The sequence below is a fragment of the Pseudomonas sp. Colony2 genome (assembly GCF_019382755.1).
Lineage (GTDB): Bacteria > Pseudomonadota > Gammaproteobacteria > Pseudomonadales > Pseudomonadaceae > Aquipseudomonas.
Map to the genome: position 1 here is coordinate 5599973 of NZ_CP080030.1, position 56605 is coordinate 5656577.

General features: G+C 60.9%; 55 protein-coding genes and 1 pseudogene (1 of these 56 only partly in view). 23 read left to right on the top strand and 33 right to left on the bottom strand.

Features of this window, described 5'->3' with window-relative positions; translation table 11 throughout:
• From JV201_RS29930 to JV201_RS22505, 9 genes are all read right to left on the bottom strand, one after another.
• The coding region (locus tag JV201_RS29930; RefSeq protein WP_257903254.1) for an aromatic amino acid ammonia-lyase at positions 1-770 on the bottom strand (770 nt) is incomplete at its 3' end.
• Entirely contained in the window at positions 767-1771 is a 1005-nt protein-coding gene (locus JV201_RS22470; RefSeq protein ID WP_003213072.1) for an ornithine cyclodeaminase family protein, read from the bottom strand. The genes JV201_RS29930 and JV201_RS22470, both read right to left, overlap by 4 nt.
• A 311-nt stretch (positions 1772-2082) precedes the next feature.
• Positions 2083-3009 carry an aliphatic sulfonate ABC transporter substrate-binding protein gene (locus JV201_RS22475; protein ID WP_003213070.1) on the bottom strand — a complete coding sequence of 309 codons (927 nt, stop codon included), beginning with the start codon at positions 3007-3009 and terminating at the stop codon, positions 2083-2085.
• Positions 3009-4022, bottom strand: coding sequence for an ABC transporter substrate-binding protein (locus tag JV201_RS22480; RefSeq protein WP_003213067.1), 1014 nt, complete (start codon positions 4020-4022; stop codon positions 3009-3011). Before JV201_RS22480 ends, JV201_RS22475 begins: the two co-directional genes overlap by 1 nt.
• A gap of 146 nt (positions 4023-4168) precedes the next feature.
• Complete coding sequence (locus tag JV201_RS22485; RefSeq protein ID WP_219406063.1) at positions 4169-6808, bottom strand: TonB-dependent receptor; 2640 nt, start codon at positions 6806-6808, stop codon at positions 4169-4171.
• Between the two features lie 253 nt (positions 6809-7061).
• Positions 7062-7997, bottom strand: a complete 936-nt coding sequence (locus tag JV201_RS22490; protein WP_102369757.1) for a FecR domain-containing protein — start codon at positions 7995-7997, stop codon at positions 7062-7064.
• Positions 7994-8503 (bottom strand): sigma-70 family RNA polymerase sigma factor, encoded by a 510-nt coding sequence (locus tag JV201_RS22495; RefSeq protein ID WP_003213062.1) that lies wholly within the window; start codon positions 8501-8503, stop codon positions 7994-7996. Before JV201_RS22495 ends, JV201_RS22490 begins: the two co-directional genes overlap by 4 nt.
• A 218-nt stretch (positions 8504-8721) precedes the next feature.
• Entirely contained in the window at positions 8722-9501 is a 780-nt protein-coding gene (locus tag JV201_RS22500; protein WP_008431597.1) for a phosphate/phosphite/phosphonate ABC transporter substrate-binding protein, read from the bottom strand.
• 9 nt (positions 9502-9510) lie between these two features.
• Complete coding sequence (locus tag JV201_RS22505) at positions 9511-10452, bottom strand: fatty acid desaturase (RefSeq protein WP_008431594.1); 942 nt, start codon at positions 10450-10452, stop codon at positions 9511-9513.
• A 334-nt stretch (positions 10453-10786) separates the two neighbouring features.
• Here JV201_RS22505 and JV201_RS22510 point away from each other — a divergent pair, with 334 nt between their 5' ends.
• Together JV201_RS22510 and JV201_RS22515 are read left to right on the top strand one after the other, a co-directional pair.
• The gene (locus JV201_RS22510) at positions 10787-11224 is read left to right on the top strand and encodes a GNAT family N-acetyltransferase (RefSeq protein ID WP_177067332.1); all 438 of its coding nucleotides are present in this window, start codon (positions 10787-10789) and stop codon (positions 11222-11224) included.
• 60 nt (positions 11225-11284) lie between these two features.
• Positions 11285-12103 (top strand): class I SAM-dependent methyltransferase, encoded by an 819-nt coding sequence (locus JV201_RS22515; protein ID WP_177054563.1) that lies wholly within the window; start codon positions 11285-11287, stop codon positions 12101-12103.
• A 136-nt stretch (positions 12104-12239) separates the two neighbouring features.
• On the opposite strand, the gene def is transcribed toward JV201_RS22515, so the two are convergent.
• From def to JV201_RS22530, 3 genes are all read right to left on the bottom strand, one after another.
• Positions 12240-12779 (bottom strand): peptide deformylase, encoded by a 540-nt coding sequence (gene def / locus JV201_RS22520; protein WP_003213049.1) that lies wholly within the window; start codon positions 12777-12779, stop codon positions 12240-12242.
• Between the two features lie 3 nt (positions 12780-12782).
• A complete protein-coding gene (locus JV201_RS22525) occupies positions 12783-13727 on the bottom strand; it encodes a YihY/virulence factor BrkB family protein (RefSeq protein ID WP_003213047.1) in 945 nt (314 codons plus the stop codon).
• Between the two features lie 181 nt (positions 13728-13908).
• Positions 13909-14094, bottom strand: coding sequence for a CsbD family protein (locus JV201_RS22530; protein ID WP_003213044.1), 186 nt, complete (start codon positions 14092-14094; stop codon positions 13909-13911).
• A 199-nt stretch (positions 14095-14293) separates the two neighbouring features.
• On the opposite strand from JV201_RS22530, the gene JV201_RS22535 reads away from it, so the two are divergent.
• The gene (locus JV201_RS22535) at positions 14294-14671 is read left to right on the top strand and encodes a hypothetical protein (protein ID WP_003213043.1); all 378 of its coding nucleotides are present in this window, start codon (positions 14294-14296) and stop codon (positions 14669-14671) included.
• A gap of 180 nt (positions 14672-14851) precedes the next feature.
• On the opposite strand, the gene fadD1 is transcribed toward JV201_RS22535, so the two are convergent.
• Both fadD1 and fadD2 read right to left on the bottom strand, forming a co-directional pair.
• On the bottom strand, positions 14852-16543 hold the full coding sequence (gene fadD1, locus JV201_RS22540) for a long-chain-fatty-acid--CoA ligase FadD1 (protein ID WP_003213041.1): 1692 nt from the start codon (positions 16541-16543) through the stop codon (positions 14852-14854).
• Positions 16544-16937: 394 nt separating this feature from the next.
• Positions 16938-18626, bottom strand: a complete 1689-nt coding sequence (fadD2, locus tag JV201_RS22545) for a long-chain-fatty-acid--CoA ligase FadD2 (RefSeq protein ID WP_003213039.1) — start codon at positions 18624-18626, stop codon at positions 16938-16940.
• Between the two features lie 209 nt (positions 18627-18835).
• On the opposite strand from fadD2, the gene JV201_RS22550 reads away from it, so the two are divergent.
• Both JV201_RS22550 and JV201_RS22555 read left to right on the top strand, forming a co-directional pair.
• A complete protein-coding gene (locus tag JV201_RS22550; RefSeq protein ID WP_219406064.1) occupies positions 18836-19780 on the top strand; it encodes an alpha/beta hydrolase in 945 nt (314 codons plus the stop codon).
• A 58-nt stretch (positions 19781-19838) separates the two neighbouring features.
• On the top strand, positions 19839-20309 hold the full coding sequence (locus tag JV201_RS22555) for a MaoC family dehydratase (RefSeq protein ID WP_003213034.1): 471 nt from the start codon (positions 19839-19841) through the stop codon (positions 20307-20309).
• A 55-nt stretch (positions 20310-20364) separates the two neighbouring features.
• Here JV201_RS22555 and JV201_RS22560 read toward each other — a convergent pair whose 3' ends face one another.
• Positions 20365-20832: a PA2169 family four-helix-bundle protein gene (locus JV201_RS22560; RefSeq protein WP_003213033.1), complete on the bottom strand. Its 468-nt coding sequence runs from the start codon at positions 20830-20832 to the stop codon at positions 20365-20367.
• Between the two features lie 206 nt (positions 20833-21038).
• Here JV201_RS22560 and JV201_RS22565 point away from each other — a divergent pair, with 206 nt between their 5' ends.
• From JV201_RS22565 to JV201_RS29935, 3 genes and pseudogenes are all read left to right on the top strand, one after another.
• Positions 21039-21275 carry a DUF3820 family protein gene (locus JV201_RS22565; protein ID WP_003213031.1) on the top strand — a complete coding sequence of 79 codons (237 nt, stop codon included), beginning with the start codon at positions 21039-21041 and terminating at the stop codon, positions 21273-21275.
• A gap of 12 nt (positions 21276-21287) precedes the next feature.
• Positions 21288-22469, top strand: a complete 1182-nt coding sequence (locus JV201_RS22570) for an aminotransferase class V-fold PLP-dependent enzyme (RefSeq protein ID WP_219406065.1) — start codon at positions 21288-21290, stop codon at positions 22467-22469.
• Positions 22460-22567 (top strand): annotated as a pseudogene (locus JV201_RS29935) (outer membrane lipoprotein carrier protein LolA); the annotation flags it as partial. The gene JV201_RS22570 and the pseudogene JV201_RS29935, both read left to right, overlap by 10 nt.
• 99 nt (positions 22568-22666) lie before the next feature.
• Here the strand turns inward: JV201_RS29935 and JV201_RS22575 are convergent.
• Genes JV201_RS22575 through zwf form a run of 3 tightly spaced genes read right to left on the bottom strand, consistent with a single transcriptional unit; the run spans position 22667 to position 25516 of the window.
• Complete coding sequence (locus tag JV201_RS22575; RefSeq protein ID WP_003213027.1) at positions 22667-23332, bottom strand: bifunctional 4-hydroxy-2-oxoglutarate aldolase/2-dehydro-3-deoxy-phosphogluconate aldolase; 666 nt, start codon at positions 23330-23332, stop codon at positions 22667-22669.
• 17 nt (positions 23333-23349) lie between these two features.
• Positions 23350-24063, bottom strand: a complete 714-nt coding sequence (pgl, locus tag JV201_RS22580) for a 6-phosphogluconolactonase (protein ID WP_087693179.1) — start codon at positions 24061-24063, stop codon at positions 23350-23352.
• Positions 24050-25516, bottom strand: coding sequence for a glucose-6-phosphate dehydrogenase (gene zwf / locus JV201_RS22585; protein WP_003213023.1), 1467 nt, complete (start codon positions 25514-25516; stop codon positions 24050-24052). Before zwf ends, pgl begins: the two co-directional genes overlap by 14 nt.
• Positions 25517-25734: 218 nt before the next feature.
• On the opposite strand from zwf, the gene JV201_RS22590 reads away from it, so the two are divergent.
• Positions 25735-26595: a MurR/RpiR family transcriptional regulator gene (locus JV201_RS22590; RefSeq protein ID WP_173406104.1), complete on the top strand. Its 861-nt coding sequence runs from the start codon at positions 25735-25737 to the stop codon at positions 26593-26595.
• A gap of 142 nt (positions 26596-26737) precedes the next feature.
• On the opposite strand, the gene JV201_RS22595 is transcribed toward JV201_RS22590, so the two are convergent.
• From JV201_RS22595 to JV201_RS22640, 10 genes are all read right to left on the bottom strand, one after another.
• Positions 26738-27583, bottom strand: coding sequence for a D-hexose-6-phosphate mutarotase (locus JV201_RS22595; protein ID WP_003213018.1), 846 nt, complete (start codon positions 27581-27583; stop codon positions 26738-26740).
• A gap of 178 nt (positions 27584-27761) precedes the next feature.
• The gene (locus JV201_RS22600; protein WP_134327217.1) at positions 27762-29108 is read right to left on the bottom strand and encodes a carbohydrate porin; all 1347 of its coding nucleotides are present in this window, start codon (positions 29106-29108) and stop codon (positions 27762-27764) included.
• Positions 29109-29213: 105 nt separating this feature from the next.
• Positions 29214-30374, bottom strand: coding sequence for an ABC transporter ATP-binding protein (locus tag JV201_RS22605; RefSeq protein WP_017475738.1), 1161 nt, complete (start codon positions 30372-30374; stop codon positions 29214-29216).
• 2 nt (positions 30375-30376) lie between these two features.
• Positions 30377-31222, bottom strand: a complete 846-nt coding sequence (locus tag JV201_RS22610) for a carbohydrate ABC transporter permease (protein WP_003213012.1) — start codon at positions 31220-31222, stop codon at positions 30377-30379.
• A complete protein-coding gene (locus JV201_RS22615) occupies positions 31215-32123 on the bottom strand; it encodes a carbohydrate ABC transporter permease (protein WP_003213011.1) in 909 nt (302 codons plus the stop codon). Before JV201_RS22615 ends, JV201_RS22610 begins: the two co-directional genes overlap by 8 nt.
• Positions 32124-32211: 88 nt before the next feature.
• Positions 32212-33498, bottom strand: a complete 1287-nt coding sequence (locus JV201_RS22620) for an ABC transporter substrate-binding protein (RefSeq protein ID WP_219406066.1) — start codon at positions 33496-33498, stop codon at positions 32212-32214.
• A 106-nt stretch (positions 33499-33604) separates the two neighbouring features.
• Positions 33605-34864 (bottom strand): AGE family epimerase/isomerase, encoded by a 1260-nt coding sequence (locus JV201_RS22625; protein ID WP_219406067.1) that lies wholly within the window; start codon positions 34862-34864, stop codon positions 33605-33607.
• 156 nt (positions 34865-35020) lie between these two features.
• Positions 35021-35848 (bottom strand): hypothetical protein, encoded by an 828-nt coding sequence (locus JV201_RS22630; RefSeq protein WP_003213005.1) that lies wholly within the window; start codon positions 35846-35848, stop codon positions 35021-35023.
• A 118-nt stretch (positions 35849-35966) separates the two neighbouring features.
• Complete coding sequence (locus JV201_RS22635) at positions 35967-36965, bottom strand: NAD(P)-dependent oxidoreductase (protein WP_219406068.1); 999 nt, start codon at positions 36963-36965, stop codon at positions 35967-35969.
• A gap of 52 nt (positions 36966-37017) precedes the next feature.
• Positions 37018-37911 (bottom strand): LysR family transcriptional regulator ArgP, encoded by an 894-nt coding sequence (locus JV201_RS22640; RefSeq protein ID WP_219406069.1) that lies wholly within the window; start codon positions 37909-37911, stop codon positions 37018-37020.
• Positions 37912-38009: 98 nt separating this feature from the next.
• On the opposite strand from JV201_RS22640, the gene JV201_RS22645 reads away from it, so the two are divergent.
• From JV201_RS22645 to JV201_RS22675, 7 genes are all read left to right on the top strand, one after another.
• Complete coding sequence (locus JV201_RS22645) at positions 38010-38411, top strand: ACT domain-containing protein (protein ID WP_003213000.1); 402 nt, start codon at positions 38010-38012, stop codon at positions 38409-38411.
• A gap of 5 nt (positions 38412-38416) precedes the next feature.
• The gene (locus JV201_RS22650) at positions 38417-39019 is read left to right on the top strand and encodes a LysE/ArgO family amino acid transporter (RefSeq protein ID WP_003212999.1); all 603 of its coding nucleotides are present in this window, start codon (positions 38417-38419) and stop codon (positions 39017-39019) included.
• 175 nt (positions 39020-39194) lie between these two features.
• A complete protein-coding gene (locus JV201_RS22655; RefSeq protein ID WP_003212997.1) occupies positions 39195-39791 on the top strand; it encodes a superoxide dismutase in 597 nt (198 codons plus the stop codon).
• Between the two features lie 158 nt (positions 39792-39949).
• Positions 39950-40147, top strand: a complete 198-nt coding sequence (locus JV201_RS22660; protein ID WP_003212995.1) for a hypothetical protein — start codon at positions 39950-39952, stop codon at positions 40145-40147.
• A gap of 270 nt (positions 40148-40417) precedes the next feature.
• On the top strand, positions 40418-42469 hold the full coding sequence (locus JV201_RS22665) for a bifunctional diguanylate cyclase/phosphodiesterase (RefSeq protein WP_003212994.1): 2052 nt from the start codon (positions 40418-40420) through the stop codon (positions 42467-42469).
• A gap of 162 nt (positions 42470-42631) precedes the next feature.
• A complete protein-coding gene (locus JV201_RS22670) occupies positions 42632-43969 on the top strand; it encodes an imelysin family protein (protein ID WP_003212990.1) in 1338 nt (445 codons plus the stop codon).
• Between the two features lie 264 nt (positions 43970-44233).
• Entirely contained in the window at positions 44234-45688 is a 1455-nt protein-coding gene (locus JV201_RS22675) for a TrkH family potassium uptake protein (RefSeq protein WP_219406070.1), read from the top strand.
• On the opposite strand, the gene JV201_RS22680 is transcribed toward JV201_RS22675, so the two are convergent.
• A complete protein-coding gene (locus JV201_RS22680; RefSeq protein ID WP_003212986.1) occupies positions 45645-46700 on the bottom strand; it encodes an AraC family transcriptional regulator in 1056 nt (351 codons plus the stop codon). The genes JV201_RS22675 and JV201_RS22680 overlap by 44 nt on opposite strands.
• Positions 46701-46861: 161 nt before the next feature.
• On the opposite strand from JV201_RS22680, the gene JV201_RS22685 reads away from it, so the two are divergent.
• On the top strand, positions 46862-47173 hold the full coding sequence (locus JV201_RS22685) for a DUF962 domain-containing protein (protein ID WP_003212984.1): 312 nt from the start codon (positions 46862-46864) through the stop codon (positions 47171-47173).
• 33 nt (positions 47174-47206) lie between these two features.
• The gene (locus JV201_RS22690) at positions 47207-47791 is read left to right on the top strand and encodes an HD domain-containing protein (RefSeq protein WP_003212982.1); all 585 of its coding nucleotides are present in this window, start codon (positions 47207-47209) and stop codon (positions 47789-47791) included.
• On the opposite strand, the gene JV201_RS22695 is transcribed toward JV201_RS22690, so the two are convergent.
• On the bottom strand, positions 47788-49062 hold the full coding sequence (locus tag JV201_RS22695; protein WP_052024259.1) for an MFS transporter: 1275 nt from the start codon (positions 49060-49062) through the stop codon (positions 47788-47790). The genes JV201_RS22690 and JV201_RS22695 overlap by 4 nt on opposite strands.
• Positions 49063-49424: 362 nt before the next feature.
• Here JV201_RS22695 and JV201_RS29940 point away from each other — a divergent pair, with 362 nt between their 5' ends.
• From JV201_RS29940 to JV201_RS22705, 3 genes are all read left to right on the top strand, one after another.
• The gene (locus JV201_RS29940; RefSeq protein WP_003212978.1) at positions 49425-49553 is read left to right on the top strand and encodes a hypothetical protein; all 129 of its coding nucleotides are present in this window, start codon (positions 49425-49427) and stop codon (positions 49551-49553) included.
• A gap of 74 nt (positions 49554-49627) precedes the next feature.
• Complete coding sequence (locus JV201_RS22700; protein WP_008430977.1) at positions 49628-49801, top strand: hypothetical protein; 174 nt, start codon at positions 49628-49630, stop codon at positions 49799-49801.
• 86 nt (positions 49802-49887) lie between these two features.
• Entirely contained in the window at positions 49888-51087 is a 1200-nt protein-coding gene (locus JV201_RS22705) for an MFS transporter (RefSeq protein ID WP_177008479.1), read from the top strand.
• Here JV201_RS22705 and arfB read toward each other — a convergent pair.
• Both arfB and JV201_RS22715 read right to left on the bottom strand, forming a co-directional pair.
• A complete protein-coding gene (gene arfB, locus JV201_RS22710; protein ID WP_003212972.1) occupies positions 51084-51497 on the bottom strand; it encodes an alternative ribosome rescue aminoacyl-tRNA hydrolase ArfB in 414 nt (137 codons plus the stop codon). The genes JV201_RS22705 and arfB overlap by 4 nt on opposite strands.
• Positions 51498-52380: 883 nt before the next feature.
• Positions 52381-53787: an amino acid permease gene (locus JV201_RS22715; RefSeq protein WP_219406071.1), complete on the bottom strand. Its 1407-nt coding sequence runs from the start codon at positions 53785-53787 to the stop codon at positions 52381-52383.
• A 525-nt stretch (positions 53788-54312) separates the two neighbouring features.
• Between JV201_RS22715 and JV201_RS22720 the strand changes: the two genes are divergently transcribed.
• Both JV201_RS22720 and JV201_RS22725 read left to right on the top strand, forming a co-directional pair.
• The gene (locus JV201_RS22720; protein WP_003175756.1) at positions 54313-54450 is read left to right on the top strand and encodes a hypothetical protein; all 138 of its coding nucleotides are present in this window, start codon (positions 54313-54315) and stop codon (positions 54448-54450) included.
• A 77-nt stretch (positions 54451-54527) separates the two neighbouring features.
• On the top strand, positions 54528-55487 hold the full coding sequence (locus JV201_RS22725) for a leucyl aminopeptidase (RefSeq protein ID WP_219406072.1): 960 nt from the start codon (positions 54528-54530) through the stop codon (positions 55485-55487).
• A gap of 210 nt (positions 55488-55697) precedes the next feature.
• Here the strand turns inward: JV201_RS22725 and rluB are convergent, their stop codons facing one another.
• Positions 55698-56605: the 3' portion of a 23S rRNA pseudouridine(2605) synthase RluB gene (rluB, locus tag JV201_RS22730; RefSeq protein WP_003220080.1), read on the bottom strand. It continues 340 nt past the right edge of the window; 908 of the gene's 1248 nt are visible here — the last part of the coding sequence; its start codon lies beyond the right edge, outside the window; the stop codon is at positions 55698-55700.

Here is a 56605-nt window from a genome sequence, read left to right on the forward strand (position 1 = left end):
TGTGCCGCGCCTTGAACCACCGTGGCACAGCGAAAGCTCAGCGGGTCCTGTAGCCGACGCGGGTTATCGGCCAATTCGCCGCCCGCCAGCAATTCCAGCAACGTCGCTGATTGCCCGCTTTGCCCCGGCGCCGGGCGCAACCGCGAAGCCCAAGGCTGGAACGGACTGAGGTTGGCCCGATAGCCTTCACACGACAACGCCAGCCCCGCCAACACGGCCTGCAATGCCTGTTCGGCCTCGGCCACCAGCAACGCGCCAAGGCCGATGCTCGCGGAGTTGGCCGACACCAGCGCCAGGCCATCCTTGCCCGTCAATGGCACGTTCAGCGCCAGACTCAAATGCGCCAACGGCGCCAGGTCGCTCTCACCCAGCGAGCCGAGCAACGGCACCGCGGGCTCCATGCCGCAGTTGAGTAACGCCAACAGCGCCTGCGCCGCACCCGGCGAAATACCCGAACGCCCCTGGGCCAACCCGGCCAAGCGGGCTGCGGTGATCGCGCGTAATTCCTCACGCTTGGCCAGGCGGCCAACGCCCACCGCACGCCCCAAAGGAATGTTTGCCTGCACCGGCGCAACCTGCGTATCCACCGCCGCACCGAGGCCGGTGGTCACCCCGTAAATCGGCGTGCCTTCAGCCACCAGGCGCAGCAACAGTCGATGCCCTTCGTCGATACGTTGGCGGGCCGCATCGCTGAAGTCAGCCGGTGCGTCTTGGCGGGCAATCGACAGCAAATCCTCAATCGTCAAACCGGCGGGATCGAAGTGAATCATGCCCAGCGCAACCGCTGGCCGATCCCCAGGCGTCTGGATTTTTCCAGCAGTGCGTGGCCCAGGGCGATATCGCTGAGGCTCAAGCCACGGTGCCAGAACAGGATGGTTTCCTCGGGGGTTTCCCGGCCGGTCTTCAAGCCGGCCACGATCTGCCCCAACTCGGCATGCAAGGTCTCGGCGCTGAGTTTTCCGGCGTCGACATGGGCGCGCAATGCGCCGAACATCCCGCCCTTGCACTGGCCCCAGTCGTCCACCACCAGCTTGTGCATGATGTCGGTCAACGACAGTTCCACCGCGCTCATGGTGCCGTAGGGCACGACGAAGGCACCGGGCTTGATCCACTCGGTGTGCAGCAACGGTTGCGGCTGATCCAGGCGTGAAGCTTCCACCACTATGTCGGCGCCGCGCACCGTGGACTCCCAATCGTCGGTGACAATCACCGGCTTGCCGAGGTCGCGGCGCAGGCGTTCGGCGAAGGCTTCGCGGCTTTCACTGCGGCGCGAGTGCACGCGGATTTCGTCGAAGTCGAACAGGTGGTCCAGCAGCCGCACGTTCCAATACGCCGTGCCACGGGCACCGATGTGCGCGAGGATTTTGCTGTCGGGCCGGGCCAGGTATTTGGCACCGATGGCGGTGACGGCGCCGGTGCGCATGTCGGTGATCGCCGAGGCGTCCAGGATGGCCTTGGGGATGCCGGTGGCCGGGTCCAGCAGGTTGAGAATCGCCAGTTCCGAGGGCAGGCCCTTGCGGTAGTTATCGACAAAGTCGCCCACCACCTTGACCCCGGCGTAGCCGATTGCGCCGCCCAATACACCGCGCAGCACGTTGAAGTGGCCGTTGATTTCACCGCCGGGAATCAGGTGCATGCGCGGCTCGATCACCGCCTCGCTGCGGCCCTGGATGGCCAGGCTGGATTCGATGGCGTTGAGGATTTCGTCGTTGGTCAGGGCCAGTTCGTCGATGTCCAGGCCGTTGAGGAAGTCGATGTAGATCGGTTGCATGGTCTGCTCACTGATGGGTGCGAAGGTCGATGCTGAAGATGCTTTTATGGGGTGAGGGAGCTTGCTTTGGGGAGGGAGCTTGTTGTGGTGAAGGAGCCTGTTGTGGCGAGGAGCTTGTTGTAGAGAGGGAGCTTGCTGTGGCGAGGGAGCTTGCTCCCGCTGGAGTGCGYAGCGCTCCCGCTTTTTTTGGGGCCGCTACGCAGCCCAGCRGGAGCAAGCTCCCTCGCCACAACAGCTCTTTCCCTAAAGCAAGCTCCCCTGCCACAGCAAGCTCCCTCCCCACAGCAAGCTCCCTTGCCACAGGGATCAAGTTAAGGGGCCTTGAACACAACCTGCTGCACATCGACCTTTTTCGGGATCAGGCCGTTGGCAAAAAACGCGTCGGCCGTACGTTGCTGGTTGGCGATATCCACCGCTTCCAATGGCCGGTTCGGCGTCGGCGAGCGGTGCTGGAAGTAACTCTCCACCACCGCCGGCTGCAAGCCCAATGTCTTGGCCATCAGCGCGACGCTTTCGTCATGCTGGTCCAGCGACAACCGCTGCGCCTGGGCAAACACCTTGAGAATCGCCGCAATCGCCTGCGGGTGCTGCTTGGCAAACGGCCCGCTGGCGATGAAGAAACTGCCCGCCGGGTTCAGCCCCTGGCCATCCCCCAGCACCTTCGCCGAACCGTCCACCACGGCCGCCGAGTAGTACGGGTCCCACACCACCCAGGCGTCGACCTTGCCTTGTTCAAACGCGGCACGGCCGTCGGAGGGCGACAGGTACACCACGTTCACGTCCTTCCACTGCAAGCCGGCACGCAGCAAACTTTTGAGGAACAGGTTGTGGGCGCTGGAACCCTTGAGCAACGCCACGCGCTTGCCCTTGAGTTCGGCCACGCTTTGCACGGTGCTGTCCTTGGGCAGCAGGATGGCTTCGGTGCGCCCGTCATTGGGCTCGACGCCGATGTAGCGAATGTCGATGCCGGCAGCCTGGGCGAAGATCGGCGGGATGTCGCCGATATTGCCGATGTCGATGCTGCCGCCATTCAAGGCTTCGATCAGCGGCGGGCCGCCGAGGAATTCGATCCACTCGACCTTGGTGCCCGGCAACCCTTGCTCGAACAGGTGATGCTCACGGGCGAGCACCATGCTCACCGAGCTTTTCTGGTAGCCGACGCGCAGGGTGGCCGGTTCTGCCGCCAGCAGCGGCCCGGCGCACAGTGCCAGCAGTGTGGCTGCGATGAGCTTGCGCATCAGAGACTCTCCTTGACCTTGGCCGCGACGTCCGCCGGCACCCATTGCTGCCAGACCTGCGGCTGTTCTTTCAGGAACGCTTCGGCCACCTGGCGCGGCGCGGTGCGTTTCTCGGCCATTTGCGCGAGGATGCCGTTGAGCAGGTCAATCGGCAGGTCGACTTTTTCAAAGAACGTCACCAGTTGCGGGTACTGCGCCTTGAACGGCGCCGACACGCCAATCGCCAGGTGCGCTGGCATCGAACGAGTACCGATGGGGTGCGGGTTGTTGGCGTCGGCCAGGGTCTTCCAGGCTTCGGCGTTGAACGGTGGTTCTTCCAGTTTGATCAACTTGAAGCGCCCCAGCAGTGGCGTCGGCGACCAGTAGTAGAACAGCACCGGCTTGCCGCGACGGATCGAGGATGCAACCTCGGCATCCAGCGCCGCGCCGGAGCCGGTGCGGAAGTTGACGTAGCTGTCGGTCAGGCCATAGGCCTTGAGTTTCTGGCTGTTGACGATCTCCGAGGTCCAGCCGGTGGGGCTGTTGAGGAAGCGCCCACGGGTCGGGTCTTCGGGGTCGCGGAACACATCCTTGTAGCGGGCCAGGTCGGCGACGGATTTAAGCTCCGGGGCCAGGGGTTTGATGCCCCGTTCGGCGTCGCCCTTGATCACGTACTCCGGCACCCACCAGCCTTCGGTGGCGCCTTTGACGGTGTCGCCCAGGCCGAACACCTTGCCTTCGCTTTCGGCCTTGACCCACGCCGGACTGCGCCCGGCCCACTCTTCGCCGATCACCTGGATATCGTCCTTGGCCAGGGCGGCCTCCAGGCTCACGGTGCTGCCGGGCAAGGTGTCGGTGGGCAGGCCATAGCCTTTCTCGACGATCAGGCGCAGCACTTCGGTGATCAGGCTGCCGCTTTCCCAGGTGATGTCACCGAAGTGGATCGGTTTGGCAGGTTCGGCGGCCGTGGCTGATTGTGCCAGGACGGTGAGTGCCAATAGCGAGCCACCGAGCAGGTTCTTGATTGTTTTCATGTGTTACCTCGTGGTGATTCCATGAAGAGTGCTCTTGTGGCGAGGGAGCTTGCTCCCGCTGGACTGCGCAGCAGGCCCAAAGTGCTTGGGGCCGCTACGCGCCCCAGCGGGAGCAAGCTCCCTCGCCACAGGTTTTGCATCAGGGTTTAAAAGTCATAACTGAGCCGCGTGTAGTAAAACGCCCCTTCCGGCGCCGTCGGCGACAGGTAGCTGTATTGCTGGCCCGGGGTCTGGCGCAAACGGGTGTTGTAGTCGTCAGGCTTGCTGTCGAACAGGTTGTTGACGCCCACCGACACCCGCAGTTGTTTGGTGAAGGCGTAGTTCACGTCCAGGTCGGTGGTCCATTGCGCGCCGAAGGTCTGGTCGTACTGGGCGTTGGCTTCGCTGGACGCATATTTGCGGTACTTGCCGTAACGGGTTTCGTTGAGGGCGATGGTCCATTGGTTGAGCTTGTGGACCGCGCCAAACACCAGCTTGTCTTCCGGGTAACCGTGCTCCAGGAAGCCACGGGATTCACGGGTCAGCACTTCGAAGCCGTTGGGGTTTTCGTGGACCTTCTCGATGGTGGTGCGGGCCTTGGTGTAGCCCGCCGACAGGTTCAGGTTGCCGAACTGCTCAAGGTCCAGGTTGTACTTGCCCACGATGTCGACGCCGCGGGTGCGGGTGTCGGCGGCGTTGGTCATGAACTGCGCCCAGGAGTACTGGCCGTAGCCGGCGTCCTTGAGGATCTGCTCGGCCAGCGGCCCGGAAATGCCACCGCTGAACAGCAGGCGGTCACGAATCGAGATCTGGTAGGCGTCGATGGTCAGCGAGGCCTGGTCGGTTGGGCGCAGCACCAGGCCCAGGGAGAAGTTGGTGGACTTCTCGGGCTTCAGCGGCTGCGCACCGAGGGCACGGGCGGCCGGGTTGTCGGCCGGCAGCATGCGGGTCAGCACCGGGTTGCCGTTGGCGTCGAGGTTGGTGGTGGTGGTCCAGGAGGTGCCGATCTGGCCCAGGCTGGGCGCGTGGTAGGCATTGTTGACCGTGGCCCGCAGGCCGACTTTCGGGGTGAAGTCATAGCGCGCCGAGAGTTTGCCGGTGGTGGCTGAACCGAAGTCCGAGTAGTGCTCGGTACGCCCGGCAATGCCCACCTGGAGCTTGTCGGTGACCTGGTTTTCCAGGCCGAAATACACGCCGCCCACATCACGCTTGAAGGTGCCGGCGTCATCCGGGGTCAGGCCCGAAGCCTGCACCGCGCCAACCTGCACGCCGTCGATGCCACCGTAGGAATAGGAATCGTAGTCGCCGGCCTCCAGCCGGTATTGCTCATGCCGGTAGGCGACGCCCGCTGAAACGGTGAGTGGATGGCTCGACCAGTCGACGTTCAGATCCTTGGCGTAATCCAGGGTGATGTTGGTCTGGTCGTTGACCAGGGTGGCGACGTTGAACTTGGTCGGGCTGTTGATCCCGTAGCTCGGGTTGACGGTGTTGAAAGCCAGTTCGTCGTGCTCGTCGCGGCCATAGGTGGCGCTCAAATCGAAGCGGCCGATGCTCTCGTCTTCATAGCGGGTGCCGACGGTGACGGCGCCGTCTTCATAGCGATAGCGGTATTTCGGGATGGTGCCGTTGGGGTAGATCCCGGCCACGTTGTTCGGGCTGCTGGCCAGCAGCGGCGGCGTGTTGTTTACCGAAGTGTCCTGGCCGAAGGTGGCGAAACTGTAGAGGCGCCATTGGTCGTTCAGGCCGATTTCGGCGTTGGCCGCCAGGTTGTATTTGTCGCGCCCGGCACCGCCCCAGCGCGGGTCTTGTACCTGGCCGTCGGCGACGTATTTGTCGCCGATGTCATCGGGTTTGTTGTTCAGGGTGTTGAAGCTCAGGGTCAGGAAACCATCCCCCGGCAAGCCGATGCCGTACCAGCCATCGGTGGTTTTGCTGAAGCCGTCGCCCTGGGCGTATTTGCCCAGTTGGGTGTTGATGCCGCCACCGCTGTCGCGCTCCTTGAGCACGATGTTGACCACCCCCGCCACCGCGTCCGAACCGTATTGCGCCGAGGCACCGTCGCGCAGCACTTCGACGTGGTCGATGGCGCTGATGGGGATCATGTCGAGGTCCACCGGCTGCGCGCCAATGAACGGCACGCCACCGGAAATGTTCACCACCGCCGAGGTGTGCCGGCGCTTGCCGTTGATCAGCACCAGGGTCTGGTCCGGGGACAAGCCGCGCAGGGAGGCGCCTTTCGGATCCTGGCCGCGGGTGGCGCTGTTGTTCTGTGGAAAGTTGAACGAGGGCAGCAGTTGGAACAGCGCCTGGTTAAGGCTGGTGGCGCCGGTTTGCTTGAGTTCCTCGGCGTTTATCACATCCACCGGGGCGCTGCTGGTCAGGGCCGTGGCGTCGCTGCGACGGGTACCGATGGCGACCACACGGTCGAGGGTCGGCGCCTGGGCTTCGGCGGTTTGCGCCTTGATGCTGTTGCTGGCAGGCGCGACTTTGGCGCCTTCCTTGATGATGAATGCACCGTCCGGGCTGACCTGGACTTGCAGGCCGGTGCCCTTGAGCGCGGCGTCTACCGCCTGTTGCGCCGACAGCGAACCGTCGACCCGCGCCGAGGAATAGTTGCCCAATTGTGGCGTGAAGGAAATCACCTGGCCGCTCTGGCGGCTGATGTTCAGCAGCACTTCGTCCAGCGGGCCGGGCGCGATGTGGTAGACCTGGCGCGCCTCTTCGGCGCTGGCAGCGAAAGACAGGAACAGACTGGTCAACGGCACCAGGGCAAAGGTTCGAAGCGGTGTACGGTTGAATGGGCTCACGTTGGCTCCCCCCAAGGAAACTCCTGAGCGCTGCTCCCCGCAGCGCTTACGGGAGTGATGTGGGATGGCCGGGGCAAAACTTGCAGATCGTTTGGTTATGTCGATAGAACCGACATTCGGAAACGACGCGGTCAACTGTGGGAGCTGTCGAGCTTTAGCGAGGCTGCGATGGTATCGCTGCGGTACATCTGAGAGGCCGAGGTGCTCGCATCGCAGGCAAGCCAGCTCCCACATTGACCGAGGTGAACCGTTTTCAGGCGGCACTGACGGTCACCCACAACCCGGTCCGGCGGGTGATGTGGATCGGCAGGGTGCGTGCCAGGGTGTCGAGGATCTGGTCGGGATTGTCGAGGCGGTACAGGCCGCTGACCCGCAACCCTGCCACCGCCGGATCGAGGCGCAGCACACCGTTGTGATACGGGCGCAGTGCGTCGATCACTTCCACCAGCGGGCGGTCGCGCACTTGCAGGAAACCGTCGATCCACGCCGTCGCCCCCGAGGAACTGGCCAGCACCGGGCCGAAGCCGAAGCGGTCGTAAGTCACCTCGTGCCCGGCCTCCAGTTGCAGGCGTTCGCCGTTCTGGCCGTCGATCTCCAGGGCGCCGTTGAGCGCCACCACATGGCCCTGCCCTTCGCGCTCGCGCAGCAACAAGCGATTGCCCAAGGCATGCAGTCGAGCTTGATCGGTCTGAATGAAAAACGGTCGGTTGCTGTCCCTGGCAATCTTCACCAGCAACTCGCCATCGCGCAGGCGCACCACGCGGTGTTGTGGGTCGAACTGGATGTCGGCGGCACTGCGGGCGTTGAGCAGTAACTCGCTGCCATCCGCCAGCTCTACAGTGCGCCGTTCGCCGGTGCCGGTGCGGATATCGGCGGTCAAATCCTCCACCACCGGCCGGGCCAGCCAACCGGCGCCCAGCATCAAACCAGCGCCCACCAGGGCGCCGCGCAACACCGTGCGGCGGCTGGATGGCGCGTCCAGTGCCTGCTGCAATACCTTGCCGCTGACGCCTTGGGTCTGCGGAATTTGAAACACACCGAGGCGGGTTTCCAGTTGTTGGCACAAGGCTTCGTGACGCGGGTCTGCGGCACGCCACTGATGGTAACGCTGCCAGTCGGCGGCACTCGCCTCGCCGGAGCGCAGCAACACCACCCAGCGAGTGGCGCTGTCGATCAGGTCGTCGCTCATTCCAGGCACAGCCGCAGGCAGCGGTTGACGGCACGGGTCATGTAGTCGCTGACCGAGCGTTGGGAAATGCCCAGCTCGGCCGCGATTTCCGGGTAGGTCAGGCCATTGAGTTGCGACAGCAGAAAGGTCGCCTTGACCTTGGCCGGCAAGCCGTCGAGCAACTGGTCGATGGCCTGCAGGGCTTCGAGCATCTGCGCCAAATCCTCAGGGGATGGCGCGGGAGAGGTTTCGTCCTGGTCGAGGGCGTCGAGGTAAGCGCGCTCCAAGTCACGGCGACGCCACAGCTGGTACATCAGGCGTTGGGCAATGGTGGTGAGCAAGGCGCGTGGCTGGCGGATCGGCGCCACGCCCGGGGAACTCAGGAGCTGGACGAAGGTGTCGGCGGCGATGTCTTCGGCGTGGGCACGGGAATCGAGATGGCGGTGCAAACGGCCGCACAGCCAGTCGTAATGACTGCGGAATAATCCGCCCACGTAATCGCTGTGAGAAGTGTCGGCGCCGGACATAGTGGCTCCATCTGAGTAGGTTGCGCGTTATGTCCGGTGTTCCGGTGGAGCGATCCTAGCAAGGCTGCTTATTCTTTAATAATATTTAAAAGGTATTTTTATATAACCAATCGCTCACACGCTCTGCGTGGGAATGCCGCCTTGGACGCTCTGCGTCTGCTTTGAAATCGTGACGCAGAGCGTCACAGGATGCATTCCCACGCGGAGCGTGGGAACGATCATTGGAGGCGTGGATAACCCAAGGCTTCAGCCTGCTGCCGGTAATCCAGCAGCACCTGGTAATCCGCTTCGGTGGCGGGCAGCACTTCGTGTACGCCGAGGGTTTGCACCACTTCGGGCAGATCCTGCAAGGCCAGGTTCATGACCTCCCGCAGGTGTTCACTTGAGCCCGGCGCGCTGATGTAAGGCAGCGTCGGGCTGGGCGCGCTGCGGGTGACGATCCTCAGCCCGGCCACTTCCTCTGGCGCAAAACGGGCGAGGTAGTCGTAGGTCACGCTGTCGATGGCGGCAAGGTCGGCGCGGTTTTCCCGCAGCCAGCGCAGGCTTTCGCGATGGGCGCCGCTGATGCCGACTTCGGCAAAGAACCGACCGCCCTGCTGCAGCGGCGCCAGGCGTTCGCGCAGCAGGTTCATGCCGCTGTTGGAGTCATGGCCGTTGATCACGCCGCGGCTGTCTTGGAAGTCGGCCAAGGCAACGCGGGGATTGTCGTCGCGGGTCAGCAGCAGGCTGCAATGCTGGCCGCCGCTGCTGTGGGGCAGTTCGTAGCGCGGGCGGCCAATCACCTGGACTTGCCCGCGCAGCTCGGTCATCAGCGGGTAGCCGCAGGTTTGCGTCAGCAGCAATTGCGGGGCGCGCCACAGGCTGCGCAGGTCGAGATGATCAGCCTTGCGGCGGGTCGCGCCCAGGCGCTCAAGGATGCGCGAAAGCCAGCGCTCATTGGCCTGTTGCACCTGCTGCGGCGCCACGTACATCAGCAGTTCGGCGTAGCGGTCACTCATGGTCGTCTCTCAAGCAAAGGGGTGCCGTGGGCTGTCGATGGCCTTGAGCCCGTGACGGCCGATCAACTGGCCGTAACCCTGCACCAGGAACCCGCCGCTGCGCGCCACCCATTGTTCGCGGCGCGCGCGGTACACGGTGGGCAGCAAATACCACGGCAGCTTCGGCAAGTCGTGATGCACCAGGTGCAGGTTATTGTTGAGGAACAGCCAGGTCCACGGCCAGGCGGCTTCGTTAAGCACCGTGCGCTGTTCCGGTTGTGGGTGCGGGCGATGCTCATAGTAGGAACGGATCGCCGCCACCGACAAGGCCGGCACGCTGACCAGCGCCACGTAGTGCCACACCGGCAGCACGCTGTAGTGGGCGATGAAGGTCAACATCAGCACGGTCACGGTGCCATGGCTCAGCCACATCAGCCACGCCTGGCGCTGGCCTTTGCGCAGGCGCCTGACCTCGTTGCGCGCCAGCTTCCACAGCGCCAGCGGCGAACCCAACAGGAAGCGCCCCAGGACGGTCTTGGTCAGCCAATGCAAGGTGCGCTCGAACAGCGAACTGTCGTCCCACTGCCGCTGATTCAGGTAGCGGCTTTCCGGGTCGACACCGGGCACCGTCAGGTCTTCGTCGTTGTGGTGCACCAGGTGGCAGTTGCGGTACAGGGTGTAGGGGTACCAGACGGCAAACGGTGCGTAGCCGAGGAGTTTGTTCAAAGCAGTGAAGCGGGTGGGATGGCCGTGCAGCAGTTCGTGTTGCAGGGACATCCACAGCGTCACGAGCGGGATCAACAGTGCGGTACTCAGCCACAGGCCAAGCCAGTGGCTGGCGAGGATCACCGCAAACCAGCCGGCATAGACGCCGATCAACAGCAGCCAGGTCGGCCACTCGGTGCGGGCGGTAAAGGTCTGGGCCAGGGCTTCGATTTCCCGGCGCTGGGTTTCATCAAGGTAGTTGGACATCGGCAGCTCAGGGCAGGCGTGGCCGACGAAAAAGCCGGCTTCATCCTGCTCTGTGCAATGGGGCGGGAAAATCTTGCAGATCGTTTGGTGCTTAGCTTAGAACTTAATGACCGAACAGGTTGCTGTCGGTTTTCTTGGCCTTTTTCTCGGCGCGTTTTTCATCGGCGGTCTTTGCCGGTTTCTTCTTGTCAGCTTTCTTGGAATTCAGACCTTTGGCCATGATGCGTGCTCCACTTACAGGGGATGTAACACTGGGTATAACACCGATTGCCCAACAGAAGGCGCTTTGCCCGACTTATAATCTGCACCCCCTGGATTCGCGTGTTTGAAAACCATGCCCGAGTTGCACATTGACCGACTGGCAGAGCCGTTGTGGCCGCTGCTGAACAAGTTCTATCGCAGCCATAACTCACCGATGAAGGCCCTCAAGGGTGGCCAGTTGTGGGTGGCCAGGGGCAGCGAGATTGTCGCGGGCCTGTGCCTGACGCCGGTGGTGGGTGGGCAGTGGTTGACCGGGCTGTTTGTCGACCCGGCGCTGCGTGGCCAGGGGCTGGCGGCGCAATTGATTCGCGCCTCGGTCGCAAGCGTTGAAGGCACGGTGTGGCTGCTGTGCCATCCGGACCTGGAAGGCTTTTATCAACGCCAGGGTTTTACCCAGGACACGTTGCTGCCGCAGTCCTTGTCGGAGCGCCTGGTGCGCTACAAACGCAACAAGCCGATGATCGCCATGGGCTTAGAACCGTTGGTGAGGTCGTCCTTCAATAAAGTGTGATCAGCCGTTGTGGGCCCCATGCTAGCCTCGGCGGCACCAGCGGCCCATTACAGGATGATCATGAAAGCGACCCTTGCAGCCTTATCCCTTGCAGCCCTCCTCGCCCCGGCCTTGAGCCAGGCAGCCGAAGCGCCGGTTTCCGCCGAGCAGTATGCAACCGTGCTCGCCGGCAGTTGGCGCGTGCCGGCCAACAGCGCGCGTGACGGGTATCGTCACCCGCAGCAGACCCTGGAATTCTTTGGCCTGCGGGGCGACCAGACCCTGATCGAAATCACCCCCGGTGGCGGCTGGTACAGCGAGCTGCTGGCGCCGCTGCTCAAGGATAACGGCCACTACATCGCTGCCGTGCAGGCGCCGAACAGCAGTGCCTACGCGCGTACATCAGAAGAAAACCTGAAAAAGAAATTCGCCGCAGACCCGGTGCATTATTCCAAGGCCGGCTTCGCCGAGTTCGACCCCAAGGCTCCAGTGCTGGGCAAGCCTGGCTCGGCCGACACCGTGCTGACCTTTCGCAACGTGCATAACTGGGTGATGGCGGATACGGCGCCGGCGATGTTCGAGGCGTTCTTCAAGGTGTTGAAACCGGGCGGCGTGCTGGGGGTGGTGGATCACCGGGCCAAGGACGGGGCGTCGCTGGAAGACATCAAGCACAGCGGTTACCTGACCACCGCGTATGTGGTGAAACTGGCGACGGATGCGGGGTTCAAGCTTGAGGGGCAGAGCGAGGTGAATGCCAACCCGAAAGATACCAAGGACTACCCGGATGGGGTCTGGACCTTGCCGCCGGCGTTGACGTTGGGGGAAAAGGACAAGGCCAAGTATGTGGCGATTGGTGAGTCGGACCGGATGACGTTGCGGTTTGTGAAGCCCGCAAAATAAGCTGAATGCACGCAGAACAAATGTGGGAGCGGGCTTGCTCGCGAATGCGGTGGATCAGTCTATATCTTCGGTGACTGGCACTCCGCTTTCGCGAGCAAGCCCGCTCCCACAGTTTGAGGTGTGTTTTGCCTGAGGGTTATTCGTCTGCCGTCGGATCCATATCCGGGAACATCACTTCGATAAACCCGAACTTGCTGAAATCGGTAATCCGCGATGGGTACAGCCGGCCGATCAGGTGATCGCACTCGTGCTGTACCACCCGCGCGTGAAAGCCTTCGGCAATCCGCACAATCGGCTCGCCCTTGGGGTCAAACCCTTCGTAGCGAATCTGCTGGTAACGGTCGACGGCCCCACGCAAGCCCGGCACCGACAGACACCCTTCATAGCCTTCTTCCAGCACCGGGCTGAGCGGCGTGATCAGCGGGTTGATCAGGATGGTCTGGGGCACGGCGGGCGCGTCCGGGTAGCGTTCGCTGCTCTCGAAACCGAAGATCACCAGTTGCAGGTCCACTCCAATCTGTGGCGCGGCCAGGCCGACGCCGCCGACGTGTTCCATGGTCTGGAACATGTCATCAATCAACTGCCACAGCTCGGGGCTGTCGAACATTTCCGGCGGAACCGGCGGGGCAATGCGCAGCAGGCGCTCATCGCCCATTTTCAGGATTTCACGGATCATCGATCAGACTTCATCGGTAGTGGGCTTTAGGGAAGGGTCGCGGCCAAGGCCTGAGACATGCTTTTTTTCGTCGTGCTCGCCAAAGTCCTTTTCACCAGGATCCTTGCCTTCGGCCGACATGTGTTCGATCACCGCGTTCATCTCCGCCCCCAGCAACAGCACGGCAGCCGAGATGTAGAAGTACAACAGCAGCACAATGATCGCGCCGATACTGCCATACATGGCGTTGTAGTCGGCAAAGGTTTTGACGTAGTAGCCAAACCCCAGGGAAGCGACGATCCAGACCACCACCGCCAGCACCGAACCCGGTGTGATGAAGCGAAACTTCTGCTTCACGTCAGGCATCACGTAGTACATCAACGCCACGGAGAACATCAACAGGATGACGATCAGCGGCCAACGCAGGATGGTCCACAGGGTGACCACGAATTCCTGCATGCCGATCTGCCCCGCCAGCCATTCCATTACCTGGGGCCCGAGCACCATCAAGGCGGCGGCGGCCAACAGCATGCCGGCGAAGCCTACGGTGTAGAAAATCGACAGCGGGAAGCGCTTCCAGATCGGTCGGCCTTCCACCACGTCATAGGCGGCATTCATCGCACTCATCATCAGGCGCACACCCGCCGAGGCGGTGTACAGCGCGATCACGATACCCACCGACAACAGGCCACCCTTGGATTGCTGCAACTGGTCGATCACCGGGTTGACCTGCTCCAGGGCCTGGGGCGGCAATACCAGTTCCGATTGCATGCGCAGCCAGGTGAAGAAGTCCGGCAGGTGCAGGAAACCGATCAGGGCAATCAGGAACAGCAGGAAGGGAAACAGCGAGAACAGCATCTGGTAGGCCAGCGCCGAGGCGTACGTAGGCATCTCGTCATCGAGGAACTCTGTGACAGTGCGCACCAGCACTTTGTGCAGGGGCAAGCCTTGTAATACCGGAAAAATCATAGCGTCTCCTTTCGCCGCAAAAAGTTGAGTTCGTGGGCGACTCAGGGGCCGTTTTCTACATCAAGGTAGCTTATTTGGCGACCTTGAAACAATTTCCAAACTTTAATCACTGCAGGTGACACAAAAACGGCCATCCGTGGATGGCCGTCGGGCTGCTGGAGTGCAGGCAGCCAGGTCGGGACTATTTGACCGCTTTCTTTACTGCGTCCTTGGTGTCGCCGACTGCTTTTTGCACTTCACCTTTCTTTTCCTGAACCACGCCTTCAGCCCGCAACTTGTCGTTGCCGGTGACTTTGCCAACACCTTGCTTGATGTTGCCTACGGCTTCGTTCGCCAAACCTTTTGCCTTATCCGATGTGCTACTCATGGTATTTCTCCTGGGAACAATCAAGGATTTTGGTCACTACGTAAACGTTGACCCTTGGCCTTTCCAGAGAGTTTCAATTATTTTTTCAGCGGCATTTCATCGCGCCGTACAGGTTTGGCTTTATGTTTTGCGGCCAACCCACGAGAATGCCGGGCACATCCAGGCGCAAGCGCTGGGTAACAGATCCCGTAGGAAGGTTATGAAACTCAATAAAGCACAGGCCATTGCCCGCAGAAACCAGGAACTGGGCGGTGCCGTACTCGGTGTCAACAACTGCCACTTCACCGACCTGGACCGCAAACGCAACATCTGGTGGTTCGACCTGCCGGTGGGCCGGATTGCCGTGGGCCAGTACGAGTGGATCCACTTGTTGATGCACAACGCCGAGAGCGACCAGTTGCTGCACCTGAAGGTGCCAACGGTGTTTCTGCGCGAGAAGCTGGAAGGCCTGGTGGTGCGCAATGCCGGCAAGCGCAAGCCGGAGATTACCCTGGAGCTGAGTGCCGACAAGGACTCGTTCCTCAAGGACGTACGCCCGGCCGGTGCCGGTGTGAGCTTCGCGCAGTTCGCACTGTAGGAATACGGTAAAAACTGTGGGAGCGGGCTTGCTCGCGAATGCGGTGTGTCAGTAACCGGTATATCACTGGCACACCGCTTTCGCGAGCAAGCCCGCTCCCACATTGGATTGCATTTCAAGTGGCGGAATCAGCGTTCAATAAAAAGCCCCGCATCTGCGGGGCTTTTTGTTGGGGCCGATTTACTTCTTCAAACCCAGCTTTTTCAGTTCTTCATCCCGCAGTTCGCGGCGCAGGATCTTGCCCACGTTGGTGGTCGGCAGCGCATCGCGGAATTCCACGGCCTTGGGCACCTTGTAGCCGGTGACGTTGGCGCGCATGTGCTCCATCACCTGGTCTTTGGTCAGGCTGGCACCCGGCTTGACCACAATGAAGATCTTGATGTGTTCCCCGGACTTCTCGTCCGGCACACCAATGGCCGCGCATTGCAGCACGCCCGGCAGGGTCGCCAGCACGTCTTCAAGCTCGTTGGGGTAGACGTTGAAACCGGAGACCAGAATCATGTCCTTCTTGCGGTCGACAATGCGCATGTAGCCATCCGGCTGGATGATCGCGATGTCACCGGTCTTCAGCCAGCCTTCGCTGTCGAGGATCTCGGCGGTGGCGTCTTCGCGCTGCCAGTAGCCCTTCATCACTTGCGGGCCCTTGACGCACAACTCGCCCACTTCACCCAGCGCCAGCTCGACGCCGTCATCGGTGATGACCTTGCACAGGGTCGACGGCACCGGGATGCCGATGGTGCCGATCTGGATGTTCTGGATCGGGTTCACGGTGGCCACCGGGCTGGTTTCGGTCATGCCGTAACCTTCGCAGATGGAGCAGCCGGTGACCGCTTTCCAGCGCTCGGCCGCCGCCAGTTGCAGGGCCATGCCGCCGGACAGGGTGACTTTCAGCGCCGAGAAATCCAGCTTGCGGAAGGCATCGTTGTTGCACAGCGCAACGAACAGCGTGTTCAGGCCGACAAAGCCGCTGAACTTCCACTTCGACAGTTCCTTGACCATCGCCGACAGGTCGCGCGGGTTGCTGATCAGGATGTTGTGGTTGCCGATCAGCATCATCGCCATGCAATGAAAGGTGAAGGCATAGATGTGGTACAGCGGCAGCGGGGTAATCAGGATCTCGCAACCTTCATTCAGGTTGGAGCCCATCAGCGCCTTGCACTGCAGCATGTTGGCGACGAGGTTGCGGTGGGTCAGCATCGCGCCCTTGGCCACGCCCGTGGTGCCGCCGGTGTATTGCAGCACGGCGACTTCGTCGCTGGCGGGGCTGACTTCGTTCACCGGCTGGCCGTGGCCCTTGGCCAATACGTCGTTGAACTTGATCGCCTTGGGCAAGTGATAGGCCGGGACCATCTTCTTCACGTACTTGATGACGCTGTTGATCAGCAGGCGCTTGAGCGGCGGCAACAGGTCGGCGACTTCGGTGACGATCACGTGCCGGACGGAAGTCTTGGGCACGACTTTTTCAGCCAGGTGCGCCATGTTGGCCAGGCAGACCAGGGCCTTGGCACCGGAGTCGTTGAATTGGTGTTCCATTTCCCGCGCGGTGTACAGCGGGTTGGTGTTGACCACGATCAAGCCGGCACGGATGGCACCGAATACGGCGACCGGGTATTGCAGGACGTTGGGCAGTTGCACGGCGATTCGATCACCGGGCTGCAAGTCGGTATGCTGTTGCAGGTAAGCGGCGAAGGCGCCGGACAGTTCGTACAGTTCACCGTAGGTGATTGTCTTGCCCAGGTTGCTGAAAGCCGGTTTGTTGGCGAAGCGTTGGCAGGACTGCTTCAGTACCGCCTGAATATTCGGATACTCGTCTGGATTGATTTCTGCAGCAATCCCGGCGGGGTACTTATCCTTCCAAAAGTCTTCGATCATGGAAGCCCACTCCTCAGCGACGCGAATTCATTCATCGCATTTGATGCGATTATTATTTGTTTGTTTTTGGGTGAGTCTGGCGGTTAAAAGCAGGCCAAGAGGTCACAAAGCGCGCCGAGAGTAGCAGCTTTGCCAAGGGCCGCCTAGAGCCAAAAGAGGCCCCTACGGTCATAAACATGACTCAAGAATATCTAATGGTCATTTTTAGAGCAAAGATTCTATAAGCCTGGAAAGGGCTCTGGAATGGGCTTCTACGCATTTAAACTGAATGAATAAAAACCAAATGTGGGAGCGGGCTTGCTCGCGAAAGCGCAGTGTCAGTCACAGGATATGTCGACTGGTATACCGCTTTCGCGAGCAAGCCCGCTCCCACATTTTTTGACCTTATTTCAAATCAGGCTATGTCGCGCAATTCGCGCCGCAGGATCTTGCCCACCGGCGTCATCGGCAACGACTCACGCAACACAATATGCTTGGGCACCTTGTAGCCGGTGAAGTTGGCCTTGCAGTAGGTCTTCAGCTCTTCAAGGCTCACGCCTTGGGCACGGGCCACCACAAACAGCTTCACCGCCTCGCCGGTACGCTCGTCCGGTACGCCGATCACCGCGCAGCTGGCCACCGCCGGATGCGCCATCACCACGTCTTCGATCTCGTTGGGGTACACGTTGAACCCCGAGACGATGATCAGATCCTTCTTGCGATCAACGATGCGCACAAAGCCGTCCGGGTCGATCACCGCGATATCGCCGGTCTTGAGCCAGCCTTCGGCGTCCAGGGTCTCGGCAGTGGCCACCGGTTGCTGCCAGTAGCCCTTCATCACTTGCGGGCCCTTGATGCACAGCTCGCCCCGCTCGCCCAGCGGCAGCTCCGCGCCGTTGTCGTCGATGATCTTCATCGCCGTGCCCGGCACCGGAATGCCCACGGTGCCCAGCTTCGATTTGCCGCCATAGGGGTTGGTGCTGGCCACCGGTGAGGTTTCGGTCAAGCCGTAGCCTTCACCAATCGCGCAGCCGGTCAGTTGCTGCCAGCGCTCGGCCGTGGCCTTGACCAGTGCGGTGCCGCCGGAGTTGGTGAGCTTGAGGTGGGAGAAATCCAGGCTCTTGAAGTCCGGGTGGTCCATCAAGGCCACGAACAGGGTGTTGAGCCCCAGCAGCCCGGTGAAGCGCCACTTTTTCAGCTCCTTGATAAAGCCGCCGATGTCCCGGGGATTGGTGATCAGCACGTTGTGGTTGCCCGACACCATCATGCACATGCAATTCGCGGTGAAGGCATAGATGTGGTACAGCGGCAGCGGCGCCACCATCACCTCCTGCCCCTCCTTGATAAGCGGATGGCCGTCGTCCCCCAGTTGCGACATACACGCCCGCACTTGCTGCATGTTGGCCACCAGGTTGCCGTGGGTAAGCATTGCGCCCTTGGCCAGGCCGGTGGTGCCGCCGGTGTATTGCAGCACCGCGATGTCGTCGAGGGTCACCGGATGGCGGTTGAGTGCCTGGCCGGCGCCCATGCGCAGGGCGCGCTTGAAGGAGATGGCTTGCGGCAGGTTATAGGCCGGGACCATCTTCTTCACCTTGTCGACCACGGTGTTGATCAGCCAGCCCTTGGCAGCGGGCATGAAGTCGCCCATCTTCGCTTCGATCAGGTATTCGATCTCGGTGTCCTTGCTGACTTCTTCAACACGCGAGCCAAACAGGTTCAGGTACACCAGCGCACGAATGCCGGCATCCTTGAATTGGTGACGCATTTCCCGCGGGGTGTACAACGGGTTGGTGTTGACCACGATCAGCCCGGCGCGCAGGGCGCCGAAAACGGCAATCGGATAATGCAGGACGTTGGGCATCTGCACGGCAATGCGGTCACCCGGCTTGAGGTCGGTGTGCCACTGCAGGTAACCGGCGAACGCGGCGCTGCGCCGATCCAGCTCGGCGTAGGTCAGGGTGATCCCCATGTTGCTGAACGCCGGACGATCGGCAAAGGTCTTGCAGGAACGCTCGAAGACTTCGATCACCGATTTATAGGCTGTGAGGTCGATCTCGTTGGGAACCCCGGCTGCGCGTTTGTCATTCCAGAAATCAGGTTGCATTATTCTTGTCCTCTTACCTGAGTGGTCCGGCCGCTTTTGATGTTGCGATGAAAGCGGAGCTTTGGGGACGTTAGCAGCTATGGTCAATCAGGCAAATACAACAAGATGCGTCATTGATTGTGTGAATCTCCCCGCCAAGGCCAGCGCTGATCCAGCGGCCTGCGGTGAATGAGCTATACACTGCAACGACCCTGAGCAAAGGAAGCGCCATGAACCACACCACTTTCTGGCTGACCGCGAATGACCGCAGTCGGGTGTACGTCAACCAGTGGCTGCCGGACGGGCCGCCCAAGGCGCTGATCATGCTGGCCCACGGCATGGCCGAGCACAGTGGCCGCTATGCCCGCCTGGCCCAGGCGTTGTGCGATGCCGGCTACGGCCTGTACGCCCCCGACCAGCGCGGCCACGGGCGTACCGCCGACGAGGGCACCCTGGGGCTGTTCGCCGAGAAAGACGGCTGGAACAAGGTGGTGGGCGACCTGGCGAGCCTCAACCAGCATATCGGCCAGCAAGCGCCGGGGGTGCCGATCATCCTGCTGGGCCACAGCATGGGCAGCTACATTGCCCAGGCGTACCTGCTGCACCACAGCGCGAGCCTTAACGGGGCGATTCTCAGCGGCTCGAATTTCCAGCCGGTGGCGCTGTACGGCGCGGCCAAGGTGATTGCCCATGTCGAACGCCTGCGCCAGGGGTTGCGCGGGCGCAGTGCGCTGATTGATTTCCTGTCATTTGGATCGTTCAACAAGGCGTTCAAACCCAATCGCACCGCTTTCGACTGGCTCAGCCGTGACCCGGCCGAGGTCGACAAGTACGTCAGCGACCCGCTTTGCGGCTTCCGTTGCACCAACCAGCTGTGGATCGACCTGCTGGGCGGCTTGCAGCAAATCAGCAAAGCGTCCAATCTCGCTCAGATAGACCCGGGGCTGCCGATCCTGATAATGGGCGGTGAATGTGATCCGGTCAGTGAAGGCAAGCGTCTCAAAAGTCTGGCCAATGCGTTGCGTGAAGCTGGCTGCCAGCACCTGGAGCTGAGCATTTACCCACAGGCGCGCCACGAATTATTCAACGAAACCAACCGTGATGCGGTCACAGCCGACGTGCTGATGTGGCTGGCCCAGGCAGCAGTGCTGCGCCGCCCTACTCGCTGCGAATGATTTTTCGTTTAAAATCAATATATTAAGATTTCTGATTAGCCACAGGATGCACCAACTGATGACCCAGGTTACCAACACGCCTTACGAAGCCCTCGAAGTCGGCCAGACCGCCAGCTACAGCAAGACCGTCGAAGAGCGCGATATCCAGTTGTTCGCGGCAATGTCCGGCGACCACAACCCGGTGCATCTGGACGCCGAATTCGCCAAGGCGACCATGTTCAAGGAGCGCATTGCCCACGGCATGTTCAGCGGCGCCCTGATCAGCGCGGCGGTTGCGTGCGAGTTGCCTGGGCCCGGCACGATCTATATCGGCCAGCAAATGACCTTCCAGAAACCGGTCAAAATCGGCGACACCCTGACCGTGCGTCTGGAAATCCTCGAGAAGCTGCCGAAATTCCGCGTGCGCATCGCCACCCGCGTATTCAACCAGCGCGATGAGCTGGTGGTAGACGGCGAAGCCGAGATCCTCGCGCCACGCAAGCAGCAGACCGTGACCCTGACCGAACTGCCGGCCATCAGCATCGGTTGAACGAACGCCCATGAAAAAGCCCCGCATCTGCGGGGCTTTTTTATTCAGGCGGGGCTCAAGACTGAGCGCGAGCCTGGTTACGCAGGGCTTTCACCTGGTCGTGGTTGCGTTGCGCGCCGTGGAACTGACGCTCTACCAGGTCACGAATGCCCAGCAGGTTGTGCTTGTTGATCTTCTCGATCGCTTCTTTGTAAGCCTTCAGTGCGTGGTCTTCACCGCGCTCGGCTTCGTTCAGCACGGCTTCTTCGTCTTTACCGGTCACCATCGACTTCACGTCGACCCAACCACGGTGCAAGGCACCGGCGACGCTGCCGGAATCTTCCGGATCGCCACCCAGTGCTCTTACCGCGGTCTGCAGTTCGGCAGCGGCGGTACCGCAATCAACGGAACGTTTGGCAAACAGGGCTTTGAGTTCTGGGTGCTTGATGTCTTCTGCGCAGGTCTTGAAGCCTTCCTGGCCGTCTTTGCTGGTCTCGATCAGGTCGTTGAGTACGGAGATCGATTCTTTGTTGATATCAGTCATTTTTCAATTCCTTCGCGGGTTAAGAAACGTGTATTAGTAATTGCAGCGCCCGTGCCAGCTTTTGAAAAAAAATTTATTACTTAAATTTCAATAAGTTAGCCAATACACAAAAATCTGTATCCGCTTTATTTGCATGATCTGTCATTTGGCCTCCATGCAGAATGCCTGTATTTTCCAAAGCACCGACTCAAACACCTGAAGCCGCAATGAACCCTGAAAAACTTGAACTGCTGATCACCCGCGAAATGCCCTTCGGCAAGTACAAGGGCCGGATCATTGCCGACCTGCCCGGCCCCTACCTGAACTGGTTCGCCCGTGAAGGTTTCCCCCACGGCGAACTGGGCGGGTTGCTGGCCCTGATGCAGGAAATCGACCACAACGGTTTATCCGAACTGCTGGAACCCCTGCGCGCCAAGCACGGCAAGCCCGCCCCTCGTCATTAATAGAGCACGCACATGGACAGTACCCGCGACGAACAACACTGGCACGCCATCGCCCAGCGCTACGACCTGGAGCCCGGCCCGATCAACCTCGAAAACGGTTACTTCGGGCGCATGAGCCGCGCGGTACTTGAGCAGTATCAGGACAACGTCGCCTTCATCAACCGCAGCAACTCTATCCATGTGCGCCAGCGTTTCGAGCAGGGCGAAAACGTCGAGATCCGTAACCAGTTGGCGCAGTTGATGGACGCCGATCCTGAAGCCATCGCCCTCACCCGCTGCGCCTCGGATGCGTTGCAGTCGCTGATCCGCAACTACAACCGCTTGCAGCCCGGCGACCAGGTGCTGATCAGCGACCTGGAGTACGACACCGTCAAGGGCGCCATGCGCTGGCTGGCGCAGAATCGCGGCGTAGAAGTGATCGAAATTGCCCACGAACACCCGGCCAGTTTCGACAGCCTGGTGCAGACGTATCGCGATGCGTTCCTGCGCTATCCCCGCCTGAAACTGCTGGCACTGACCTACGTGACTCACCGCACCGGGCTGGTGATGCCGGTGGAGGCGATTGCCGGCGCTGCCAGGGAACATGGAATTGATGTGATCCTCGATGGCGCCCATGCGCTGGGGCAGATCGAGTTCAACCTCGCGCAATTGGGTATCGCGTTTGCCGGTTTCAACCTGCACAAGTGGATCGGTGCGCCGTTGACCCTGGGCTTTATTTATATCGACCCGCAACGGTTGGCGGACATTGATCCGGACATGGGTGAGTTTCACTATCCGGTGACCGATGTACGTGCCCGCACGCCGTACAGCACGCCGAATTTCCCGGCGTTGATGACCTTGCCGCTGGTGTTCGAGGAGCATCGCTTGTTGGGCGGTTCGAAGGCCAAGGGTGCCCGACTCAACTACCTGCGGGATTTGTGGGTGAGTGAGGTGCGGCAGTTGCCGGGGATTGAAGTGCTGACGCCGGACGACCCACGGCTGTATTGCGCGATCACGTCGTTCAAGTTCACTGACAAGCCGGATCAGCAGGTGATGGCGGACCGACTGCTCAAGGAATACAACCTCTTCACCACAACCCGCAGCGGCGCGTCGTTCGGCAGTTGTATTCGGGTGACACCAGGCTTTTTGACGTCAGCGGCGGACATTCATGCGCTGATCAAAGCCATCACCGAACTGAGCGCGATATCACTGTAGGAGCGAGCTTGCTCGCGAAGGTCGTTAACGATGACACGGGAAACCTGACACCCAGCGGTGCTCTCGGTTTTTTCGCGAGCAAGCTCGCTCCTACAGTGGGAGTGGGCCATTTTCCGCAGGCAAAAAAAAGCGGTACACCGACCAAGTGCACCGCAAAAATGCCGTAGAACACAGCAACAACGATTCGGTAAATCCAATCAGTCCAGCAGGGCCAGCGCCTCGGCGGTGGTTTCCTGGATGCGTGCCCAGTCGCCGTTCTTGACCCATTCCGGATCAAGCATCCAGCTACCGCCCACGCACATCACATTTTTCAACGCCATGTAGCTCTTGATGTTGGCCGGGCCAACCCCGCCAGTCGGGCAGAATTTCACTTCGCCAAACGGGCCGCCCAAGGCCTTGATCGCCGCCACGCCACCGCTGACTTCAGCCGGGAACAGCTTGAAGCGGCGATAACCCAGGCCATAACCTTCCATGATCCCGGAGGCATTGCTGATGCCCGGCAACAGCGGAATCGAGCTGTGTACCGAGGCTTCCAGCAGGTCACGGGTAATCCCGGGAGTGACGATAAATTGCGAACCGGCCACTTCGGCCGCTTCCAGCATATGACGATCCAGCACGGTACCGGCACCGGTGCACAGCTCCGGACGCTGCTCACGCAGTACCTGGATGGCCTTGAGGCCGAACTGCGAACGCAGGGTCACTTCCAGTGCGGTCAAACCACCGGCTGCCAGGGCATCGGCCAGCGGCAGGATGTCCTGTTCACGGGCAATGGTGATCACCGGCAGGATCCGCGCCTTGGCGCAGAGGCTGTCGATCAAGGCAACTTTGTCCGCCATGGAAACGGTAGGTTGAGGGCTGTTCATCGCGGCTGATCCTTGGCTCATGGGCACCAGTAAATCTCTAGAGTAGGTTGCAAAAACGCGCGTATCGGCATGGCAGCAACGTCGTCACTGGCCAGCGCGGCGCTCAAGGTGGTCAATTTCGAGCTGCCGGAAATCGACAGCACGGTGTAGTGGGCGGTGGCCAGCAGCGCGCGACTCATGGTCAGGCGCTGGTGCGGCACGGTCGGCGCCAGCATCGGCCAGCAACGACGGCTGCCGTCCGGCTTCAACGCTTCAGCCAGGTTCGGGCTGTTGGGGAACAGCGACGCGGTGTGGCCGTCGTCGCCCATGCCCAGTACCAGCACATCAATCGTCGGCAACTCGGCCAGCAGGCGATCGGCCTGCTCGGCAGCGTCGTCAAGGGTGGCGGCGACGCTGTACAGGCTCAGGAACTTGGCCTTGGCCGCCGGGCCCTGCAGCAAATACTTCTTCAACAGGCCGGCATTGCTGTCGGCATGTTCCACCGGCACCCAGCGCTCGTCGGCCAGGGTGATGGTCACCTTGGACCAGTCCAGGCCTTGCTTGGCGAGGTTCTGGAAGAACGCCACCGGGCTGCGGCCGCCGGACACCACCAGGGTCGCTTCGCCACGGGCACTGATGGCCGCGCGCAGTTGTTCGGCCACGTCATTGGCCAAGCCATCCGCCAGCAGCACCGGGTTGCGGTACTCATGGGCAGTCACGCCCTGAGGCAGTTTCAAATCAGATATCGCCATACCAAGACCTCCCGTCCCGCGTGATCAGTGCAATCGAGCTCATTGGCCCCCAGGACCCCGCCGCGTACGGCTTGGGCGCATCACCGGATTTTTTCCATCCGGCGATCAACTGGTCACACCACTTCCACGCAGCTTCGATTTCATCTTTGCGCACAAACAGGTTCTGGTTGCCACGCATTACTTCCAGCAACAGCCGCTCGTAGGCATCGGGAATCCGTGCGCTGCGATAGGTGTCGGAAAAATTCAGTTGCAGCGGGCCGCTGCGCAGTTGCATGCCCTTGTCCAGGCCCTGCTCCTTGGTCATCACGCGCAAGGAAATCCCTTCGTCCGGTTGCAGGCGGATGATCAGTTTGTTGCTGATCTGCAAGCGCTGCTCGGGGGCGAAGATGTAGTGGGACGGTTCCTTGAAGTGGATGACGATCTGCGACAGTTTTTGCGGCATGCGCTTGCCGGTACGCAGGTAGAACGGCACCCCGGCCCAACGCCAGTTACGGATATCGGCACGCAGGGCGACGAAGGTCTCGGTGTCGCTCTGGGTGTTGGAGTTCTCTTCTTCCAGGTAACCCGGTACCGGCTTGCCGGCGCTGTAGCCGGCGATGTATTGGCCACGCACCACCTGGGTGGTCAGGCCGTCCGGGCTGATGGGCGCCAGGGCCTTGAGCACCTTGACCTTCTCGTCCCGAATACTGTCGGCAGACAGGTCGGCGGGCGGGTCCATGGCGATCAGGCACAGCAGCTGCAGCAAGTGATTCTGGATCATGTCCCGCAGCTGCCCGGCCTTGTCGAAATAGCCCCAGCGACCTTCGATGCCTACTTGCTCGGCCACGGTGATTTCCACGTGGGAGATGTAGTTCTGGTTCCACTGGGTTTCAAACAGGCTGTTGGCAAAACGCAGGGCGATCAGGTTCTGGACGGTCTCTTTGCCCAGGTAGTGGTCGATGCGGTAGGTGCGGTTTTCCGGGAAGAACTGCGCCACGGCGTCATTGACCTTGCGCGAGGAATCCAGGTCCGAGCCGATGGGTTTTTCCAGGACCACGCGGGTATTTTCCGCCAGGCCGACCTTGGACAGGTTCTCGCAGATCGCGCCATACACCGCCGCCGGGGTGGCGAAGTAGGCAATCAGGCGTTGTTCAGTGCCGGCGTTCTCTGCCAGGGCGACGTAGTCATCGGCCTTCAGGAAGTCGACGTGCAGGTACGTCAGGCGGGCCAGGAAACGCTGGGCGACGGTTTCGTCCAGTTCCTTGCCAACGTAACCACGCAATTCTTTTTCGATGTGGGCCAGGTGCTGTTGCTCGGAACCGGCCTCACGGGCCAGGGCCAGGATGCGCGTGTCTTCGTGCAGCAGGCCCGCACCATCGAGTTGATAGAGGGCAGGAAATAACTTGCGCAGCGCCAGATCACCCAAGGCGCCAAACAGGGCAAAGGTGCAGGGTTCTACGGTTATCGAAGGCATGATGTTTGTTCTTTTATCAAGTTAAGCTACAAATACCTTTTTTTAAGGCATCACTCAAGGAAAAATGTAGTAATAACCACAACATTTTCCCGAAAAACGTATTCCGAGTGGTGGTGTTCAACTACCCTCAGTAGGATAGGCCACCGCAAAGGGCCGCTCGTCGATTGGTTGACGACCCTTATTTGCATCGTCGCCCTAAGGAAACATGAATGGACCGCGTGCGAAATCTACTGGAACAGATCCAGAAACGCCTCGAAGAACTGAACAAGGCTGAACGTAAAGTCGCCGAGGTCATCCTGCTCAACCCGCAGCAGGCGACCCGCTTCTCTATCGCCGCCCTCGCCCAGGCCGCTTCGGTCAGCGAACCTACAGTGAACCGCTTCTGCCGCTCGTTCGGCGTGAGTGGTTACCCTGAACTTAAATTGCAGCTGGCGCAAAGCCTGGCCAGTGGCGCGGCGTATGTCAGCCGCGCGGTGGAGGCCGATGATAACCCGGAGGCCTACACCCAGAAGATCTTCGGCAGTGCCATCGCGTCCCTCGACAGCGCCTGCCAGGCCCTGGACCCGAACCTGATCAGCAAGGCCGTCGACCTGCTGATCCAGGCTCGGCAGATCCACTTCTTCGGCCTGGGTGCTTCGGCGCCGGTGGCCATGGACGCGCTGCACAAGTTTTTCCGTTTCAACCTGTCGGTCACGGCCCACGCCGATGTGCTGATGCAGCGGATGATCGCCTCGGTGGCCCACACCGGGGAGTTGTTCGTGATCATTTCCTACACCGGGCGTACCCGTGAACTGGTGGAAGTAGCACGTATTGCGCGGGAAAACGGCGCCTCGGTGCTGGGCGTGACCGCCGAAAATTCGCCGCTGGCCAAGGCCAGTACGGTGAGCCTGAACATTCCGTTGCCGGAAGACACCGACATCTACATGCCGATGACCTCGCGGATCATTCAGTTGACGGTGCTGGATGTGCTGGCGACGGGCATGACCTTGCGTCGCGGAGTGGATTTCCAGCCGCACTTGCGCAAGATCAAAGAGAGCTTGAACGACAGCCGGTATCCGGTTGGGGATGAATTCAACTAGGCCCGAATCTACTGTGAATGTGCCGGCCTCTTCGCGAGCAAGCCCGCTCCCACATTCGACTGCATTCCAAAAGTGGAACTCGGTCTAATGTGGGAGCGGGCTTGCTCGCGAAAGCGGCATCAGCAACACCGGAACATCCGGATCAAGCCCCCGCCCTCGCCTGCAAACTCAAATGCGCCCTCTCCCCCGGCGCCAGGCTCGCAGCAGCCATCGCCGACTCCACACACACAAACCCCGCAGCCTCGTTGAAGCTCACCCCCAGCAACGGTCGACTCCCCGGGTGCCACACCACCGTGTCGGCACTCTCGCCGGTGTCGATGCACAATTCGCGCTGCCAGGCATGGTCCTTGAGGTGCAGTTCACCGTCGTGCTGGAACACCCGCTGACACCCACCATCGACACGCAACTCACCTTCCTGCTGGCACGCCTGGCGATTCAGCTGGTCGTAGCCCTGCGCGCCATCGAGCCCAGACAGCGCTATCTCACCAACGTTGCCAATCCGCCAATAAGCGTGCAAAGCATGGCTCAATTGGCACGGCAGCTCGTCCTGGTGCTCGGTGGCCAGGCGCAGCTCCAGGGTTTCCCCCAGGTGTGCATGCAGGTCCACCTGCCAGTCGCATAGCTGCAATTGCCAGTGCAAACGCACGCCGTCGTCGTCGGTGCTGCTGTCCAGCAATTTCCAGTCGATCAGCCGTGCCCAACCATGGGACGGCCAGGCGTTTTCGCTGGGATGGCGGCCATACCACGGCCAACACACCGGCACGCCGCCACGGATGGCGCCGACCTGCGGCCACTTGGCCGCGCACCACAGCCAGGGCTTCTGGCCCGTGGGCTGAAAGTGCAGCAATTGCGCGCCCTGACGACTGAACACCGCCTGGCAGAGCGGGTGATCAATCACCAGCACATCGCGCATCTGGAAGCGTTCCCAGGCGAATACCGGCCGCTCGCGCAGGGATTTGAAAAAGCGTTGCAGCGGATGCTCATGCATGTGCCACGGTCCTGAATATCTTTGCAGGCGCTGGCTTGCCTGCGATGGCATCGCCTCGGTGTGGCAGATACACCGCGGGGCTCGCATCGCAGGCAAGCCAGCTCCCACACAAAAAAAAGCGGATAGCCATGGCTACCCGCAAAATGCGCACAGAGAGAAGGAGCTTATCGCAACAACGTTAGAACGTAGACTGAATTTTCAGGCCCGCTACCACCGCGTTGTCGACTTGCTTAACACCACCTGGGTTGGCGATGTATTGCAGGTTGGGACGCACGGTCAGCCAGTTGGTGACGTGGATGCCGTAGTTCAGTTCGACGTTGTATTCGGTGTTGCGCAGCGGTGCGTAACCCGCTTCGCTGTAATCGGTGAAACCGTTGGCCTCGTTATACAGCTCGGCGTTTTTCTTCACGTCGCTGTTGGCATGGATACGGGACACACCGATACCCACGTCATCCTTGGTACGGGCGTCGAATGGGCCTTTGTACACAAGCATCACCGACTGGTAGTTGTCGACCAGGTTGGTGTCTTTGTCGTGGAAGGTGGCGTTGGCCGCGATGTTCAAGCCGCGGGAAGCGTCGCCATTGTGGGTAGTGAGTTGCTGTTGCACGACGCCCCAATAGCCGGTTTTGCTGCTGCGCACACGGTAGGCTGCCCCAGTGGTGGCTGCATCGTTGCCATTGACATCTTTAAGTACGTCGTTGGCGTCCGCGGCGCTCTTGTAGTAACCCACACGGTATTCACCCGGCAGGCCATTGACCTTAGGCGACCAGACCAATTCCACCGGAATCACGGTGCCCTTGGTGCCGCTGCCGCTGAGCTTGAAGCCGTTGCCGTGCTCCAGTTGCGACGGGTTCTGGTTGTATGCACCGATTTGCGCATACAGTTCAGGCGTGATGTTGTACTTCACGCGAATAGCCGCCTGGGCGACTGGCCAGTTGTACCAGGTGTTTACATAGTTACCGACCTGGGAGCCACAGAACGACAGGTTCTGGAAGTCGCACGGGAAGGTGTTGAAGTCTTCGCCTTCACCGAAGTAACCGAGCTTCACGTCCAGCTTGTTGTCGAACATCTGGTGCTGAACCCAGAACTGGGTCAGACGCACCATGTGGCCTCGGCCGTCGACTTCTTGAGACGAACTCAAGGTGCCGGCACGCGGGTCACCGATACGGTCGTTGGAGATGTTTGCACCATTACGATTGGTCAACTGGATCTTGGCCTGGGTGTTATCCCAGCCCCACAGCTTTTGCAGGTCCAGTGCCACGCCCAGACCGAACTGGTCAGCGTAACGGGCAGTCTTGTCGTTGTTGTAGCCGCCGCCAAGGTTGCCACCGACTTCACCGACGTAATCCGCCTTGATGTCGATACCTTGCTCGATCAGTTTGGTACGTTCGCCGCCCCAATCACCGGTCATCCACTTGGAGTCGGCGCTGAACGCGTCGTCCGCCATCGCATTGGCGGACAGTACCAGGGCTGCTGCTGCTGACAGTTGGCAGAACAACCGGGTGTTGTTGTGGTGCTTTTTCATCCCTACATCCTCGTCTTTATTGTTATTAACTGTTTTTATCTAACGCGGTTTACTTCTTTGTGAGAGCAGGACTCTCACAAAAGCCCCTACACATCATTTGAAACTTCAGCGTCCCTTGAATTGAGCGACGTTGTCGGCACGGTCCTGGGCAGGCAACGAAGCGGCAGTGCCCAGGCGCTCGCCGGTCTTGGCGTCGAACAGCAACACTTTGGCCGGGTCGAACTGCAAGGTCAGGGTCTCGCCCACTTGCGGCGCCACATCGGGCGCCAGGCGGCAGCAGACCTTGGTGTCATTGATTTGCACGAACACCAGGGTGTCCGGACCGGTCGGCTCGGTGACTTGCACCTCGGCCCGAATGGTCGGCGCGCCGGTGGCTTCGGCGGCGGCCAGCACGATCTGCTCCGGGCGCAGGCCCAGGATCACTTCGCGGTCTTCAAGACCGGCATCGTTCATGTTCAACGGCAATTCACAGCGGGCCTGGCCGCTGTCCAGCAGCGCCACCAGGCGGCCGTCCTTGCGTTGCAGGCGCAGTGGAATGAAGTTCATCGGCGGCGAACCGATGAAGCTCGCCACGAACAGATTGGCCGGGTCGTTGTAGATCTCTTTCGGCGTGCCGAACTGCTGGATGATGCCGTCCTTCATGACCGCCACTTTGTCGCCCAGGGTCATCGCTTCGATCTGATCGTGGGTGACGTAGACGGTGGTGGTTTTCAGACGCTGGTGCATCAGTTTCATTTCGGTACGCATCTCGACCCGCAGCTTGGCGTCGAGGTTGGACAGCGGTTCGTCGAACAGGTAGATCTTCGGGCGACGCGCCAGTGCACGTCCCATGGCCACGCGTTGTTGCTGGCCACCGGAGAGCTGGCCCGGCTTGCGATTGAGCAGGTGCTCGATCTGCAGCAGCTTGGCCACTCGTGCCACTTCTTCATCGATCGCTGCCTGGGGCATCTTGCGAATCTTCAGGCCGAATTCGATGTTCTCGCGCACGCTCATGGTCGGGTACAGCGCGTAGGACTGGAACACCATGGCGATGTCACGATCCTTGGGGCTCATGCCGCTGACGTCCTGGTCGCCGATCATGATCGCGCCACCGGTGATGTTTTCCAGGCCGGCAATGCAATTCATCAAGGTCGATTTGCCGCAACCCGAAGGGCCGACCAGGATCAGGAACTCACCTTCCTTGATCGACAGTTCGATGTTCTTCAGGGTGTCCGGCAGACCGGTACCGTAGGTCTTGTTTACGTTACGAAGTTCGAGCGTTGCCATGATTACCCCTTGACCGCGCCGGCCGTCAGGCCGCGCACGAAATACTTGCCTGCGACCACATAGACCAGCAGGGTCGGCAGCCCGGCGATCATCGCCGCCGCCATATCAACGTTATATTCCTTGACCCCGGTACTGGTGTTGACCAGGTTGTTCAGCGCCACCGTGATGGGCTGCGAATCACCGCTGGAGAACACCACGCCGAACAGGAAGTCGTTCCAGATCTGCGTGAACTGCCAGATCAGGCACACCATGATGATGGGTGTCGACATCGGCAGGATGATCAGGCGGAAGATCGTGAAGAACCCCGCGCCATCCAGGCGAGCCGCCTTCACCAGTGCATCGGGAATGCTGACGTAGTAGTTACGGAAGAACAGTGTAGTAAACGCCAGTCCGTAGACGATGTGCACGAACACCAGGCCCGTGGTGGTACTGGCCAGGCCCATCTTGCCGAGGGTGAACGAAGCTGGCAGCAGCACGGTCTGGAACGGCAGGAAGCAGCCGAACAGCAACAGGCCGAAGAACAACTGCGAACCACGGAAGCGCCACATCGACAGCACGTAGCCGTTCAACGCACCGATGGCGGTGGAGATCAGTACCGCCGGAACGGTGATCTTGATCGAGTTCCAGAAGTAGCCGTCAACCGTGGCCCAGGCTTTCACCCAGCCGATGCCGGTGATCACGGTGGGCCAGCTCAGCAGGTTGCCGGTGCTGATGTCTTCCGGGGTCTTGAAGCTGGTGAGCAACATGACCACCAACGGCACCAGGTACAGCAGGACAGCGAGAATCAGCACCGCGTAGATCGCGACGCGGCTCAGGCTGATGGCAGGTTTGCCAGCAAGACTAGTCATTACGCTTGGTCCTTAGCTCGGAGTACAGGTAAGGCACGATGATTGCGAGAATCGCACCGAGCATCAGAATCGCACTGGCCGAACCCATGCCCATCTGGCCGCGGCTGAAGGTGAAGGAGTACATGAACATCGCCGGCAGGTCGGAGGAGTAACCCGGACCACCCGCCGTCATGGCCGCCACCAGGTCGAAGCTCTTGATCGCGATGTGCGCCAGGATCATTACCGCACTGAAGAACACCGGGCGCAGGCTTGGCAGCACCACTTTCCAGTAGATGCGCGGCATGCTCGCGCCGTCGATCTGCGCCGCACGGATGATCGATTGATCAACACCGCGCAGGCCGGCGAGGAACATCGCCATGATGAAGCCCGAGGCTTGCCACACAGCAGCGATCACCAGGCAATACACCACACGGTCCGGGTCGATCAGCCAGTCCAGGCGAAAGCCTTCCCAGCCCCAGTCACGCAGCAGTTTGTCCAGGCCCATGCCTGGGTTGAGCAGCCATTTCCAGGCGGTACCGGTGACGATCATCGAGAGCGCCATCGGGTACAGGTAAATGGTGCGGATAAAACCTTCGCGACGGATTTTCTGGTCGAGGAAAATCGCCAGGGTCACGCCGATCACCAGGGTGATGCCGATGAACATGCCACCGAATACCGCGAGGTTCTTGCTCGCGACCCACCAGCGGTCGTTGTCGAACAAGCGCACGTATTGCGCCAGGCCTACGAACTTGTAGGTCGGCAGGAAAGTCGAGTTAGTGAACGACAGCACGAACGTCCACAGGATGTAGCCATAGAAGCCCACCAGAACGATGAACATGCTCGGCGCCAGCACCAGTTTGGGTAGCCAGCGCTGCAGTGCATCGAACGGCGAGGCTTTGCTGAACACAGCAACAGAACTCATGGGAAAATCCAGTACAGGGAAAAAGGACTACAGGAACATGCCTTGTGGGGGTTAGGGGTCCCCCCACAAGGCCATTCGGTACTAACCGTTACTTGGCCGACTTGATCGCTGCCGCGAGTTTCTTCGCGGTATCGGCAGGGTCAGCTTTCGGGTCATTGATGTAGTTGGTCACGACATCAAAGAACGCGCCTTGTACCGCCAGCGTGGTTGCCATGTTGTGGGCCATGCTTGGTTGCAGGCCGCCAGTCTTGGCATCCGCCAGGAAGTCCTTGGCAGCAGTCTGGGCGCAGGAGTCGAAGCCGTATTTGCCCATGTCTTGCAACATGTCGATACGAACCGGGATCGAGCCCTTGTTGATGCTGAAGACTTTCTGAAAGTTTTCGCTCAGCACGACCTTGGCGATGTCCTGCTGACCGGCAGCAGTGCCTTTGTCTTTCTGCTTGAAGGCTGCGAGGGAGTCGATGTTGTAGGTGAAGGCCTTGTCGGTGCCCGGGAAGGCTACGCACTCGTAGTCTTTGCCGGCGACTTTCTTGGCGGCGGTCCATTCACTCTTGGCCCAGTCACCCATGATCTGCATGCCGGCCTTGCCGTTGATGACCTTGGCGGCTTCCAGGTTCCAGTCCTGGCCTTTGCCGTCGGCGTCCATGTAGGTCGCGACTTTCTTCAGCTCGGTCAGGGACTTGATCATTTCAGGGCCGGTCAGGGCTTTTTCGTCGAGGTCCACCAGGGCTTTCTTGTAACCGTCAGCCCCCATGACCGAGAGCACGACCGCTTCGAATACCGTGCTGTCCTGCCAAGGCTGGCCACCGTGGGCGAGCGGAATGAAGCCCGCGGCCTTGAGCTTGTCGCCCGCTGCGTAGAATTCTTCGAGGGTGGTAGGGGGTTTNGCGATACCGGCTTTCTTGAACACTTCCGGGTTGATCCACAGCCAGTTCACGCGGTGAATGTTCACCGGCACGGCCACGTAGTTACCTTCGTACTTCACGGTATCGGAGACTTTCTTGTCCAGCAGGCTGTCCCACTTCTCTTCTTTGGCGGGTTCCTTCAGGACGTCGGTGTCGAGCAGCCCGGTGGACGCCCATTCCTGGATGTCGGGGCCTTTGATCTGGGCCATGCCTGGCGGGTTGCCAGCAACGGCGCGGCTTTTCAGTACGGTCATGGCAGTGGAACCGCCACCGCCGGCGACGGCACCGTCTTTCCAGGTGAAACCGTCTTTTTCAACTTGGGCCTTCAGGACATCTACTGCCGCTTTCTCGCCACCCGAGGTCCACCAATGCACAACTTCAACCGTCCCTTTCGAGTCGGCGGCAAAAGCACTGAGGGGAAACAACGAGGCAACGGAAATAGCTACGGCGAGGCGACTGATCGCTTTCATCTGAGTACCTTTTTTCTTGTTGTTATGCATGCAAGTCGGTGCTTGCGCTGCAAACGAGTTTAAACAGGGATTTTTCAGGTGCAGGTAACAAAGGGACGCCAAAATGTCACCACTTGGTGACATAGCGCCCGGTGGCCACGGCACTGGCCATGCTCGGTGACAAGGGTAGACCCGGCAGCAAGACAGACTGCCAGGCGTGGTAGAGGTCCGGTTTGCCACCCCAGATTTTCGCGCTGGGCTGGTTTTTCGGGCTCAGTTCGTGGTGCCAGCTGCCGTGGGTGCGGTCAATGAAACGGGTTTCACAGAACTCCCAGAAGCGCCGGTACCAGGTTTCGTAATGCAGCTCCCCCGTGCGTTTGAGCAGCGCCTGGGCAGCGGCACTGGCTTCGCAATGGGTCCAGTGCAGGCGCTCGCGCACCACGGGGCGCTGGCTCCAGTCGAGGGTGTAGACAATGCCGGGGGCGCCGTCGACGGCCCAGGCGTATTCACAGGCGCTGGCGAACAGGCCCTTGGCGTCGGTCACTAGCCACTCAGGGGTGACGAGCCCGGCATCCAGGCGCGCAGCCTCAAGGTGCAACACCAGTCGCGCCCATTCGAAGCCGTGGCCGGGGGTGATGCCGTAGGGGCGAAAACCATCGGCCGGGTTGTCTTCGTTGTAACCACGCAGGGGTTGCCAATGGCTGTCGAAATGCTCGATCACCATGTCCCGGTTTTGCGCCGCATGGGTATGAATAATCCGCTCGACGATGCGCAGTGCCCGGTCCAGCCAGCGGGTTTCACCGGTGACATCGGCCAGGGCCAGGAAGGCTTCGGTGGCGTGCATGTTGCTGTTGGCGCCGCGATAGGCTTCTACCCCGCTCCAGTCCTGGGAAAAGGACTCGAGCATCGCGCCCTCCTCTTCGTTCCAGAAGTACTGGTCGATGATGTGGATCGCGTCGTTGAGCAAGGTTTGCGCGCCGGGAGCGCCGGCCACTACTGCGGAGCTGGCGGCCAGGGCGACAAAGGCGTGCAGGTAGGCGGCCTTGCCGGTGTTGCCGTCGCGGGCGTCGGGCGTGGCGAACCAACCGCCGTGCCGGGCATCGCGCAGCGGGCCGCTGAGGGCCATGACGCCGTGTTCCACCAGGTCGGCATAACCTGGCAGGCCCAGGCCATGGGCCATGGCAAAGCTGTGGGTCATACGGGCGGTGTTCATGGTTTCGGCGACGGCATCGGGCGGCAGGACGCCTTGATCGTCGAGGTTGCCGAAGCCGTCAGGCAGCCTGGAAGCCTTGGCGAATGACAGCAGGCGCTGGCCTTCAGTGGCAAGCCAGGCGTGATGGGCAGGTGCGTTCAGCCAACTACTGGCAGGCAGTGGTTGCGTGGTCATGATTAGCCCTTTTTATTATGTGCGGGATGACGGGAGTCTAAACAAGGGCGGCGCGAGGGCAAGTAACGAAGGGGACGGGAAATGTCACCGATTGGTGACATTGATTGTGCTATGGCCTGCAGGCGTCATGTGTAGTGACGCCTGCAGCACCTCACATCACTGCTGCCCGAGAGGGGTGATCCGGGCCGGCTGGTTGATCTGCTGCTGCAGGTTCTGCACCTGGCTTTGCAAGGCAGTGACGTTACGCGTGGTCTGGATGCGGAACACGTCGAACTCCTTGGTGGACGGACCGTCGGAAGCCGCGGCGCGGTTGTCCAGTTCGCTCTTGAGGACCACAAGGTCCTGCTCCAGGCGGGCGATGGCGGCCGTGGGGTTGCCCTGTTTTTTCAGGGCTGCGACGTCGGCGGAGAGGTCCTTGAACTCGGCGTCCCGGGACTTGAGGGTAGCCACCGCCTCCGTCAGCGCCTGGACCTGGCCCTGCAATTGCGCGTTGGCACTGGACAGTTGGGTCGTGCTGGCGGTCATCTGCTCCAGGCGCTTGTCCAGGTCCGTTGCCTGGCCGGCCACGCCCATCTGCTGCTTGCCCTGTTCCAGCAACTGGGTCTCCAGCTGCTTGATCTGCAGTTTCAGGGCCTCGCTGCCATTATTCACATTGGCTTCGCTGGCCACCACCTTGCCGGAAATATCCTGCAGGCGCCCCGCCGCTTCCTCGCTGATGCGCGCGAAGCTTTCCTGGGTCGCCACCAGTTGCTGGCCCATCAGGGAAATCTGCTGGAAGCTCCACCAGGCAAGGCCGGCGAAGGCGAACAGCAGCGCACCGACCAATGCCCACAGCGGCCCGGTACTGGCGCTCTTGACCTTGACAACCGGCGCAGGCCGGGAGCGCACGGAGGTAGCCGGCGTGGGCTCGAAATCATCGTCGTCCGAGGTGTCGGCCCGCAGGCTGGGAACGTTGTCGAAGTCGTCGTTAGCATCGTTACGCATGAATCAACCTTAAATCCTTTGAGGTGGCATATGGATAGCCAAGCGTCGGAGTATAAACCCCCGACCTGCCGCACTGATCGACCCGGGTTCGCAAATTCGGTTCCCGGTGTGTTGCCGGTTATTTAAGTCCCACGTCCTGGGCCTTCCACCAGCTACAGAACTCGTCGAGGGCCGCCCACAGGCTGACCTTGGGCTGGTAGTCGAGATAATGCCGTGCGCGGGTGATGTCGAGGGTGAAATCTTTGTTCATCACCTGCATGCCCAGCCGTGACAAAGACGGTTCCGGGCGCCCTGGCCACATGGCACAGAAGGCTTCATTGAGCGCCGCAACGCTGTAAGACAAGCCGTAGGACCGATAACGGGTGACCTGAGGCATGTCCATCTGTCGCATCACGTAGTTCACCACATCCCACACCGGCACCGGGGCACCGTTGCTGATGTTGTAGACCTTGCCCAACGCCGAGCCCGTCGCCAGCAAACTGCTGAGCAGGGCTTCATTGAGGTTGTGCACGCTGGTGAAATCGACCTTGTTCAGGCCATCGCCGACAATCGCCAGGCGGTTCTTGCGCTGCATCTTCAACAGGCGCGGGAAGATGCTCATGTCGCCGGCCCCCGTGACAAAGCGCGGGCGCAGGGCCAGCACTTCGAGGCCAAACTCCTGGGCGCCAAACACCTTTTGCTCCGCCAGGTATTTGGTGGCTGCATACGGATGCTTGAAACGCTTGGGCACTTGTTCTTCGGTCAAGCCCAGGTGGTCACGGCCGTCGAAGTAGATCGACGGCGAAGACAGGTGTACGAGGCGCCCGACCCGCTGCTTGAGGCAGGCCTCCACCACGTTTTCGGTAACCAGCACATTGCCCTGGTGGAAGTCCTGATAACGCCCCCACAGCCCAACGGCCCCGGCGCAATGCACCACGGCCTCGACGTCGCGGCACAGCTCGCGCACCAGGTCCGGATCATTCAAATCACCCTGGATAAACTCGGCGCCGCGCCGTACCACGTGCTCCACACCTTCGGCCCGCCGCCCGTTGACCCGCACGTCCAGGCCCTGCTCCAGGGCGAAACGCGCAAAGCGCCCGCCAATGAAGCCGCTTGCGCCGGTGACCAGAATTTTCATGACTTACTCCGCATTCTTTCGTTTTTCATCGCTGTTGCCTTGACGCTGGCCATCACGCCAACGGCACCAACCATTGCCCCGTTGTGTGTGCCAGATGATCCGTCAGCAGGCCCAGCAATTGTCCACCACTGCGCCAATGATGCCAGTACAGCGGCACATCGATCGGCTTATCTGGCAATAACTCCACCAACACGCCCTTTTCCAGCTGGTCGCGCACCTGCAGTTCGGGCACCAGGCCCCAGCCCAATCCGGCTTCCGTCAGGCGAATAAAACCTTCGGACGAGGGGCATAGATGGTGTTCGAAACCACCGTCGACGCCCAGGGACGCCAGGTAGCGATGCTGCAGGAAATCATCCGGGCCGAACACCAGCGCCGGCGTGCGGGCCAGTTGATCGGCCCGCACGCCCTCGGGAAAGTGCCGAGCGACAAACGCCGGGCTGGCCAGCGCCCGATACCGCATCGCGCCGAGCAACAGGCTGCGGGCGCCGGCCACCGGGCGTTCGCTGGCGCAAATACAGGCTGCCACTTCGCCGGCGCGCATGCGCTTGAGGCCGACGGTCTGGTCTTCTACCACCAGGTCCAACAGCAAATGCTGCTTGGCGCAGAAGTCGCTCACCGCCTCGGCCCACCACGTGGCCAGGCTGTCGGCATTCAAGGCGATGCGCAGGCGCTCGGGCATGCCCTCTTCATCCAGCGCGGGCACCTGGCTTTGCAGGTCGCGCTCCAGCAATCGTACCTGTTGCACGTGGTTGAGCAGGCGGCGGCCGATCTCGGTGGGCGTCGGCGGCGTGGCACGTACCAGCACCGGCTGGCCGATTCGCGCCTCCAACAGCTTGATGCGCTGGGAAATCGCCGATTGGGAAATTCCCAGTACCTGCGCGCCCCGCTCGAAGCCGGCCTGTTCCACCACCGCCGCCAGGGCGGAAAGCAATTTATAGTCGAACATCAGTTTTCCTAATGAGCGATCAGCAATATTGGTTTTTCTTATACAGCCTTGGACGGGAGAATAGCCAGCATCGCTTCTTCTTATTCAAGGACCTCCACATGGCTGGCGAAACCGCCCTGGCAACCCTGCTGCGCAGCATGAGCCCACAGCTCAATGACGGCGACTACGTGTTCTGCACCCTGGCCGACAGCCGAATCCCCGAAGGTTGCGAGGTGATCGGCAGCTTCCGCGAGCAGGAAGGCCTGACGTTGATCGTCGAGCGCCAGCAGGCCGAGCGCGCCGGACTGGCCTTCGACTATGTGGCTGCGTGGATCACCCTCAACGTGCATTCGGCCCTGGAAGCGGTCGGCCTGACCGCCGCGTTCGCCACGGCTCTGGGCCAGGCCGGGATCAGTTGCAACGTGATTGCCGGCTACTACCACGATCACCTGTTTGTCGGGCGCGCCGATGCCGAGCGCGCCATGACGGTGTTGCGGCAATTGGCGGCGGGCGCGGAGTAAATCCTATGTGGCAAAGCTATATGAACGGCCTGTTGGTGGCCTTTGGTTTGATCATGGCGATCGGCACCCAGAACGCGTTTGTGCTGGCGCAGAGCCTGCGGCGCGAACATCACCTGCCGGTGGCGGCACTGTGCGTGGTGTGCGACGCGATCCTGGTGGCCGCCGGCGTATTCGGCCTGGCCACCGTGCTGGCGCATAACCCGGTATTGCTGGCGATTGCCCGCTGGGGTGGCGCGGCGTTCCTGCTCTGGTACGGTACCCTCGCCCTGCGCCGGGCCTGCTCGAAGCAGAGCCTGGGCGAGGGCGAGAACCTCAAGGTACGCTCGTTGAAGGCGGTGATGCTCAGCGCCCTGGCAGTGACGTTGCTCAACCCCCACGTGTACCTGGACACCGTCTTGCTGATCGGCTCCCTCGGCGCCCAGCAAACCGAACCGGGCGCCTACGTGGCCGGCGCCGCCAGCGCTTCATTCCTGTGGTTCATGACCCTGGCCCTGGGCGCCGCATGGCTGGCACCGTGGCTGGCGCGCCCCGCCACCTGGCGGATTCTGGACCTGCTGGTAGCCGCCATGATGTTCAGCGTGGCCTATCAATTAATCAGCGCAGCGTAGATATTCCAAAACGCTCTGGAACCTCTATCCCACACAGTTGTTGCGTGGTTTTGCCGCACCCCCGGTGCTATGATCCAGCCCCTGCGCCGCAAAGAGTACAAACTCCCCGGCGCTTGTTTGGCCGCCCGTGATCGGCCTTGCGCTCACCGCAACTGACCTGATTAGGAGAATCATCATGGCTTTCGAATTGCCGCCGCTGCCCTACGCACACGATGCCCTGCAGCCGCACATTTCCAAGGAAACCTTGGAATACCACCACGACAAGCACCACAACACCTATGTCGTGAACCTGAACAACCTGGTGCCTGGCACCGAGTTCGAAGGCAAGACCCTGGAAGAAATCGTCAAGTCTTCTTCGGGCGGCATCTTCAACAACGCCGCTCAGGTCTGGAACCACACTTTCTACTGGAACTGCCTGGCGCCAAACGCTGGCGGCCAACCTACCGGCGCACTGGCTGAGGCGATCAACGCTGCCTTCGGTTCGTTCGACAAGTTCAAGGAAGAGTTCACCAAGACTTCCGTCGGCACCTTCGGTTCCGGTTGGGGCTGGCTGGTGAAAAAGGCTGACGGTTCCCTGGCACTGGCCAGCACCATCGGCGCCGGCAACCCGCTGACCAGCGGCGACACCCCGCTGCTGACCTGCGACGTCTGGGAACACGCTTACTACATCGACTACCGCAACGTGCGTCCAAAGTATGTGGAAGCGTTCTGGAACCTGGTCAACTGGAAGTTCGTGGCTGAGCAGTTCGAAGGCAAGACCTTCACCGCTTAAGTACCGCTTGTAGTAGAAAGAGCCCGGCGATTGCCGGGCTTTTTTGTGGGCGATTACAAATGGAAAAATGCCAGGAAAACGCTGGAACTCATCAAAAGGATTTCGCCACGCAGCATGTAAGAGGAATGTCCCTCTGATTGACTGCAGGAGAACTTGATATGGATCTAGCATCTTTGATCGGCATGGCCCCTCAAGCACTTAACGTGTTCGATAACGTGACAGATAAGGGCCTGGACGTTCTGGACAAAAGCTTGGGCATCCTTGATAAGACCGTGGACATAGCTCGACAGGCCTTGGGGCAAATCGACCCTCAGGCGCAAGACCAGCCACAACCGCCGAAAATTTCGTTTACCTGATGGGCGCTGACGCTCGACGGTTTGTTTCGCTGGCCTGAAAAACCCGCGCTCGTCCTGAAAAGACAGTACAAGAAGTCGGCACGTACGATCCGCCGACTTCACTCCATGCCAGGCCTGCCTTTCCATTCCCCCTCCCAACGTCTTACCCCCGGACGCGCTCATCTAAACTGCAAAACCTGCCCTGGCCGCAATGTCCCTTTGACTGCCCTCACGGGATTGCCAATACTCATGGCATATTGAGGCTACCCGCATGGAACAAGGAATAACCCTTTGAAGCTGGAACTCAAAAACAGCTTGTCGGTGAAGTTGCTACGGGTGGTACTGCTTTCGGCATTGGCCGTGGGCGTGGTACTGAGCGCGGCGCAGATCGTCTTTGATGCGTACAAGACGCGCCAGGCCGTGGCCGGTGATGCCCAGCGCATCCTCGACATGTTTCGCGACCCGTCCACCCAGGCCGTCTACAGCCTGGACCGGGAGATGGGCATGCAGGTCATCGAAGGCCTGTTCCAGGATGATGCCGTGCGCATGGCCTCCATCGGCCACCCCAACGAAACCATGCTCGCGGAAAAAACCCGCGACCTGCAACAATCCCCGAGCCGCTGGCTGACCGACCTGATCCTGGGCCAGGAACGCACGTTCACCACGCCGCTGGTGGGGCGCGGGCCTTACAGCGAGTACTACGGTGACCTGAGCATCACCCTCGACACCGCCACCTATGGCAAAGGGTTTCTCGTCAGTTCGGTGATCATTTTCATCTCCGGGGTGCTGCGGGCGCTGGCCATGGGGCTGGTGTTGTACCTGGTCTATCACTGGCTGCTGACCAAGCCGCTCTCGCGCATCATCGAGCACCTGAGTTCGATCAACCCCGACCGCCCCAGCGAGCACAAGATCCCGCAGCTCAAGGGCCACGAGAAAAACGAGCTGGGGCTCTGGATCAACACCGCCAACCAGTTGCTCGAATCCATCGAGCGCAATACGCACTTGCGCCATGAGGCGGAAAACAGCCTGCTGCGCATGGCCCAGTACGACTTCCTGACCGGCCTGCCGAACCGCCAGAAACTGCAGGAGCAACTGGACAAGATCCTGATCGACGCCGGCCGCCGGCAACGTCGGGTCGCGGTGTTGTGCGTGGGGCTGGATGACTTCAAAAGCGTCAACGAGCAGTTCACCTACCAGGCCGGCGACCAATTGCTGCTGGCCCTGGCCGACCGCCTGCGGGCCCACAGCGGCCGTCTCGGCGCCCTCGCCCGCCTCGGCGGCGACCAGTTCGCCCTGGTGCAGGCCGATATCGAGCAGCCCTACGAAGCCGCCGAATTGGCACAAAGCATCCTCGACGACCTGGAAGCCGAATTCGCCCTCGATCACGAACAGATCCGCCTGCGTGCCACCATCGGCATTACCCTGTTCCCGGAAGACGGCGACAGCACCGAGAAGCTGCTGCAAAAAGCCGAACAGACCATGACCCTGGCCAAGAGCCGCTCGCGCAACCGCTACCAGTTCTATATCGCCAGCGTCGACAGCGAAATGCGCCGCCGCCGCGAGCTGGAAAAGGATCTGCGCGACGCCTTGAGCCGCGAGCAGTTTCACCTGGTGTACCAGCCGCAGATCAGCTATCTCGACCACCGTGTGGTGGGTGTCGAAGCGTTGATCCGCTGGCAGCACCCGGAGCACGGCCTGGTGCCGCCCGACCTGTTTATCCCCCTGGCCGAACAGAACGGCACCATCATTGCCATCGGCGAATGGGTACTGGACCAGGCCTGCCGGCAACTGCGGGAATGGCATGACCTGGGCTTCACCGAGCTGCGGATGGCGGTCAACCTGTCGACCGTACAGTTGCACCACGCCGAGCTGCCACGGGTGGTCAACAACCTGCTGCAAATCTACCGCTTGCCGCCGCGTAGCCTGGAGCTGGAAGTCACCGAGACCGGCCTGATGGAAGACATCAGCACCGCCGCCCAGCACCTGCTGAGCCTGCGCCGCTCCGGGGCACTGATTGCGATTGATGACTTCGGCACCGGCTATTCGTCCCTGAGCTATCTGAAAAGCCTGCCGCTGGACAAGATCAAGATCGACAAGAGCTTCGTCCAGGACCTGCTGGATGACGACGACGATGCGACCATCGTGCGGGCGATCATCCAGCTCGGCAAAAGCCTTGGCATGCAGGTGATCGCCGAGGGTGTGGAGACCGCCGAACAGGAGGCCTACATCATCTCCGAGGGTTGCCACGAGGGTCAGGGCTACCACTACAGCAAACCCTTGCCGGCACGGGAGTTGGTGGCCTACTTGAAACAGGCCCAGCGCAATAACGCCGCCATCCTCTGAAGCGATGCCGGCCATCGGGGCCACGCGCGCCGATGGCCGGCAAATCGATACTAAATATTTCCTGCTTATAACGCTTTACACAAAATGCAAATCTTTCGCATTATGTCGCAGTTTTGCGCGCCCCCCGCGTGCCCCATCAACAACCGAAGCAGGATGTTCGCCATGATTCGTATGCCCCTGGCCACCGCCAGCCTTCTCGCCATTGCCATTTCGCTCGCCGGTTGCGGTGAAGGCAAAGACAAGGCCGCCGCGCCTCAAGCCCCGGCCGCCGCCAGCACCACCGCCCCGGCGGCTGCCCCGGCAGGCCAGGTAGACGAGGCCGCCGCCAAGGCTGTGGTCGCGCATTACGCTGACATGGTGTTCGCGGTGTACAGCGATGCCGAGTCCACCGCGAAAACCCTGCAAACCGCGATCGACACTTTCCTTGCCAACCCGAACGACGACACCCTGAAAGCGGCCCGTACCGCCTGGATCGCCTCGCGCGTGCCGTACCTGCAGAGTGAAGTGTTCCGCTTCGGCAACACCATCATTGACGACTGGGAAGGCCAGGTGAACGCCTGGCCCCTGGACGAAGGCCTGATCGACTACGTCGACAAGACCTACGAACACGCCCTGGGCAACCCTGGCGCCACCGCCAACATCATCGCCAACAACGAGATCCAGGTCGGCGAAGACAAGGTCGATGTAAAAGACATCACCCCGGAAAAACTCGCCAGCCTGAATGAGCTGGGCGGTTCCGAAGCCAACGTAGCCACCGGCTACCACGCAATTGAATTCCTGCTCTGGGGCCAGGACCTGAACGGCACCGGCCCGGGCGCCGGCAACCGTCCAGCGTCGGACTACATGACCGGTGATGGCGCCACTGGCGGCCACAACGAGCGCCGCCGCACCTACCTGCGCGCCGTGACTCAACTGTTGGTCAGCGACCTGGAAGAAATGGTCGGCAACTGGAAGCCCAACGTCGAAGACAACTACCGCGCCACGCTGGAAGCAGAACCTGCGACCGATGGCCTGCGCAAGATGCTGTTCGGCATGGGTAGCCTGTCCCTGGGCGAGCTGGCCGGTGAGCGCATGAAGGTTTCCCTGGAAGCCAACTCGCCGGAAGACGAACAGGACTGCTTCAGCGACAACACCCACAACTCGCACTTCTACGACGCCAAGGGTATTCGTAACGTTTACCTGGGTGAGTACACCCGCACCGACGGTACCAAGATGACCGGCGCCAGCCTGTCCTCCCTGGTGGCCAAGGCCGACCCGGCGGCCGATGAAGCGTTGAAGGCTGACCTGGCGTCTACCGAAGCGAAGATCCAGGTGATGGTGGACCACGCCAACAACGGCGAACACTACGACCAGTTGATTGCTGCCGGTAACGACAAAGGCAACCAGATCGTACGTGACGCCATCGCCGCATTGGTGAAGCAGACCGGTTCGATCGAACAGGCTGCTGGCAAGCTGGGCATCAGTGACTTGAACCCGGATAACGCTGATCACGAGTTCTGATCAGTGCCGCGTTGAATGAGGCGACCTTCGGGTCGCCTTTTTTGTGCCTGCCCTCCAAGCTCCATCAACCAGCACAAATCTCCTGTGGGAGCGGGCTTGCTCGCGAAAGCGGTGGGTCAGCCAATGCATCCGTTGACTGATACACCGCTTTCGCGAGCAAGCCCGCTCCCACACTTGATCTGCCACGTCTCCAACGCCCCCCCGGTTTACTTGCCCTGCACCGCAGGTAGAATGGCGCCTTTCCTGTCACCCCGAGCGGACCTCATGGCGTTGCCGACCTTACGGATAATCGGTTTCATTATCGGCATCTTCCTGATCACCCTGGCGATCGCCATGGTCATCCCCATGGCGACCCTGGTGTTTTTTGAACGCACCAGCGACCTGCCGTCGTTCCTCTGGGCCAGCCTGATTACCTTTATCGCGGGCCTGGCACTGGTCATCCCCGGCCGCCCGGAACATGTGCACCTGCGCCCGCGGGACATGTACCTGCTCACCGTCTCCAGCTGGCTGGTGGTGTGCATCTTCGCCGCACTGCCGTTCCTGCTGACCCAGCACATCAGCTACACCGACTCGTTCTTCGAAAGCATGTCCGGCATCACCGCCACCGGTTCCACGGTGCTCAGCGGCCTGGACACCATGTCCCCGGGCATCCTCATCTGGCGCTCGCTGCTGCACTGGCTCGGCGGCATCGGCTTTATCGGCATGGCGGTGGCGATCCTGCCGCTGCTGCGCATCGGTGGCATGCGCCTGTTCCAGACCGAATCCTCCGACCGCTCGGAAAAGGTCATGCCCCGCTCGCACATGGTGGCGCGCCTGATCGTGGCGGCGTACGTGGGCATCACCATCCTCGGCAGCCTGGCGTTCTGGTGGGCCGGGATGGGGCTGTTCGATGCGATCAACCATGCGATGTCGGCGATTTCCACCGGCGGGTTTTCCACTTCCGACGAATCCCTGGCCCACTGGAAACAGCCGGCGGTGCACTGGGTGGCCGTGGTGGTGATGATCATGGGCAGCCTGCCGTTCACCCTGTATGTGGCCACGATGCGTGGCAACCGCCGGGCGCTGATCAAAGACCAACAGGTGCAGGGCATGCTTGGTTTGCTGGTGGTGACCTGGCTGGTGCTCGGCACCTGGTATTGGTGGACCACCGACCTGCCTTGGCTGGACGCGCTGCGCCACGTGGCGGTGAACGTCACCTCTGTGGTGACCACCACCGGTTTCGCACTCGGGGACTACAGCATCTGGGGCAATTTCTCGCTGATGCTGTTCTTCTACCTGGGCTTTGTGGGCGGTTGCTCCGGCTCCACGGCTGGCGGGATCAAGATCTTCCGTTTCCAGGTCGCCTACATCCTGCTCAAGGCCAACTTGAACCAGCTGATTCACCCGCGAGCGGTGATCAAGCAGAAGTACAACGGCCATCGCCTCGATGAAGAAATCGTGCGGTCGATCCTGACCTTCTCGTTTTTCTTCGCCATCACCATCTGCGCCATTGCCCTGGCCCTGTCGTTGCTGGGCCTGGACTGGATGACCGCGCTGACCGGCGCCGCCAGTACCGTGTCCGGCGTGGGCCCGGGCCTGGGTGAAACCATCGGCCCGGCCGGTAACTTCTCCACCCTGCCGGACGCGGCCAAGTGGATCCTGTCATTCGGCATGCTGCTGGGCCGGCTGGAGATCATTACGGTGTTTGTGCTGTGCATTCCGGCGTTTTGGCGTCACTGACAGGCAGCTCATGCAACCGCGCCCGGTACTCGCCGGGCGTGGCATCGAACCAGCGGCGGAACGCACGAAAGAAGTTGCTCGGGTCGGCAAACCCCAACAGGTAGGCAATTTCCAGCAGGGTCATGCTCGGCTGCGCCAGGTATTGCTCGGCCAGTTCGCGGCGGGTGTCGTCGAGCAAGGTCTGGAAACTCGTGCCCTCCTCCTGCAAGCGGCGCTGCAAGGTGCGCTGGGACAGGTGCAACGTCTGCGCAACCACTTCACGCTTGGGCTCGCCCTGGGGCAGCAATCGGCATAGCACCTGCCGCGCCTTGTGGGTCACCCGGCTCTCGGAAAACCGCGCCAGGTACTCCCCGGCAAAACGATCGTGCAACAACGCCATCGCCTCGTTCGCCGTGGGCAACGGCGCTTCCATATCGGCCCGTTCGAAAATCAGCGCGTCATAGGGCGCGTTGAACACCAGCGGTGCATGGAAGGCTTGTTTGTAGGGCGCCAGGTCCGCTGGCTGATCGCCCTGCACCAGCACCTTGCGCGGTTGCAACGTGCGCCCGGTCAGCCAGCCGCATAACGCCAGGGCACTGGCCAGGGACGCTTCGGCACTTTGCCGGGTAGGCGGCAGGTGGTCGCCGTGCACCGTCAGAATCAGCGCATAACCTTCGGGTAACAGGCGGAAACTCAGGTCGGCACTTTCAGCAATGATTCGCTGGTAACGCACCAGCCGCATAAAACCTTCGGCCAGGGTATTGCTGGACATCAAGGCGTAGCCGGCCACATGAAACGATGCCGGGCGCACCACCTTGCCCATGTTCAAGCCAATCGCCGGGTTGCCCGACAGCTCGACCGCGCGCTGCCAGAGCCGGGTCATGGAATCCTGGGGGAAGCGTGCATCCGGGTCATTCAGCGCGGCGTAATCCAGGCCAAGCTGCTTGAACAAGGCACGGCAATCCAGGCCGTCCATTTCCAGCGCCTTGACTATCCCCATCGCCCAGCTTGCAGAAGTCGTTCGTTCGCTCATGGCGTTTTCTTAACAAGGAAGGCTGAAACGACAGCCAGGAATCCGAAGGATACTAAAGTGGCATCTATTGTCACTGGCTGTTACCACTGATGACTCTAGACTCAAATAAGCTCCCCGCCGAACATCTGTCGGGCAGAACAATAACCAGAGGGCCGACCACTGTGGAAAATGCCAGGCAATTCAACAGCTTCGCCGATTTCTACCCGTATTACCTGAGCGAACACGGCAACAGTACGTGCCGTCGCCTGCACTTTATCGGCACCAGCCTCGTTATCTTCATACTCGCGTTGGCGATCGGCAAAGGTGCGTGGTGGCTGCTGCTGGCGCTGCCGGTAGCCGGCTACAGCTTTGCCTGGATCGGCCATTTCTTCTTTGAAAAGAATCGCCCGGCGACCTTCCAGCATCCGCTGTACAGCCTGTTGGGGGATTTCGTGATGTACCGCGACATGATTCTGGGCAAGGTGCCGTTCTAGCCCCACGCTTGAAGAACAATAAGAGAGGCTTTGATGAACCAGCAGGCCCGTTTCACCCATATGCAGGATGGTACCCAGGAAGACTGGGCGATCATCGCCAAGGATTTCAGTGCTTACGCCCGGCAATTGCCAAGCCGGATCCTGGCGCATCTACGGCTGCTGGAGGGCGACTTCGGCGGCTTCCCGGTGGACCGCCTGACCCACTCGCTGCAAACCGCCAGCCGCGCCTGGCACGATGGCCGGGATGAAGAGTACGTGGTGTGCGCCCTGCTCCACGACATCGGCGACACCCTCGGTTCCTACAACCACCCGGACATCGCCGCCGCGATTCTCAAGCCGTTCGTAAGCGCCGAGAATCTGTGGATGGTGGAGAAGCACGGGATCTTCCAGGGCTACTACTTCTTCCACCACCTGGGGATGGACCGCCACCTGCGCGAGCAATTTGGCGACCACCCGCAGTACCGGCAAACCATCGAGTTCTGCGCGCAGTACGACGCGGCGGCGTTCGACCCGGCCTACGACACCCTGCCGCTGAGCTTCTTCGAGCCGATGCTGGCGCGGGTGTTTGCCCAGCCGAAGAACTCGCTCTACAAGGCGGCGATGGAACGCCAGGGTTAAACCGGCAGCAATGTGCCGCCGTGACCGGTTTGGGTGGCTGGCTCCGGATCTTTGACGATCTCCCGGGCCACCATCAGGATCACGATGGCCGCAATGATGTCGAAAATCGCCAGCACCACAAACAGCGGGCTGTAGCCGACCTTGGTCACCAGCACGCCGAACACCGCAGTAAATGCCGCAGCCCCGATAAACCCGCACATCTGCCCGCCACCGGTGGCGGTGGCCACGTCGTTCTTGCCGAATGAGTCCGAGGCGATGGAAAACAGTGCACCCGACAAGGTCTGGTGGGCGAAACCGCCGACACACAGCAGGGCAATCGCGGTGTAGGCACTGTCCACCAGGCCGATGCACGCCGGGCCGATCATGCACAGGCAACCGAACAGCATCACCAGCTTGCGCGAGGTGAACAGCGAGACCTTGAAGTAGCGGTGGAACAACGGGCTCAGGTAGCCACCCAGCACACAGCCAATGTCGGCGGCCAGGAACGGCAGCCAGGCGAACAGCGCCATTTCCTTGATGTTCATGTGCCGCTCGGTCATCAGGTACAACGGAATCCAGGCATTGAACGTCTGCCAGGCCGGCTCCGAGAGCATCCGCGCCGAGGCGATGGCGAAAAAGTTGCGGCTCTTGAGGATGCGCTTCCAGCTGGCTTTCTTCTGCACGCCTTCCTTGAGGTGGGTTTCCTGGCCGGCCTCGATGTACTCACGCTCGGCCTGGGCCAGCAGGCGCTGGTCACGCGGGTGCTTGTACAGCAGCAGCCACAGCCCGCTCCACACCAGGCCGATGCCGCCAACGATCAGGAATGCCAACTGCCAGCCGCTGTGCAAAATCGCCCAGACCACCAGTGGCGGCGCCAGCAACGCACCAAACGACGAACCAAAGTTGAACCAGCCGATGGCGACGGAGCGCTCCTTGGCCGGGAACCACTCGGTAATCGCCTTGACGCCGCCGGGGAAGCCCGCCGACTCCGTCAGCCCCAGTGCGCCACGGGCCACTGCCAGGCTCTGCCAACCGGTGGCGAATGCCGCCAGGGCACAGACTACCGACCAGGAGATGGCGAAGATGGCAAAGCCCATCTTGGTACCGATCGCATCGATCACATAACCGGCGATCGGCTGCATCAAGGCGTAGCACACCTGCCAGGCAACAACGATGTGGGAGTACTGCTCAGTGGAGATGCTCAGGTCGGTCATCAGCGTGGGGGCTGCGACTGAGAGCGTGTTGCGGGCCAGGTAGTTAATAATCAGGCCGACCGTCATCAGCCCGACCATCCACCAACGGATGCCTTTGATTTTCATCGCTTCACCTTAATTATTTTTAGATTTGAGGCGTACGTTCTGCGACCGAGCGCATCCGTATTACGGGCGCTATAAAACTGTAACGTCATATGTCGTCATACAACTGTTAGCGTTATATTCAGTCCGCAGTACGATGTCAATCCGTGAAGGGTGATGTTGTACGATGACAATCGACACCCCTGTGGCGCCACGTCACTTGCGCGGCGGGATGAAGACGCGTTCATTTTCTGAGATAAAATCTTTCTGTCATTTACAGTGCTGTATCCTGCACAGGCTTTTTGAACGCGCGGAATCACCTGCGATTGATAAAACAGATCTTGCGAGGAGCGACGACGATGCACGAAATCCCTAATCTCCCCTTCCCAAGCCTGCACGAAACTGAGCAGCCAACCCCGCAACAGGCCGGTGCCACCAAGCCCGAGCCCAAAGAGGCAAAACCGGTCGACCGCAAGAGCGAAGACTGAGAGCCGTACCCAGACCGTGTGGAAAGCGTGACATTGCGCGCTTTCCACACCGCCTGAACACCGTGAGCCCCGCCATGACCGACACCACCCCCGATACCGCCCTGCTCGACACTGCCTTGCACATGGTCGACGTATGGAACCGCCTCACCCCGGAAAAACAGGCCCTCCTGCTCAAGCGCTTCGGCACCCAGGAAAACGCCCTCGCCGCGTTGGTAACCACGCAACTGCTCAACCCCGCCGATCGCTAAAAGTTTGCTTTGCTGCCCCCGCACGCGCCCAGCATCGGTATCATAAGCAGCCTATCTTTTCCTGCTGCGACAGTGGACCTCTCCCCATGCCAGATACCCAGCGCCCCATGGCGGTCACGCTGCAAGTCGTTTCCATCGTTTTGTTCACCTTCATCGGCTACCTGAATATCGGCATTCCCCTGGCCGTGTTGCCTGGCTATGTGCACAGCGACCTGGGCTTTGGCGCCGTGATCGCGGGCCTTGTGATCAGCGTGCAATACCTGGCCACTCTGCTGAGCCGGCCCTACGCGGGACGCATCATCGATAACCGCGGCAGCAAGCGCGCCGTCATGTACGGCCTGGCCGGTTGCGGGTTGAGCGGCGTGTTCATGTTGCTCTCGGCGTGGCTGTCACACCTGCCGGCGCTGAGCCTCACCAGCCTGCTGATTGGCCGCCTGGTGCTGGGCAGCGCTGAAAGCCTGGTGGGCTCGGGTTCCATCGGCTGGGGCATTGGCCGGGTGGGTGCGGCGAATACCGCCAAGGTCATCTCCTGGAACGGCATCGCCAGCTACGGCGCCCTGGCCATCGGCGCACCGCTGGGGGTGTTGCTGGTCAGTCATTTCGGGCTGTGGAGCATGGGCGTCAGCATCATCCTGCTGGCGGTGCTGGGCCTGCTGCTGGCCTGGCCGAAAGTCGCCGCGCCGATCGTGGTGGGCGAGCGCCTGCCGTTCATGCATGTGCTGGGGCGCGTGTTGCCTCACGGCTGCGGGCTGGCGCTGGGCTCGATCGGGTTTGGCACCATCGCCACCTTCATCACCTTGTATTACGCGACCCAGCATTGGGATAACGCGGTGCTGTGCCTGAGCCTGTTCGGTGCCAGCTTTATCGGGGCGCGGTTGTTGTTCGGCAATTTGATCAACCGCATTGGCGGGTTTCGCGTAGCGATTGCCTGTTTGTCGGTGGAGACGCTGGGGCTGCTGCTGCTGTGGCTGGCGCCGGATCCTCATTTGGCGTTGGCGGGTGCGGCGTTGAGCGGGTTTGGCTTTTCCCTGGTGTTTCCGGCCTTGGGTGTGGAGGCGGTCAACCTGGTGCCCGCCTCGAGCCGGGGTGCGGCGGTGGGGGCGTATTCGCTGTTTATCGATTTGTCGTTGGGGATCACCGGGCCGTTGGCCGGGGCGATTGCGGCGGGGTTCGGGTTTGCCTCGATCTTCCTGTTTGCGGCGATCGCGGCGTTTGGCGGGTTGCTGTTGAGCCTGTATTTGTATCGGCAGGCGCCGAAGTACCGCGAGGAGCGGGACGCGGCTTAGAAATCAACCTTGCCGCGGCCGGCCTTGATGCTGCCGCGTTTGGTCTTGGATTCGAGGCGGCGCTTCTTTGAGCCCAGGGTGGGTTTGGTGGGGCGGCGTTTCTTTTCGACCTTGGTGGCGCTGAGGATCAGTTCCACCAGGCGCTCGAGGGCGTCGGCGCGGTTTTGTTCCTGGGTGCGGTATTGCTGGGCCTTGAGGATCAGTACGCCTTCGCTGGTGATGCGGGTGTCGCGCAGGGCCAGCAGGCGTTCCTTGTAGAAGTCAGGCAGGGACGAGGCCGGGATGTCGAAACGCAGGTGCACGGCGCTGGAGACCTTGTTGACGTTTTGACCGCCAGCGCCCTGGGCGCGGATGGCTGTCAGTTCGATCTCGGCGTCGGGGAGGTGCACGTTGTTGGATATCACCAGCATTTTTTGATCGGGCCTTGGGGTGGAGGGGTAAGGATACGCCAATGTGTTGGGCTGCTGGGGGCTGGGGGSTGGGTACATATCCGTTATTTGGGTGATGGCTGATATTGGTTCCGCTCTTACAGCGGCTCACTTTTGAACAGCGCAAAAGTAAGCAAAACGCTCTTGCCCCACCACTCGGCWCCTCGCCTAGGCTCGGTGTGCCCTCACTCCGGCTTTGGACCGTGGGCCGCCGTCATGGGCCATCCTTGGCCCAGGACGGCTAACCCGGCGTCCTGCCGGGTTACCCACGCTCCAAAGCCTGCGTTCGGCCAGCGTGGTTTAACGGGGCGCCTAAGATCAAGATCAAAAGCAGATCAAGAGCACAGCGGCCTCCCGGCCGGCTTGAGTGTTGAAGAGCAAAAGCCAAATCAAAAGCTAAAGCGGGCACGGTCCACTGTAGGAGCTGGCTTGCCGGCGATGGCATCACCTCGGTGTACCTGCAAGACCGAGTTGYCTGCATCGCMGGCAAGCCAGCTCCTACAGAAAAGCAGCTCTGCTTTCACTCTGGTTTTTGATCTGGCTTTTAACACTCAGGTCGGCTTTCAGGCCGCCGTGCTTTTGCTTTTGATTTTGATCTGCGGGCCCCGTCAACCACGATGGCCGCAGGTAGGCACGGTGGAGCGGGTAAACCGGCAAGGATGCCGGTTTAGCCGCGCCGGGCCATGGATGGCCCGTCGCGGCGGCCCGCGGAACCGGGCCGGAGTGCGGGCATGCCGAGCCTAAGCGAGGCACCGAGTGGTGGGGCAAAGACCTTTTGGTTACTTTTGGGGCGTTTGCCAAAAGTGACCCGCTGTAAGAGCGGAACCATAAGTCGCCGTTACCGAAGAAACGGATATGTACACCATCAACTCAACACCACCCCCTCCCGAGCCTTGCGCCTGTTCTTGATCCCATAACAAACCCACATAAACACCACCCAAACCGGAATCGCATACACCGACACCTGAATCCCCGGAATCAGCAGCATCACCCCAAGAATAAACACCACAAACGCCAGGCAAACATAATTCCCATACGGATACCAAAGCGCCTTGAACAACGGCACCTGCCCAGTCCGATCCATATGCTGCCTAAACTTGAAATGCGAAAAACTGATCATCGCCCAGTTGATCACCAGGGTCGCCACCACCAGCGACATCAACAACTCCAGCGCATGCTGCGGAATCAGGTAATTCATCAACACCGCCACCAGCGTAATCGCCGCCGACGCCAGGATCGACCGCACCGGCACCCCGCGCTTATCGATCTTCGCCAATGCCCGCGGCGCGTCACCCTGCTCGGCCATCCCCAACAGCATCCGGCTATTGCAGTAAGTGCCGCTGTTGTAGACCGACAACGCCGCCGTCAGCACCACAAAGTTGAGAATATGCGCCGCGACATTGCTGCCCAACATCGAAAACACCTGCACAAACGGACTGCCGCTATAGGCGTCCCCGGAGGCATTCAGGGTCTCCAGCAAGCTGTCCCAAGGCGTCAACGACAACAGCACCACCAACGCGCCGATGTAGAAAATCAGGATCCGGTAGATCACCTGGTTGATCGCCTTCGGAATCACCGTGCGTGGCTTGTCCGCCTCAGCCGCAGTAAACCCGAGCATCTCCAGGCCGCCAAACGAGAACATGATGATCGCCATGGCCATCACCAAACCACCCACGCCATGGGGAAAGAACCCGCCGTGCTCCCACAGGTTGGTCACCGAGGCTTGTGGCCCGCCGGTGCCACTCACCAACAGGTAACTGCCCAGGGCGATCATGCCGACAATGGCGACCACCTTGATGATCGCAAACCAGAACTCGGCCTCGCCGAAGACTTTGACGTTGGAAAGATTGATCACATTGATCAACACAAAAAACGCCGCCGCCGACACCCAGGTCGGGATCTCGGGCCACCAGTAGTGCACATACTTGCCGACCGCCGTCAGCTCCGACATGCCCACCAGGATGTACAAAATCCAGCAGTTCCAGCCCGACAGGAAGCCGGCGAAACCGCCCCAATACTTGTGGGCAAAGTGGCTGAAGGAACCGGCCACCGGCTCTTCGACGATCATCTCGCCCAGCTGGCGCATGATCATGAAGGCAATAAAGCCGCAGATGGCATACCCGAGGATCATCGACGGCCCGGCGGATTTCAGCACGCCGGCCGACCCCAGGAACAACCCGGTGCCAATCGCGCCACCGAGGGCGATCAGTTGGATATGGCGATTTTTCAGGCCGCGCTTCAGTTCGCCTGAATGCGAGTTGGCTTCACTCATGGAAAGGGTCTCACGCAAGGTTTGAGGGTGCTCATGGAGGGGTGCTGCTTTGGTAACGGGCTACAGCAGCGCCGATCAAACCCCGGTCCAGCGTTTTTTCTTACGGTCATACGTCACCTGTTGTTTTTATCTGTGACGAAATCGAACCCGACGGGCTTGTGGCCAGGCGGAATGAACAAGGCGGATAGCCCTGAGAGAGTGGGATCACAGTAAAACGCGGCGCATTGTACACCGCCAAACCTGTCTGGGCTGACAGGATGCGGTGCGGCAGATAGGAGGGACATTAGGAAAATTCTTTCAGATAACGAGAAGTTGACGAAAGGACGATTCCTACAAAACGATGCAACCAACTCTCTGTTTCATCGACATAAACCAAATCGCCATCAAAACGGAATAAAAAATCCAAATGGAACCGTGTCAATAAAAATTTTGCAATCCCAAACACTCTCTTCTAGGTTCATCCACTTGCCCAGCGCAGCAAGCTGGCAAGCTCGTTCTCAAACAACGTCATCTAGGAGATTCACCATGCAAGCACTGGAAAATGACCTGGAAACCGAACTGCAACTCGACGATTGGTTTGAAGCGCCGACCCATGAGGCCGCCGTTGAAATGATGCAAGCCGATGCCGTCGTGCCGTTCGGCACCGCGATGTGGCCTTTCTAATCTGATCAGGCACCCCGGCAGGTGCGGGACGCCGCACCTGCCACTGCTCCTACCGAAGGCTTTGAAGGAAGGACGTCATGGACAAGGCCCGCGCCGTCGAACATTTTCTGTATTACCTCGCCCATCACCCGGCCCTCGCCGGCCTGCACCGCCCCACCATTTTGCTTGGCCATACCGAACGCTACGACGCTATCGCCCAATCGATCATCCAGGGCAGCGCTGCCCGCTTCGACTTCCAGGTACAACGCCTGGACCAGGCCCCCAGCGAAACGCTGGCCAAGGCCATCGAAGGCTGTGACCTGTACATGTTTCTCTACGATTCCTCGACCTTGCCCAACCCACGCGCCGAAGGCCCGGACTTTATCCGCGCACTGCAGGGCGTGATGGCCGAGCACTGGAAAAAGTCCCTGCTGCTCAAGGACTATGGCGATTACTTCTACGACACCTTCAGCGTCGCCCCACAGCGGATTGCCGACCTCAACGCCACGTTGATCCGGCGCATGTCCCAGGCCCGCGTGCTGAGCTTCACCGACCAGCATGGCTCGCGCCTTGAAGCGCCCATGAGCAGCATCAAGAAGTGGACCAATATCAACGGCGTCGGCAACCACGACCTGGCGCCCGGCGAGATCGCGACCCACAGCGAGGCCATCAACGGCCAGGTGCGGTTTGTCGGCACCTTCCTCAGCACCATTCCCTTTGCGCGTAAATACGGCGTGCTGCAATCACCGCTGGAACTGTGGATCGAGAACTCGACCATCTGCACCGTGGCCAGCGAAGTGCCGGGGCTGGCGGATGACTTCAACAAATACCTGAATGCCAACCCGTCCAATCGCCGGGTGGAAGAACTGGGCATTGGCACCAATGAAGGCGTGAAGGATTTGTATGCGCGCAACGCCGGCTTTGAAGAGCGTCATTGCGGGCTGCACCTGGGATTGGGTGGCGGGCAGAAAGGCAGCCATCATCTGGACCTGATCTTCGCCAGTGGCGTGTTGGCCCTCGACGATAAACCCGTGTTCGATGGGGCTTTCATGTTCTGACACGCCCGCCAAAACAATGGAGATCAACTGTGGGAGCGGGTTTGCTCGCGAATGCGGTGGGTCAGTCACTGGATGTATCAACTGATACACCGCATTCGCGAGCAAGCCCGCTCCCACAATGGACCTGCTTTGCTCATAGAGCAGGTTCCAAATCCAGGCCAAAAAAAACGCCAACCCGAGGGTTGGCGTTTTTATGCAGCGCTTAACGAATCACTGCGGCTTCTTGCGACCAAAACCTGGACGCTGGCCGGAACCGGCCGGTGCACCACGACGCTTGCCCGATGGCGCGTCATCGACCAGCTTCAGGCCCGGGCGCTTTTTCGGCGATGGCTTGGCTGGACGTTTGGTGCTGGCGCTGTCGTCGGCACGGCCCGCAGCCGGAGCACCACGACCAGACTCGCCACGGTTACCGCGACCGCCAGCAGGTGCATCACCACGACCGGCTGGACGCGGTGCGCGCGGCGCACGTTCGCCATCCTGACGGGGCGGTGCCGAAGGACGACGCTCGCCTTCGATGTGCGGCTCGCGGGAGATGCGGCCGCCCGTGGCCGGTGCATCCAGCGCAGGGCGCAGGGTGCGGGCAACACGGTCGGTACGCGCCACCGGACGCGACGATTTACGCTGCATACGCTCAAGCTTGTCTTTGCTCTTGGCGTTCATCTGCGGCATGGCCACCGGCGTCAGGCCGACTTCGGCACTGAGGATGTCGACTTCGTACTGGCTCATTTCGCGCCAGCGGCCCATCGGCAGGTCGGAGTTGAGGAACACCGGGCCGAAACGCACGCGCTTCAGGCGGCTGACCACCAGGCCCTGGGATTCCCACAGGCGACGTACTTCACGGTTACGGCCTTCCATCACCACGCAGTGGTACCAATGGTTGAAGCCTTCGCCGCCCGGCGCCTGCTTGATGTCGGTGAACCTCGCCGGGCCGTCTTCCAGCACGACGCCGGCTTTCAGGCGCTCGATCATTTCGTCATCGACTTCGCCACGTACACGCACCGCGTATTCACGGTCCATCTCGTAGGAAGGGTGCATCAGGCGGTTGGCCAGCTCACCGTCGGTGGTGAACATCAGCAAGCCGGTGGTGTTGATGTCGAGACGACCGATGTTGATCCAGC

Coding starts and splice junctions, on each gene's coding strand:
- JV201_RS22530 (WP_003213044.1), bottom strand. CDS start 14,094: ATGAGTAGCACATCGGATAAGGCAAAAGGTTTGGCGAACGAAGCCGTA.
- zwf (WP_003213023.1), bottom strand. CDS start 25,516: ATGCCTTCGATAACCGTAGAACCCTGCACCTTTGCCCTGTTTGGCGCC.
- JV201_RS22645 (WP_003213000.1), top strand. CDS start 38,010: ATGGCTGGCGAAACCGCCCTGGCAACCCTGCTGCGCAGCATGAGCCCA.
- JV201_RS22680 (WP_003212986.1), bottom strand. CDS start 46,700: ATGAGCGAACGAACGACTTCTGCAAGCTGGGCGATGGGGATAGTCAAG.
- JV201_RS22480 (WP_003213067.1), bottom strand. CDS start 4,022: ATGAAAACAATCAAGAACCTGCTCGGTGGCTCGCTATTGGCACTCACC.
- JV201_RS22615 (WP_003213011.1), bottom strand. CDS start 32,123: ATGAGTTCTGTTGCTGTGTTCAGCAAAGCCTCGCCGTTCGATGCACTG.
- JV201_RS22630 (WP_003213005.1), bottom strand. CDS start 35,848: ATGCGTAACGATGCTAACGACGACTTCGACAACGTTCCCAGCCTGCGG.
- JV201_RS22600 (WP_134327217.1), bottom strand. CDS start 29,108: ATGAAAAAGCACCACAACAACACCCGGTTGTTCTGCCAACTGTCAGCA.
- JV201_RS22510 (WP_177067332.1), top strand. CDS start 10,787: ATGCCCGAGTTGCACATTGACCGACTGGCAGAGCCGTTGTGGCCGCTG.
- JV201_RS22715 (WP_219406071.1), bottom strand. CDS start 53,787: ATGAGTGAAGCCAACTCGCATTCAGGCGAACTGAAGCGCGGCCTGAAA.
- pgl (WP_087693179.1), bottom strand. CDS start 24,063: ATGGCGATATCTGATTTGAAACTGCCTCAGGGCGTGACTGCCCATGAG.
- JV201_RS22605 (WP_017475738.1), bottom strand. CDS start 30,374: ATGGCAACGCTCGAACTTCGTAACGTAAACAAGACCTACGGTACCGGT.
- JV201_RS22695 (WP_052024259.1), bottom strand. CDS start 49,062: ATGGTCGGGCTGATGACGGTCGGCCTGATTATTAACTACCTGGCCCGC.
- JV201_RS22660 (WP_003212995.1), top strand. CDS start 39,950: ATGGATCTAGCATCTTTGATCGGCATGGCCCCTCAAGCACTTAACGTG.
- JV201_RS22705 (WP_177008479.1), top strand. CDS start 49,888: ATGCCAGATACCCAGCGCCCCATGGCGGTCACGCTGCAAGTCGTTTCC.
- JV201_RS22635 (WP_219406068.1), bottom strand. CDS start 36,965: ATGAAAATTCTGGTCACCGGCGCAAGCGGCTTCATTGGCGGGCGCTTT.
- JV201_RS22625 (WP_219406067.1), bottom strand. CDS start 34,864: ATGACCACGCAACCACTGCCTGCCAGTAGTTGGCTGAACGCACCTGCC.
- JV201_RS22595 (WP_003213018.1), bottom strand. CDS start 27,583: ATGCATGAGCATCCGCTGCAACGCTTTTTCAAATCCCTGCGCGAGCGG.
- JV201_RS22575 (WP_003213027.1), bottom strand. CDS start 23,332: ATGAACAGCCCTCAACCTACCGTTTCCATGGCGGACAAAGTTGCCTTG.
- fadD1 (WP_003213041.1), bottom strand. CDS start 16,543: ATGATCGAAGACTTTTGGAAGGATAAGTACCCCGCCGGGATTGCTGCA.
- JV201_RS22675 (WP_219406070.1), top strand. CDS start 44,234: ATGGCGTTGCCGACCTTACGGATAATCGGTTTCATTATCGGCATCTTC.
- arfB (WP_003212972.1), bottom strand. CDS start 51,497: ATGCTGGTGATATCCAACAACGTGCACCTCCCCGACGCCGAGATCGAA.
- JV201_RS22555 (WP_003213034.1), top strand. CDS start 19,839: ATGACCCAGGTTACCAACACGCCTTACGAAGCCCTCGAAGTCGGCCAG.
- def (WP_003213049.1), bottom strand. CDS start 12,779: ATGATCCGTGAAATCCTGAAAATGGGCGATGAGCGCCTGCTGCGCATT.
- JV201_RS22525 (WP_003213047.1), bottom strand. CDS start 13,727: ATGATTTTTCCGGTATTACAAGGCTTGCCCCTGCACAAAGTGCTGGTG.
- JV201_RS22700 (WP_008430977.1), top strand. CDS start 49,628: ATGACCGACACCACCCCCGATACCGCCCTGCTCGACACTGCCTTGCAC.
- JV201_RS22470 (WP_003213072.1), bottom strand. CDS start 1,771: ATGCAACCGATCTACATCGACTTCCTCAACGGCCTGGACATCGACGAA.
- JV201_RS22565 (WP_003213031.1), top strand. CDS start 21,039: ATGAACCCTGAAAAACTTGAACTGCTGATCACCCGCGAAATGCCCTTC.
- JV201_RS22720 (WP_003175756.1), top strand. CDS start 54,313: ATGCAAGCACTGGAAAATGACCTGGAAACCGAACTGCAACTCGACGAT.
- JV201_RS22515 (WP_177054563.1), top strand. CDS start 11,285: ATGAAAGCGACCCTTGCAGCCTTATCCCTTGCAGCCCTCCTCGCCCCG.
- JV201_RS22570 (WP_219406065.1), top strand. CDS start 21,288: ATGGACAGTACCCGCGACGAACAACACTGGCACGCCATCGCCCAGCGC.
- JV201_RS22650 (WP_003212999.1), top strand. CDS start 38,417: ATGTGGCAAAGCTATATGAACGGCCTGTTGGTGGCCTTTGGTTTGATC.
- JV201_RS22655 (WP_003212997.1), top strand. CDS start 39,195: ATGGCTTTCGAATTGCCGCCGCTGCCCTACGCACACGATGCCCTGCAG.
- JV201_RS22500 (WP_008431597.1), bottom strand. CDS start 9,501: ATGAGTGACCGCTACGCCGAACTGCTGATGTACGTGGCGCCGCAGCAG.
- JV201_RS22490 (WP_102369757.1), bottom strand. CDS start 7,997: ATGAGCGACGACCTGATCGACAGCGCCACTCGCTGGGTGGTGTTGCTG.
- JV201_RS22725 (WP_219406072.1), top strand. CDS start 54,528: ATGGACAAGGCCCGCGCCGTCGAACATTTTCTGTATTACCTCGCCCAT.
- JV201_RS22535 (WP_003213043.1), top strand. CDS start 14,294: ATGAAACTCAATAAAGCACAGGCCATTGCCCGCAGAAACCAGGAACTG.
- JV201_RS22560 (WP_003213033.1), bottom strand. CDS start 20,832: ATGACTGATATCAACAAAGAATCGATCTCCGTACTCAACGACCTGATC.
- JV201_RS22475 (WP_003213070.1), bottom strand. CDS start 3,009: ATGCGCAAGCTCATCGCAGCCACACTGCTGGCACTGTGCGCCGGGCCG.
- JV201_RS22495 (WP_003213062.1), bottom strand. CDS start 8,503: ATGTCCGGCGCCGACACTTCTCACAGCGATTACGTGGGCGGATTATTC.
- fadD2 (WP_003213039.1), bottom strand. CDS start 18,626: ATGCAACCTGATTTCTGGAATGACAAACGCGCAGCCGGGGTTCCCAAC.
- JV201_RS22670 (WP_003212990.1), top strand. CDS start 42,632: ATGATTCGTATGCCCCTGGCCACCGCCAGCCTTCTCGCCATTGCCATT.
- JV201_RS22550 (WP_219406064.1), top strand. CDS start 18,836: ATGAACCACACCACTTTCTGGCTGACCGCGAATGACCGCAGTCGGGTG.
- JV201_RS22640 (WP_219406069.1), bottom strand. CDS start 37,911: ATGTTCGACTATAAATTGCTTTCCGCCCTGGCGGCGGTGGTGGAACAG.
- JV201_RS22505 (WP_008431594.1), bottom strand. CDS start 10,452: ATGTCCAACTACCTTGATGAAACCCAGCGCCGGGAAATCGAAGCCCTG.
- JV201_RS29940 (WP_003212978.1), top strand. CDS start 49,425: ATGCACGAAATCCCTAATCTCCCCTTCCCAAGCCTGCACGAAACTGAG.
- JV201_RS22610 (WP_003213012.1), bottom strand. CDS start 31,222: ATGACTAGTCTTGCTGGCAAACCTGCCATCAGCCTGAGCCGCGTCGCG.
- JV201_RS22690 (WP_003212982.1), top strand. CDS start 47,207: ATGAACCAGCAGGCCCGTTTCACCCATATGCAGGATGGTACCCAGGAA.